This is a genomic window from Providencia sp. PROV141, from assembly GCF_028481645.1.
In the GTDB taxonomy this organism is placed as follows: Bacteria; Pseudomonadota; Gammaproteobacteria; order Enterobacterales; family Enterobacteriaceae; genus Providencia; species Providencia rettgeri.
The window spans coordinates 346,027-403,697 of record NZ_JAMPPR010000008.1; the positions used below are offsets into that span (position 1 = coordinate 346,027).

The window sequence follows — 57,671 nt, forward strand, 5'->3', positions numbered from 1 at the left end:
TTGAATTATTTATGTATGCCCATTAGTTTTTATGCCCCCTATATGGGGGCAATAGCTCTACTCTGCATTAGATTGATAAACACGAATTAAAAAATCAGCTGTATACTCTTTCACCTCAGCTTTGTGTAAATCACCTTTAACCTGTTCTGATGCACGCCAAGCAAATGGTGTCATCATCAATAATTCATAAGCTTCTTGCCCAGTCAGCACCATCCTATAATTTAGTTGGCAACTATCTATTAACGAAAAATTTGGCAGATCTTCATCTTTCGCTGGGTGCAACTTAACCTCATCGTAGATTAACGCTTTTAATTCTTGCAGATGTTCCGCCGCAGGCGTAACGGTTATTAACATACCTTTAGAAACCAATACACGACTTAACTCTTGTGCCTTGCAGGGTGCGTAAATTCGTATAATTCCACCCAAGCTGTTATCTGAAAATGGTAAGCGGTGACTTGTACCAACGCAAAAACGAACGGATTTATAGCGTTTCGCCGCATAACGAATCGCTGCCTTCGAAACATCTAGACCTAAAACTGTATATTTTTCAAAATGTTTTGCAAGTTCTCGTGAAAAATAGTCTGTGTAATACCCTTCTCCGCACCCAATATCCAACAGGTTAGTACAAGATGATGGAATAAACTGAATGAGTTTTTCTACTACCTTTTCACGCATAGGGTGGTAATGCCCTGCATCAAGAAATTGCCTACGCGCTTGCATCATTTCAGCATTATCACCGGGGTCTTTAGAACGTTTATGTTGTACAGGTAACAAGTTAACATAACCTTCTTTTGCACAATCGAACTGATGGTTTTCTGTGCAACGATAACTGTTATTGGCAAGATTTAGTGGTGTAAAACAGAGAGGACATTGATAATTCATAGCAGTCACTGATTTAAAAATAAAGGTGAGTATACCATATTCAAATTAGTTTTCTTTCTGTTATATATCTTGCTTTTTAACTGTATTTTTTGTTCTATGAAAGTAATCAAAAAACATTAGCGGGTGTCTCACGATGAAAATTAGGTTAGCAACCCCCGATGAAGCCGAACTTCTTTGGTCTATACGTAACCAAGCCATTCGCCATGGCTGTACGACCAGTTTTGATGCAAAAACCATCGCAGCATGGACGCCGGATGAAATGCCACCAAGCTATACATACATGGTAAAATATAATCCATTCTTTGTTGTGACAAATGAAAATAATAAACCCGTTGCAACTGGCTTCCTTAATTTAGATACGAACAGTGTTGATGCAATATTTACTTTACCACAATACACAGGTTGTGGAGCCGCAGGGTTAATATTAGATGCCATTAAAATGGAAGCAAAAAAAAGAAATATCAAAAAACTAATGTTAGATTCATCGCCTAATGCGGAACGATTTTACCAAAAACATGGGTTTACCTCGATTAAACATAGCAGTTACTATTCTTCACTCGCACAAACCCACTTAAATTGCATTCAAATGGAAATTGAATTATAAATTACAATTTACCTATAAGTTGAAAGCCACTAAATTGTTTGTGGCTTTATAAACTATGTATATTACGATTTAAAAATCAGCAAATTCAGGGATAGGTTTACGTCCATGGGACTCTAAAAAGTCCAATACACGACGTGGAGAAACATTTAAAATTTGTGATTGTGGAAAATCAATTGATTCCAACATGTCAACTACGCGATCAAAACGGCCGAGATACCCGGCAAAATGTGAGTCTGAACCTAATGCAACCCACCCGCCAGTTTCTTTAACTGCCTTAGCGATTTCTAAGCAATTCTGTTGACTACCCGCTCTTGAATGTAGGAATGAAGAGTTATTCATTTCTAGTGCAACATTACATTCTTTCGCAGCTTGTGCCACAGCCTTGATATCAATTGGGTATTTGGGATTCCCTGGATGAGTGATGATTTGCACCTTGCCACTGCGAATGGTGGCAATCATTGCTTCCGTGTTATCCGATAAGCTTTGAGGTTCAAGAACTGGCTCATGGAAACCCGCTAATATAATATCTAAATGGCGTGCAATCTTTTCATTGCAGTCTGTCTCACCCTGCTTATTCTTGATATTCGCCTCAATACCATACAACAAACCAACCCCATCAATAACTCTCGGCAAGATAGGCATATTACCAAAATGCCACTCATGTGGAGCATCTTGCATTTCAGGCCCGTGGTCGGTAATCGCAAATAGTTTGACACCACGGCTTGCGGCCTCAGCGAAATACTCACTAACTGTACTGTAAGCATGGGTGCTGGCAATAGTATGCGCATGTAAATCAACTTGATACATAAATGATATCCTTCTAATTTTTCTACTTGCCTTCCGAGCCTACCTGCTCAGGAAAGATTCAACCAAGCTAACATATCAATTTAAAAGTTTCGATAGTCATTCACCTAAACAGCATTTTATCAACATATTGCAGCATATTTGATAATATCCTAAGAAACTTTCAGGATAAAAAAACCCGCGATTATTGCGGGTTAAAATAAACAGAATTAAAAATTAACTTAATCAACTAAGATTCGTTTATTGGTCGCTCCCCACAAAATTGACATTTCGGTAAATAATGCACCACTGATATCTTCAACCTCTTCGGCAGTAATTTCAGCATTACCTTGTTTACCAAAAAATACAACCTCATCTCCTGGGCTAACTTGTTTTAAATCAGTAACATCAACCATGACTGTATTCATTGATGTTTTTCCTAAAACAGGTACTGTTTGGCCATTAATTAATGCGTGTCCCGCATTGCTAAATACACGGCGATAGCCATCTGCATAACCTACAGGGATATTGGCTAATACAGAATCACGCTTCAAGGTATAGGTTCTGTCATAACCCACTGTATTACCTTTCGGATAATGATTGACAGAGGCAATGTTCGATTTCAGCGTCATCACGCGTTTATAGTCATTTGTCGCGACAGTATCGCCGTAGAAAATGCCACCCACACGTACCATATCCAACCATGATTCTGGTACCGTAATGGTTGCATAAGTATTCGCGACATGTAATGTAATATCTTCACGCTTTAACCCTGTCATATTCAATACTTGTTGAGATTCTTTCTTGAATTTTTTGAGGTCCTTACGGATCTGAGCTTCGTCCTCTTCTGGGTAATGAGACATAATGCCGACGATTTTTAACTGAGGTAATTGTGAAATCAGCTTAGCATCATTAAGACCAGCAAGTGTACTCACCTCTAAGCCATTGCGCGACATCCCGGCTGAGTTCAGCGCCAGATGAATAGGAATCACTTTATTTTGCTTTTTCGCAATCGCATTCAAGCGCTGCGCCATTTCTAAATTACCGATCAACTCTTCCGTTTCATATTGTGTGGCTTGAGCCATTTCTTGCTCTGTCGCACTTCTCACTCGCATTAAGCGGCCTTTAAAACCTAAATCTCTCACGGTCTTAAGCTCTTGATTATTTGTTACTCCAATACATTGCACATTATTTTCAATCATTATTGGCGTAACTAAAGAAAGATCATGCCCATACGCATCTCCTTTCAAAACGGCACACAGCGAAGATTTATCTCCTAGTAAGTTTTGTACTTTCTTAATATTAAAATCTAATGCGCTGCGAGATATTTCAATCCATGCGTTATTAACCACCACTGGTTGGTTTTGTGTTGCATATGTTTCTACCGGTGTTGTGATATTGTTTGGCTGTTGGCAAGCTGTTGCAGCAACCAATAAAGGGAGTAATGCCAGATACTTCAAACGAAAAGCCACGTGTTGTTCCTTATCTCTAGTGATTTTTACCAAGACATTATTTTTATAATTCTGGGTTGAAATAGACAAAATATGTATCGGTTTTAAATAATACCAACCTTCATACCTCAAACAAGTAATAATTCACTTCTTTTGCATAAAAAAACAAAAAACACCTTTTTCAAGTTGATTTTCCTTCTTTAGAAATAAAACATTTGGTTGAAATCATCGTAAATTAAATTATTTTTATTATTTAATAGGTTACGAGCATAATTTCACTAATATTTACTTTTGTTACATTTTTTATTTTGTGAATTAATATGCTTAAATGATAATAACTATCAATTAGGAAATTTTACTAAATATCACTCAATCCATAAGGCTATGTTATGAAGTACAAATTACTCGCACTCATTATTCCAACACTACTTACTGCCAACGTTGCTAACTCTGCTGAAATGTACAATAAAGATGGTAATAAACTTGATGTATACGGACAAATTGATGTCCGCCATCATATTGCCAAAAGCCGTAGCGGCGAAGATGGTGACGACTCACGTGTCAGACTTGGGCTAAAAGGTGATTCGCAAATCACCGACCAGCTCATTGGCTTTGGGCGTTTTGAATGGGAAACGAAAACTAACCAATCGGAATCAACTGAAGAAAATAGCAATCGTTTAGCTTATGCAGGCTTAAAATTTGCAGATTACGGCTCTCTTGATTATGGACGTAATTATGGTGTTATTTATGATACCAATGCTTGGACAGACGTATTACCACTCTGGGGTGCGGATACGATGGATCAAGAAGATAATTACATGTTAAGCCGTAACCGCAATTTACTCACCTATCGTAATAATAATGCTTTCGGTTACATTGACGGTTTAAGCTTCGCACTACAATATCAGGGTAAAAATGGTGAAAAAAATCTATCATCCGGTGATGAATTAACCGATAACGGTGATGGTTTTGGGTTATCGACTGCTTATGAGCTAGGCTATGGTATTTCCCTTGGTGGTGGTTACTCCTCATCTTCCCGCACACCAAAACAAAAAGATGCCACAACCAGTAGTGCGACAGGTAAACGCGCCGAAGCATGGAACGTAGGGGGGAAATTTGAATACGAAAACCTTTATCTCGCCGTCATGTATGGCCAAACGCTTAATATGAGTCGTTTTGGTAATGATGATATGGAATCAATAGCAAATAAAACTCAGAACCTTGAAGTCGTTGCCCTATATTCTTTTGACTTCGGTCTAACTCCATCAATTGGCTATAACTATTCCAAAGGTAAAAACTTAGGTAGCTTTGGGGATAAAGAATTAGTGAATTATATCGCCATCGGCTCAGCTTATGACTTTAATAAAAATCTAAGTGCTGTTATCGATTATAAAATCAACTTGTTAAACGATAATGATTTTACTGACCATTACAAAGTGAATACCGATAACGTGCTTGGCTTAGGGTTAGTGTATCAATTCTAATATTATCATCCCTAATTTAAAGTAAAGGCTTCCGCTATAAATGGATGCCTTTACTTTATAATAGTTCTAGGTATCAACTTACCTTGATAACAATTTTTCCAAATGCCCCCTGGTCGAGCAATTCAAGTGCCTCCGGCAGTTGGTCGAAATGGAATAATTTATCAATGACGGGTTTTAGTTTTATAGCATCAACAGCCCGAACTAAATCTTCAAGAGCTCGTCGATGACCTACGCCAATTCCTTGAATAGTTGGCGATTTTAATAGCAATAACATTCCTGATGCTGACGTATCGTCTGTGTCCATCATGCCTATCAAGGAGATTCGACCATGGGAAGCCACCGCACGGACAGAGTCTGCAAAATTCCTACCACCTACAGTATCAACGACATGATCAATTCCTCTCTCGTTCGTCAGGTGGTAAATGGCCTCAACCCAGTTTTCTTTGTTACGGTTAATAGCGTGATCAGCACCAAGGGCTAACGCAGCAGACAGCTTCTCATCACTCGATGAGGTGATAAATACTTCGGCTCCTACAGACTTCGCTATTTGAAGAGCAAAGAGAGCCACACCTCCTGTTCCTTGAATTAATACGGTTTCGCCAGCACGTAACCCACCTCGTTCAATCAGTGCAAACCAAGCAGTCAAACCTGAACAAACCAACGTACTCGCTTCGACATCGCTCAGCATCTTCGGAGCTTTAACCAACCACTCTTCATTCATCACAACATACTCAGCCAAAACACCCTGAAATGCATAACCTACTGTGTTGTAGCTCGGATTTTTAGCCGTATTTTTCAACTTCCCATCAATCCAATCTGTGTTAAAAGACGAGATAACTCGCTCCCCTGGACTGAAACGAGTCGTTCTTGGTCCGACACTGACAACAACACCGGCCATATCAGAACCCGGCGTGAAAGGCATTGGCATATTATTTCCCATATGACCTTCAATAATGACTTTATCGCGAAAGTTTAGTGAGACCGCATTGACTCGAACTAGAACTTCATTTGAACCGGGCTGTGGAATTTCGGTTTCCGAAAGTTTCAAATTTTGGCGTCCGATTTCGTTTAGCTCCCAGCGTTTCATTGTTTGTTTCATAGAAATTCCTAAGTAGTAATTAACTGATGAACAGAATTCTATCATTGCCTATTAGTTGATAATGGAGATACTATTTCTCCTTATTGATTCCATTTAGGTGACAATATGAAAGGTGAGATGAACAGTATTCCTATTTTTGTAACCGTCGCTGAGTCTTCTAATTTTTCTCAGGCTGCGGAAAAACTGTATGTCACACGCTCGGCGGTGGCAAAAACTATATCCCGCCTTGAAGAAAGGCTTGGTATAACTTTATTTAACCGTACTACCCGTAGCCAGAGCCTGACTGATGAAGGCTTGCTTTATTACGAATTCTGTCGCCGAGCGTTGAATGAAATAAAAATGGCAGAAGATATTTTGGAAGGTGGCAAGCTTCAGGTAAGCGGAAAGTTGAGGGTTTCTGTTCCGGTTTTACTCGGGCATCTCTGTATAGCACCATTATTGTCTGCGTTGGCAAAAGAACACCCGAAGTTAGAATTAGAAATTTCATTCAGCGATCGTCAGGTAGATTTGACTGAAGAAGGTTTTGACCTAGCTGTCAGGATCGGTGAACTACCAGACAGTAGTACCCTGATAGCACGACATCTGGCTTCTCACTCGATGATTTTCTGTGCTTCTCCCGGTTATTTTCAACAAGCAGGGGAGCCAATTTCATTAGAAGAATTGGCACAACATGAAGCCATTGCTTATGTCCGTTCAGGACGTATTCTGAAGTGGCAAGTTAAAAATGAAAGAGGGGAAAATATAGAAGTTAATCCGCCTAGCCGGCTTATGATGGACGATATGCAGGCGATAAAAGATATTGCGATAACGGGTGGTGGAATTGCTTGGTTACCTTACTGGCTTGTCCGTGAGCAGCTCGCCAGTGGCAGTTTGAAAGAAATATTAAAAGAGCACTCTTCAGCAAGCTGGCCTATATATGCTGTATGGTTGCGCACGCCCCGCCGTTCATTAAAAGTTAGGCTTGCTATCGATAAACTAATCAGTGAATTACCCAGTATGATAGACGTCATTGAAGCACAGATATAGTATTTGAGAGTACTCTATTGAAGTGCTTTTTAGATCCCTATAAATCTAAGAGTATCTATTTATAACCATTGTTACTTTTTTCATTTTAGTTCCATCTATAAGTATATTAATCAATAAAGTGACCATCACTTAACCAAAATAAAATGACCTATTCGTCACCTAAAAACAAAAAGGCACCAGTAAGCAACTGATGCCTTTGAATTTATCGACAACTAAAAACTGTTATCAACAATAACTAGTTTATTCCCACTCAATTGTCGCTGGTGGTTTACCGCTGATATCATAAACGACGCGGGAGATCCCATTGACTTCATTGATAATGCGGTTTGAAACGCGGCCTAGGAAATCATATGGTAAGTGCGCCCAATGAGCGGTCATAAAGTCGATAGTTTCTACTGCACGCAATGAAACTACCCAGTCGTATTTACGGCCATCACCCATGACGCCAACAGAGCGGACAGGTAAGAATACGGTAAACGCTTGGCTAACTTTATGATATAAATCCGCGTTGTGCAGTTCTTCAATAAAGATAGCATCTGCACGACGTAATAAGTCACAGTACTCTTTCTTCACTTCACCTAATACGCGAACCCCTAAACCTGGACCTGGGAATGGATGACGATACAGCATGTCGTACGGGAGGCCTAACTCGAGACCAATTTTACGGACTTCATCTTTAAACAATTCTTTTAATGGCTCAACCAAACCAAGTTTCATGTCATCCGGCAGACCACCGACGTTATGGTGAGACTTAATAACATGCGCTTTGCCAGTTGCTGATGCCGCTGACTCAATAACATCTGGGTAAATAGTCCCTTGAGCCAACCATTTGATATTAGGCAGCTTAGATGACTCTTCATCAAATACTTCGATAAATACATGACCAATTTTCTTACGTTTAACTTCTGGATCGCTGATCCCCGCTAATGCATTTAAGAAACGATCTTCCGCTTTAGCATGAATGATATTCAGGTCAAATTTACCTGCAAACATTTCCATCACTTGGTCTGCTTCATTTAAACGTAATAAACCGTTATCCACGAACACACAAGTTAAACGTTTACCAATTGCACGGTTTAATAGCAATGCCGTAACCGATGAGTCAACACCACCCGATAGCGCAAGCAGTACATGGTCATCACCAATTTGCTCTTTCAAGCGAGCAACTGTATCTTCGATGATTGCAGCAGGTGTCCACAGAGCTTCACATTGGCAAATATCTTTAACGAAACGCGTTAAAATATTTAGGCCTTGGTGAGTGTGAGTCACTTCTGGGTGGAACTGAACACCATAGAATTTCTTCTCTTCATTTGCCATGATGGCATATGGGCAGCTTGGCGTACTGGCAATAGTTTTAAAACTCGCAGGAATAGCGGTAACTTTATCACCATGGCTCATCCAGACATCAAGTACTGGTTTGCCAGCTTCGTTCATAGAGTCATGAATGTCACGGAATAATTCACACTGCTCAGTGATTTCAACATTGGCATAACCGAACTCACGTTCACCAGAGACTTCAACTGCGCCACCCAGTTGCATTGACATGGTTTGCATGCCATAACAAATACCTAATACAGGAACACCTGCATTAAATACGTAATCAGGAGCTCGTGGGCTATCTGATTCAGTCGTACTTTCTGGCCCACCAGAAAGAATGATACCGTTTGGATTAAATTCTCGAATTTGTTCTTCTGTAACGTCCCACGCCCAGAGTTCACAGTAAACGCCAATTTCACGGATACGACGGGCGATCAGCTGTGTATATTGCGAGCCGAAATCAAGAATAAGAATGCGATGTTTATGGATATTTGTTGTCATTTGAGGAGAATTCCAAAAATTCAAGTCAAAAATAAGAATCGGTGACGCAATCGAACGAATGCGCCACCCTGAGAAATTTTATCGATTATTGCCCCAAACGATAGTTTGGAGATTCTTTCGTGATAGTAACATCATGGACGTGGCTTTCTTGGATACCGGCTCCACTGATACGAACAAATTCTGCTTTTGTTCTCAATGCATCAATAGTATCACAACCTGTCAGCCCCATACAGGAGCGTAAGCCACCCATTTGTTGATGAATGATTTCTTTTAAGCGGCCTTTGTATGCTACGCGGCCTTCAATACCTTCTGGCACTAGTTTGTCTGCCGCATTATCAGATTGGAAGTAACGGTCTGACGAGCCTTTAGACATCGCACCAAGTGAGCCCATACCACGGTATGCTTTGTAAGTACGGCCTTGGAATAAAATAGTTTCTCCTGGAGACTCTTCAGTTCCTGCGAACATTGAGCCGACCATCACACACGCAGCGCCTGCCGCGATAGCTTTAGAGATATCGCCAGAGAAACGAATCCCACCATCCGCAATAACAGGAATACCCGTGCCTTTAAGGGCTTCTGCCGCTTCAGCGATAGCGGTAATTTGTGGTACACCCACGCCAGTGACGATACGCGTAGTACAGATAGAACCTGGGCCAATACCGACTTTAACGGCACTAACACCTGCATCAGCCAGTGCTTTCGCCCCTTCTGCTGTTGCGACGTTACCACCAATGATTTGTAGTTCAGGGTATTTTTGGCGAGTTTCACGAATACGTTGTAAAACGCCTTCAGAGTGCCCGTGTGATGAGTCGATAAGTAAAACATCAACACCTGCTGCGACCAGTGCATCAACGCGCTCTTCGTTACCGCCACCAGCACCTACTGCGGCACCAACACGTAAACGGCCTTGTTCATCTTTACACGCGTTTGGTTTACGTTCAGCTTTTTGGAAGTCTTTAACGGTGATCATGCCTAACAGGTGGAAATTATCGTCAATGACTAAGGCTTTTTCTACGCGTTTTTCGTGCATTTTTTGTAATACGATTTCGCGTGCTTCGCCTTCTTTCACGGTGACTAAACGTTCTTTTGGCGTCATCACCGCAGTAACAGGTTGGTCTAAGTCTGTGACGAAACGAACATCACGGCCCGTAATGATACCGACGAGTGAATTGTCTTTAGCAACAACCGGATAACCCGCGAAACCATTACGTTCAGCCATCTCTTGGACTTCACGAATGGTGGTATCAGGTGTTACGGTGACAGGATCAGTAACCACACCACTTTCATGTTTTTTCACGCGGCGAACTTCTTCAGCTTGGCGCTCAATAGACATATTTTTATGAATAAAGCCAATACCACCTTCTTGAGCAAGTGCGATAGCCAGATCAGATTCGGTGACGGTATCCATCGCTGCAGAGAGCATAGGAATGTTCAGGCGGATTTTTGCAGTCAGTTGAGTAGAGAGGTCTGCCGTATTTGGCAATACAGTTGAGTGTGCAGGGACGAGTAAAACATCGTCGAAAGTTAGAGCTTCTTTTTTAATGCGTAACATAGGCAATATCCCACCAGGCAGCGTTATGAAAGGGTTAAATATTGCCGCGGCATTATACACACCGTAATCGGTTGCTTCCAGCCTTTTTTTGAAAAAAAACTTGATAACTCCTATAGCTGCGTTAGTATCTAGCGATTAAGTCATTGTTTTAAAATTTGATCTGGCTCACATGTCGACTTCACAAAATAACGCAATTTACTCTGTTAGCAAGCTTAACCAATCGGTTCGAGAACTTCTCGATAGCCAAATGGGGCGTATTTGGTTAACAGCTGAAATTTCTAATTTTTCGCAGCCCAGCTCCGGTCATTGGTATCTAACCTTAAAAGATGATCGGGCTCAGGTTCGTGCGGCCATGTTTCGTGGACAAAATACACGGGTCAGCTTCCGTCCTCAGAATGGCCAACAGGTGTTAGTCAGAGCGACTGTCACCTTGTACGAACCGCGTGGCGACTACCAACTAATCATTGAAAGCATGCAGCCCGCCGGTGAAGGCTTACTGCAACAGCGTTTTGAGCTATTAAAACAAACACTAAGTGCCCAAGGTTTGTTTGATATTATTCATAAAAAAACGCTACCTAGCCCAGCTAAATCCGTCGGTATCATTACCTCTGCAACGGGTGCAGCCTTACATGATATTTTAAATATTTTACGTCGTCGCGACCCTTCCCTACCTATCATCATCTACCCAACGGCCGTTCAAGGTGAGATGGCACCAGCACAAATTGCTCGGATGATTGAGCTAGCAAATTTGCGTCAAGAATGTGATGTGTTAATCGTCGGTCGCGGAGGCGGTTCACTCGAAGATTTATGGGCATTTAATGAAGAAATCGTTGCTAGAGCGATTTTTGCCAGCCAATTGCCGATAATTAGTGCTGTGGGCCATGAAACTGATGTGACCATCGCCGACTATGTGGCGGACGTAAGAGCACCCACCCCATCTGCAGCCGCTGAACTTGTTAGTCGTAATCAATTAGAAATGCTCCGTCAGCTAAAATCAGCACAGCAACACCTTGAAATGGCAATGGATTATTATATTGCAGGACAACAGCAAAGGTTCGCACGCTTGCATCACCGCCTACAACAACAACACCCGCAATTACGTTTAGCACGGCAACATAATCAACTTAATTTATTGCAACAAAAACTGGCGCAGTCGATGACTCGACAACTACAAAATTCAACGGTTAAATTCGAAAAAGTTAATCGTCGTTTACTGCAAAATGATTTGCGCCCTCAATTGCAAAAACAGCAGCGACAGTTGCAGCAGACACAGTATCATTTGCAGAATATGGTCACGAGTTTGGTTAATAGTTACCGCCAACGTTTTGCCGTGGCTTGTTCAAAAATGGAAGCGGTTAGCCCATTAGCTACCCTAGCTCGCGGGTTTAGTATCAGTGAAACCGCTAAAGGCACTGTGTTGAAAAAAACCAGCCAAGTGAAAGTCGGCCAGCAATTGAAAACACGCCTGAATGATGGCTGGGTTGAAAGCCAAGTCACCCGCATTGAGAAGGTTAAAGCCAAAAGAGTATCGAAATAATGATTTTATCCACTTATCTCGATAAAAATAACGAGATAAGTGGTGTTACATTTATATGTTGATTAGAAACGCACCTGTCCGCCAATCATATAAGTACGCCCTCTAGCTGTTGCATTATTTTTACCGCGTTCTTCCATAATAGCGGTAGAATTTGCACGATTTAGTGCATCCGAATAATTTTTATTCGTGATATTATTAACCGTCATCATCAATTTAAAGTTTTTATTAACTTCATAGTCTGTATATAAATCAATGATTGTAGGTTGTTTTTCATACTTATCTTTTAGTGCATTTCCATCATTATCAACGACAGACTCTACACCAATTCGTTTTGAAGGGCCGGTCCATGTAATAGTTGTACCTACGGTTAATTTTTCATCCAATAGACGCACACCTGAATCCAAGGTCACATAATAATCAGGAAGCTCAGTGAAATCTCCCGCACTAAAATCAGCAACCTTAGCTATGGAGTTAGGTTGATCCCCAGTTTCTTTGGTATAGGATAATGTTGAATAAACTATACCTGCATCATAATTAGCCTGTAATTCATAGCCACGAAGATTAACATCATGAGGCTCATTGACATACATATAGCTTTTACGCATAAATTCTGGGAATTCTTTGTCCCATACATCATCATTCATTAAACACCAAGCAAGTTCAGCATTTGATCTTGGGCGACAAAGTAAATAAGGCTTACTCGTAATATAGTCTTTAATTTTTGTATGGAACCATAATGCCTTCATATTAAATTGGTCACCTTCAAAAATTAAATCCGGTTTAAAGCTATTAAAACCAACTTGCCATGTCTGTGATTTCTCTTCTTTTAAGAATGGGTTCATTGAATTACCACCTTCTTGAGAATAAAAAACTTCTTGCGTATTCGGCGCTCTCATTGAATGCGCATAACTGACAAATGGCTGGAATTCAGGAATAATTTCTGCTGATAATAAAACTCCGGGGTTAAAACCATTACCCCGTAAATTTAAAGTTGCAGCTTCCTGTGGAAAACAAAAATCTTGATCACCACATGCAGGTTTAAAACCTTTTAAGTGATAATTCATATAATTCAAATCAAAAATTGCTGTATAGATCCCATACTTGGCTTCCAATTGTGTATATGCGCTCGCAAGATCTAACGACCCACTTGGCGAGAATGGATTATAATTCAACGTATCTTGGTCAATAACAGAACTAACCTCTCGCTCATACTTCGTTTTAGATAACTTAGAACCTATTTTCCATTCAAAATCAATATCACCATAGGAAAACCGGCTTGTATTAGAAAGATTAAGACCATCGCCAATATTTTTGGATTTGCCTTGCCTTAATGCCCAACCTAATGAGTCACCTTCAAATTGTTGGTCATTTTTTCCATGACTCGCTAAAACCTCAACATCAATTAATTCATTTAACGGCGTATATTTATATTTAATATAATAGTCTTCACTATTAATCTTTCTTCGCGTGAGCTTATTTTGTAAAAAACGACTACTGAATTCTAATTCATGGCTGTCATTAGGTTTATATTTCAATTTAGCTAATTGCGATTGCGGCTTTTGTTTGAAAGTGGAGTCGGTGGCAAATTCATCACTATCAAACCCATCACCATTTTTATAACTACCAGGAATATTATGGCCGCTAACCGCAATTAAACCGCCAAAATAGCCATCATCCTGCAATAATGTCTTTCCTGCGACCGCTACCATTCCATTATAACCGAGACCATTATCTCCCCAGCTAGCTTTACTACGCAGCCCATATACATTATCTTTAAAAATCACATCATCAATACCGATAGTACGAAAATTTGCACTCCCTGCTAAAGCGTTAACACTATTGCCTCCATTTAATTGCCCTTTCTCTACTTCAACTTCAACAATAAAATTTGGGTCAATTAAAGCGCCAAAATCATTATTTGGCTGTTGTCCATGTGTATATTGACTTGGGGAAATTCCATAATAACTTTGCGTGACACCATCCACCATCATATTCACGCGACCAAAACCACTCAACCCGCGAATATTGACATTAACGGTACCTTGGCTGACATCCATTTGAGTATAGGTTCCGGGCATGGTACGAATAATTTTATCCATTGATTGCAATTTATTTTCCGTACCCACCGCGCTATAAGCACCCGGTTTTTCCAATGCTTTGACTAATGGCGTTTGTTTCTGCGCACCTGAGACTTTTAATTGGCTAAAATTAACCACACCTTCTTTCTGCTTATTCTGCTGCTGCGTATTTTCAGCCAAAGCAATCCCTTGGGAGCTAGTGGCAATAATGCTAGCAACCATAATTATTGTTTTATTATTCATTAAACCATTCCTGTAAACGTACTGTGTGTCATACGCTCACACCGCTAGCACAGGCCAAATAAAACCTGTGAAGAGGCTCAGCAACAATGTCATTAATATTGTTGCTGGCCTGAAATCACCTAAATTTTATAGGTTAATTATTATTTTAAATATGGAAAATATTTATCTTTATTTTCAAGCATGAGAATAAAACTATATTCTTGAGCGATATCATCTAGAGCATTAAAACGCCCTGATTTACCACCATGCCCTGCATTCATATTAGTTTCTAATAATAATAATGAATTGCCTTGTTTAATATCCCGCAATTTAGCCACCCATTTTGCTGGTTCCCAATATTGAACTTGAGAGTCATGTAACCCAGTAGTCACTAAAATATGTGGGTAATGTTGTGCTTTGATATTGTCATAAGGGCTATACGCTTTAATTCGCCAGTAATCTTCTTCATTTTCAGGGTTACCCCACTCATCGTATTCCCCGGTGGTCAGAGGGATTGATGGGTCTAACATTGTGGTTACCACATCAACAAATGGAACAGCGGAAACAACGCCCTCGTATAAATCAGGCGCCATATTCACAACCGCGCCCATTAATAAGCCACCCGCACTGCCCCCCATGGCATACACATGTCCTGCTTTACCATAACCTTCTGATAATAACCCTTTGGTTGCATCAATAAAGTCAGTAAAGGTATTCATCTTGTGGATTGTTTTACCTTGTATGTACCAATTTTTACCTAAGTCACCACCACCACGAATATGTGCGATCGCATAAACAAAGCCGCGATCCAGTAAAGACAAACGAGATGAACTAAATGAAGGGTCAATGCCATATCCATAAGCGCCATAACCATAGACTAACAATGGGTTTTGGCCATGTTTGAAAAGATCTTTACGGTAAACCAATGAAACCGGGACTTTTACCCCATCTTGTGCAGTAACCCAAATACGCTCACTTTGGTAATTTTGCTTATTAAAGTCTTTAACTTCTTCTTGTTTTAACAGCTGCTTTTCTTGAGTCAGCATATTAATTTCATATACTGAAGACGGGGTGGTCATTGATGAGTAACCGTAGCGTAGTTTATCCGTATCTGGCTCAGGGTTATTTCCGATCCACGCCATGTATGTCGGGTCATCAAAGCTCACTTGGTTTTCTTTATGCGTTAACCAACTGATTTGGCGAATATTCACTAAACCATTTTGGCGTTCTTCCACAACTAACCAATTATTAAATAAAGCAAAACCTTCAAGATCAACCCCATCACGCGGCGCAATAAAGCTTACCCATGGTGCTGAAATATTGTCTGCAATATATAAACCAAATAATGGATGCTGGTGATTAGAACGAATATAGAATTTACCGTTGAAATGGTCAGGATAGTACTCAACCCCCGTTTGACGTGGTTTTAAAATTTTAACGTCATTTTGTGGCTGATTGGCATCAATTAAGCGGTACTCAGAGGTTTCAGTACTCGTGATACCCATTAAAATAAAATCTTTTGAAGTCGATTTCGCTAAACTAACGTAAAAAGTATCATCCTTTTCTTCATACACCAGTTTGTCTTGCGTTTGCTGTGTACCATATTGATGTTTAACCACCTGATAAGGTAGTAATGTTTGCTTATCCTTATTCACATAGAATAGCGTTTGGTTGTCATTAGCCCAGACAATATTACCTGAAGTATTGGTTAATACATTTTCCTGCCACTTGCTCTCATCAATTTTGCGAAATGACACTGCAAATTCATTACGTCCTTGGCGATCTTCAGCAATCGCTAGCGTGGTATTATCTGGCGAAATCGCTAACGCTCCCATACGATAATATTCAGAGCCTTCCGCTCGTTCATTACCATCAACTAATACAACCCATTCATCTTGGCTATTTACAGGGCGTCTTTCATAGATAGAATAATTTTTACCTGCGACAACTCGTGAACGATAGGTATAACCATTATAATTATAGGGAACTGATTCATCGTCCTGCTTCATACGAGAAAACAATTCATCGTAAATTTCTTTTTTTAACGATTCACCTTTTGCAAGTTTTTGCTGCGTATAATTATTCTCTTGCGTTAAATATTCGATAATTTCTGGAGACTCGCGTTGATCATCTCTTAACCAATAATAGTTATCTACACGGGCATCTCCGTGAATGGTGATGGTATAAGGTTGTTTTTTGGCTATTGGTGCTGACATTCTATCCTCCGCAGCACTGGTTGCTGCATATAAACCAAGTAAAGTAATAAAACAAAACTCAGTGAGTTTATTACGCATAATTTATCCAATCTATTTTTCATTAAGAGTAAAATCAATAGGTATCCTGACAGTTACTCGTCCATTGATTAAAATTTCAGCTGGGGGTTCAGGTAAAGGTGCTGCTCTCGATAGCACCTGCAATGCTTCTCTATCCAAAGATCGTGTTCCTGATGAACTTACTAGGTCACTACCAAGCAAAAAACCTTGTGGATCAACCGTAAATGTTACTGTTGATTGACCGACTCGCCCCCGCCTTACGGCGTCTTCAGGGAATCGCTTGTATTTATTTAGTTTCCCCAATACTTGTGCTTCCCATAGCCTTTTCGCGTTATCTATCGATTGTGACTGACTATTAAATTCTGCGGCAATTTTCTGAGTTTGTAATGGTGCTGCTGCATCACTGGTGACAGGGGCATCATTGGCTTTTGAATCAGTCGCTTGTTTTTGTTCAACTACCTGCTTTTCACGCTTTTGTTTTTTGACTTCAGCTGTTTGTTTTGGACTCACCGCTTTAGCAACTTGCACCTCTGCCTGCTCATTGATGGTTAATGGTGGGATAATTTTCTCTTCTGATGGTGCTTCATGAGCCTGGCTCGCCACCGATAACTCTTGTAGTTGACCAATGTTAGCTTCTGTCAATTGTTCGGCTTGCGATTCAATTGAAATTTCCATTACCACTGATGGCGGAGGCAATAACTCTTCCCATTGTTGATTGTGAGTTACCCATATATATAACCCAACAACCCCAATATGAAGAGCAATTGCCAATATGAAGCCCCCACTCATCTTCGTTGTTCGCTTCAAATACTCATTTTCAAATGTTGTTATACTCATTTTTATCTTACGTACTTACGTATTCATATATAAATGCAAATGATAATTAATAACAAATGAAAATGGAAATCATTTCTTGCTGAAAATAAAGATTACTTCACAAAATTAACTTTTTTGAAATCATTAACTTGCTATTACTTAGTCATCATTTAGGCGTGTACCACACAAAATCAGCATGTAAATGGTCTATTTCTTCACCTCTTTCTGAAATAATTAATACTTTTACGGGTTCTTCGGGGGCGAGGTCTTGCACATGTAAAGGCACACCAATTGCTCTTGTTGCATGATAGCCACCTGCGAATAGGAGCGCGGGTGTAGGTCCATTTAATAACGACTCTGCCATACGGCGGTCACGCAACTGCTGTATAACGGTCATTTTTGCCACTTGTTCCGCTGTCAGTTCCCCACCATGAGAACTTTCAATCGTTTTACTGATAAGTTCTTGAACAATGGGTTGTGCTGAATGTTGCCCCGTTACTGATGACGGTTTAGCGTAGGCGGCAAGCACCTCTTCTTTATCTAGGTTTGCAGACAGTAGCGGATAAGGCGAACTCAGCAAATGGCGGATTAAAGCCCCGTATTGCTCCCAAGGCCAACCGCTATTCCAATTTAAAGCGGACTGTAGCTTTTCGTCACGAATATAAGGGTTATTTTGCATCTGCGCCTGTACACGGTTCACACTATTTTGCTGCGATGGTGTCAGCATTTCGAGTAGAACCGCGCCTTGAGGTCGTATTTTCGGCATTTCTTGTGCAAGCCATTGCTCAATTTGGTGGTGATAATGGTTATCATGTTTTTCTCCGACAATGACACGTGGAGATTGAGCAAGCTGCTCGACTAATTGCTGAGGTGTTAAAGACTTACCTGTTGCTAAGTCAATAATTTGGTTGCTTACTGTTAGTTGGCTATCTAATTGTACGATTGTCGGTTCAATTTTTTGTGTACAACCGATAAGGAAAAATAACCCAACCATTAAAGTGGCTATTCGAGAGGTCAATCTAATTGAAATCATTATGCTTTCCATCTTATGTCGTCAAGCTCACAAGATACAGATAATGAGAATCATTTTCAATAAAAAAGGCTCCTATAAAATCATAGAAACCTTTAACACAAATTAATTAATATTAACGGTTAGAGTGGATTGGTTTGAGCTTCAACCACTGCTAATGCCACCATATTCACGATACGGCGTACCGACGCAATTGGTGTCAAAATATGTACCGGTTTCGCAACACCCATCAATACCGGCCCGACAGTCACGCCATCAGAGCTTGTCACGCGCAGTAAGTTATAACTAATACGTGCAGCTTCCATATTTGGCATAATTAATAAATTTGCTGAACCTTTCAGTGGGCTATCAGGCATCACATCTTTACGGATAGATTCAATTAATGCGGCATCCGCATGCATTTCACCATCAATTTCAAGATGAGGGTCACGCGCTTTGATCATCGAGAGCGTATCACGCATTTTTTGTGCTGATGCGCAATCTGAAGAACCAAAGCTAGAACGCGATAACAGAGCCACTTTTGGCTCAATACCGAAGCGTCTTACTGTATCAGCAGCCATTAACGTGATTTCGGTTAATTCTTCCGGTGAAGGGTCTTCATTAACATAAGTATCTGCGATAAACGTATTGCCCGTTGGTAATAACAATGCATTCATTGCACCTGCAGCATGAACACCCTCGCGGAAACCGAATAAATCTTTAACAACTTCATAATGTTCGCCATAACTGCCAACGGTACCACAAATCATCCCGTCAGCTTCGCCACGTAACACCATGATCCCACCAATTAAGGTTGGGTTATTAATCACTGCACGACGCGCCATTTCTTGTGAAACACCACGACGTTTCATGATTTGGTAGTATTCTTGCCAATATTCTTTATAACGCGGGTCGTTTTCGTTATTGACCACTTCAAAATCTTTGCCTAACTCAATGTGTAGGCCAAGTTTTTGAATACGCATTTCAATTACACTTGGGCGCCCAACCAAGATTGGGAAAGCCAAACCTAAAGAAACCAGCTCTTGTGTAGCATGTAATACACGCTCTTCTTCCCCTTCTGCTAAAACAATGCGTTTTTTCGCAGTCTTAGCTTGAGAGAAGATAGGTTTCATGAATAAATTTGTCTTATAAACAAACTGATTTAATTTTTCGATATAGACATCGAAGTCTTCAATTGGACGCGTTGCTACCCCTGAGTCCATTGCTGCTTTTGCCACAGCAGGTGCAATTTTAACAATCAAACGTGGGTCAAATGGCTTCGGAATAATGTATTCAGGGCCAAAGAATAAATCTTGGTTGCCATAGGCTGAAGCCACTTCTTCGCTTTGCTCAGCCAATGCAAGATCTGCAATGGCATACACACAAGCCAGTTTCATTTCTTCATTAATCGTTGTTGCGCCAACATCCAACGCACCACGGAAAATGAATGGGAAACACAACACGTTATTAACCTGATTTGGGTAATCAGAGCGGCCAGTACAAATGATGGCATCAGGACGAACTTCTTTCGCCAATGGTGGCAAAATTTCGGGTTCAGGATTGGCCAGTGCTAAGATTAGCGGATCTTTTGCCATGGTTTTCACCATTTCCGGCGTTAAAAGACGTGGACCTGAACAACCTAAGAAAATATCTGCATTAGGAATAGCATCTGCCAAAGTACGCTGACCGTTATCTTCAATGGCATACGCAGCTTTGGTGACATCCATGCGTTCATCACGGCCTTTATAAATAACCCCTTTTGAATCACAGACGGTGATATGTTCGCGTTTCAACCCCAACGCGACGAGTAAATTCATACAAGCGATTGATGCTGCGCCAGCGCCAGAAACTACAAGGCGGACATCACCAATTTCTTTTTTTACAATGCGTAATCCATTGATAACAGCAGCAGTACAAATGATAGCGGTTCCGTGTTGGTCATCATGGAACACAGGGATTTTCATCCGCTCACGGAGCTTTTGTTCAATATAAAAGCATTCTGGTGCTTTGATATCTTCCAAGTTAATACCACCAAAAGTCGGCTCAAGAGACGCAATGATATCAACTAATTTGTCTGGATCTGTTTCATCAACTTCAATATCAAAGACATCAACACCAGAAAACTTTTTAAATAGTACACCTTTTCCTTCCATGACTGGTTTACCAGCCAAGGCACCAATATTACCTAACCCAAGGACGGCAGTACCATTAGAGACAACCCCGACAAGGTTACCTTTAGCTGTGTAACGATAAGCTTTAAGTGGGTCATCTGCAATTTCTAGACATGGCACTGCAACACCTGGTGAGTATGCTAATGCGAGATCTCTCTGGGTTGTTAGTGGTTTAGTTGGGGTAACCGTAATTTTCCCAGGATGTGGAAACTCATGAAAATCAAGAGCACTTTGTTTTAATTTGTCATCCATCGTCAAGTCCTTTCAAAAGAAGTAAGGTAAGAGCGATAACAGTATAAACACATCTCACTAGCAAATCATGATCATACTGGCAATTTCCAGAAAAATCTTTCAGTTACAATAGAGTTAGGTCACTGCCTGAGTAAAACATAATCGCCTTGGTTATGTTGTTTATATCGCAACCTCGCTTTAATTTTAAAAGATACAACTAAAAATAATTTATTATTAATTTTATGAGGTTAATATATATAAATAATTAATTGCATAATAATACAATATAATTCCACCTTAAATATGTTCATCTGTTTAACTTTAATTTAAATATTAGATATGATTTTCCCGATTTTAATGTATTATCACCAAGCACCATATTATTAGTATGGAACTATAAAATATTAAGTAAACGATTAATATAAATCTCACTTCTCCATACTGCTGATTATATAATTATTAAAACCCCAATTAAATATAATAAACGTACCGAAATTAAATTGTCTATTTTATAGGAAATACCTAACTAGACGTTGGCATTTGAGACATAAAAAGGAACCCTCTATGTCTAAATATACAGTAATGATTATTGACGAGCACCCTATTATACGCTTGGGATTGCGGCAGCTCATCAATACCGATACACACTTTATTATCACAGCAGAGTGCGCTTGTTGCTACGAAGCTCTAAGTATGGCAAGGCAGTTAAAACCTAACCTAATTATTATAGATATTAATATTCAAGGTATTAAAACATTTGAAACTATACGTTTACTTCGTAAACACTGCAATGATAGCTACTTATTAGTGTTATCTGCCTCGACGATTAAAACAGATATATATGGTGCTATTGACGCGGGAGCACAAGGTTATTTATTAAAAAATAGTGAGCTTGATATGCTATTCTACAGTATGAAAAAAGCCTCTAAAGGGCAATTAGTTTTTAGTGAAAAAATTTATCAACATCTTATTTCACGTCATCATTATAATGACCCGCTATCCGCATTGACAAAACGAGAGTCTGAAATTTTGCATGAAATGGCTGTAGGTTTAAAAAATCGTGAAATATCTAACTTACTTTTTATTTCTGAGGAAACCGTTAAAGTTCACATTCGAAATATTCTTAAAAAATTACGCGTTCGATCTCGTCTTGAAGCTAGCTTAATTTATATGCGTTCAAGATAATTTATTTTTAATATATTAATTATCTGAGCTAAATTACATTTAATGTCATTATAAGGTTATTATATATTTCTCACATTTGGGCTAGATCCCAAGTGAGTTTTGCCGCATTATGTAAGGATTATCGCTAGTTTTTTGAGGAAAATCATATGCCCAATACACCTAACTCTCCTTATATTATGTACGGAATTAAAAACTGTGACACCATTAAAAAAGCACGCCGTTACTTAGAAGACAATGGAGTTAACTATCAATTTCATGATTATCGTGTTGATGGTATTAGCGATGAACTACTTTCTACCTTTATGGAACATATTGATTGGGAAGTATTAGTCAATAAACGAGGAACAACTTGGCGAAAACTGACTGATGATGAAAAAAATGCAGTTATTGACGCTGACAGTGCTAAAAAAGTGCTAATTGCAGAGCCTGCCATGATCAAAAGACCCATACTTGTTTCTCCAGATAACCGATACTTAGTTGGGTTTAACGCTAATGACTACCAAAGCTTCATTCGATAATCAGGTGGATTTAATGGATTGTCCCGTTATTCAACTAGCCAAAGAACTGATTGCACGCCCTTCTATCAGCCCCGATGACCAAGGCTGCCAAGCAATACTTACCGAGCGCTTAAACCAACTTGGTTTTACCATTGAACCAATGCATTTTGGTAGCACATTAAATTTTTGGGCACACCGAGGCACTCAAGGGCCAACCCTCGCATTTGCAGGTCATACCGATGTTGTACCCGCAGGCAATAGCGAAAATTGGCAAACTCCTCCGTTTAACCCAACAATTATTAATCAACATTTATATGGCCGTGGTGCTGCTGATATGAAAGGTTCTGTCGCAGCAATGGTTGTCGCAGCAGAGCGCTTTGTCGAAAAACACCCTCTCCACCAAGGACGCTTGGCCTTTTTAATCACCTCAGATGAAGAAGCTGATGCATTAGATGGCACGGTTAAAGTTGTAGAAACATTAATGGCACGTAATGAGCGCGTTGATTACTGTTTAGTCGGTGAGCCATCAAGCCAATCTCATTTAGGCGACATCATAAAAAATGGGCGTAGAGGCTCTATTACAGCAAATTTGACTATTTTAGGAACACAGGGGCATGTCGCTTATCCACATCTAGCTGACAACCCGGTGCACCGTGCAACCGCTTTTTTGCGAGAGCTCACTTCAACTATCTGGGATAACGGCAACGAATTTTTCCCTGCCACCACCATGCAAATTGCCAATATTCATGCGGGTACTGGGGCAAGTAATGTGATCCCCGGTGAGTTATTTGTTCAATTTAATTTTCGTTTCAGCACAGAATTGACCGACACACAAATACGTGACAGGGTCACTAGTATGTTAGACCGCCATGGTCTGGCATATAAAATAGAATGGTCATTATCTGGTCAGCCATTTTTGACTGAAAAACAAGAACTTGTCACTGCAACTTTGCAAGCAATCCATGAATTGACGGGTCTTAACGCTGAGCTATCTACCAGTGGTGGAACATCAGATGGTCGTTTTATCGCCCAAATGGGTACTCAAGTGATTGAGCTTGGCCCATTGAATGCCACTATACATAAAGTTGATGAATGCGTTAGTGTCAAAGACTTGCAACAACTTGCCTTAATTTATGAGCGAGTCATGGAGCTATTGTTATTATGATTACCATCGCAATGCTAACAGGCCGTTCCACGGACCATTTAGTGACACTTGGTGGCCCTCATCGCCTACAATTTAATGCCACCAAGGCATTTTTAGCCATGCAACAAGCTGCAGTAAAAGCGGGCTTCAAGTTACAATCAGCAAGTGCATTTCGTGATTTTTCACGTCAACAGTTAATTTGGAATGAAAAATTCACCGGTCTTCGCCCTGTTCTTGATGCACAAAGCCAACCTTTAGATATTACAACGCTTTCAGAAGGTGAGCTGTGTGAAGCTATTTTACATTGGTCTGCATTACCAGGAGCAAGCCGTCATCATTGGGGAACCGAAATAGATGTTTATGACCCATTACGGATCCCAGCAGGGCAAACTTTACAATTAGAGCCTTGGGAATATGAAACTGGCGGCTATTTTGCTGAACTAAACCACTGGCTGACGGATAACATGGCGACATTTGATTTTTATCGTCCCTTCACGGCAAAAAATGCAGGGGTTGCCGATGAACCTTGGCATATTAGTTACTGGCCGCTGTCCCATGAAGCTGAACAGCTTTTAACGCCAGAAGTCATTAAGCAAGTTCTCAAGCAAGAAGATATTTGCGGGAAAAATTGGTTAAACACTAACTTAGATTATGTATTTGAACGCTATATTAGGGTTCCTGAATAATTTCTAAGCTAACAAAACAATTTCTATAACGCCAACGCCTCATAGGTGATGCGACATCATTTATGGGGCTTCTTTATTTTGTTTGGAAATTTGTTCATCAACAACTGGAAGTCGATACATAAAAATAAGCAGCCAACACAACAGTACCAATAAACCTATTTTTAACCATATATAACTAACAACCCAGATTGATAGTGAAAAAGTAAGTATTATCAATATAATTGCTTTTGGCTTTGCCCCTTTCGGTAGCCCTTTATGCTTTTGCCAGTGACGAATATACCCCCCAAACCAAGAGCGATATAATAACCAATGATGAAAACGTGGAGATGAACGAGAAAAGCACCATGCCGCCAATAATAAGAAAGGCGTGGTAGGCAAAACGGGAAGAACGACGCCAGCAAAAGCCAGCACAACGGCTAACCATCCAATAGCAATGAGGAACAATTTTTTCAAAATTCCCCCTCCTCCCGAATAAATAAATTAAATGGTAAAAACCGCATAAAATCTGTGGTAACTCATAATAATATCAATGGTATACTCTAATGGTAAACAAGCTTAATGAAAAGTCGCTTTTGCCTGTTGATGCGATTATTATTCCTTTGTTCTACTACGAAAAGAGCGCTAATAGCCCCAGTCATGACTTGCTAAGCCTGAGAAAATGACAGGAGCCTAAACTTAAGACTATTAGGAAGCCCCATGAATCATTACTCTTTTTTTATGAAGGCCGGAAAAGTTATTGCTATCGTTACACCAAATGAACAAGAGACTCAAAAGCTAATTGCTGCCGGATATGGAAAGCAATTTGAAGAAGTTGACGCCGTTTCAACAGAAAAAGCGCTTGAACGCTTTGCTGATATTCGTGGTGAAGAGGTTAAAAATATCTACGCACTTACAGGCTCTGATATTTTGCTTGGTATTGCTGGTGCATTTGCCATGGTATTTAAATAAACAATAAACTCTGTAGGTGTATTTTCTGTAGTTATCTCTGAAAAAACATACTGCTTCATACAAAGTGTAAATGGTACTCTAACGGTATAAATTTTAAATAATTTAAAATCAACATTTAGCTTTTACCCAATTTCATAGAGGTAATGTATGCAATGGTTAGCCGACTACTGGTGGATAATTTTACTCTTATTGGTAGGTCTTATCTGGAATTCAGTCAAAGAAATGATGAAATTGGACCCCAAAAAGTTTTTAGATGGCAAGCCAGAAATCCCTCCACATCAAGATAATAACCACCTTTGGGATGATGAAGACGATTGGCCTAAAGACAAGAAGAAATAACCTTTTGCTTTATTTCAGCTAAAAGCGCTGGTTGGTATAGTTTTACCTGTATACCAACCTCTTTCCTTACTCGTTGTAACCATTGCTTTTGCCCTGTTATACCAATATCCGCACAAATCTGTGCGATAGGCTCACATGACACAAAGTGCCGTCTGAGGATCGCAAGCCCGGTTGTTTCTTCCCTTAATAAACGCATAATCGCACTTTGACTCGCAGAAATAGGACGTTTAAACTCACTAAAACCGATCAGTTCTATCCAATCATCAGCGGTTAATTGCTGCTGCTCACTGGTTTCTAAAGCAAACTCAGACAGATCATTTCGCCAATAAATATCGCGTTTTAATTGCATTTCCCCTTGTTGACAAAGTAGGCTTGCCCGATCTGATAGCGGTAATATCGCCATTGCCGTGAAACAGCCACTACTCGCTTCTTTGTGCGAACCTATTCGTATTAACCGAAAGCCCGCTTTTTGCCAAAATGCGACTAGGTCCGGTGTTAATCCAAAACTAACAGATAAAAAATCTAACCCATGCTCTATAGCAATTGCTTTCTGTTTTTCTAAAAGCGTCAAACCAATTTGGCGCCTACGGTGGTTCGCATCAACGGCAATACGCATCACTCGGCGAGATAGCCATTGTGCTGCAATAGGGAAATAACTATGAGCTGCTAAAGATTGGACAACTAAATTTCCTCTTGGTCGACGAAGCCCAGCCCATATTTGCCAGCTCAATGATTCGGCCAATTGACCTTCATCTACCATCCATAATGCACCTAAATAGGCGCAATCATGAGACTCAGTTTTTGCCACCATAAAATGTTGCTGTTGGGCATCCAATAGTCGTCGTAAATCTAATGGTGACGTTCGATAATGTGCACTCATCAATAAGCCATAAAACGCTTTTAATTGCTCATTATTTTCCGCTAATGATGCCTGGGTTAACGCTTTATATTCAATATTTCCAGCAAGAACCGTTTGAGTGGCTGGTTCTTGCAGCAATAAAGCCTCGTTGACCCATAATTCTAAAGGATCATTGGCCGCATAACGCATTGGGTTATCAAGTTGCAGTAAAGTGAAATGGGCTAAACTTGCACAGAACTTTAGCGTAAATCCACGCCCTGTTCCTTCATAGCCATCGACTGTCGTGGTTAATAAAACTCGAGGGAAATACCCCACGAGTTCTCGTAAAATATAATTAGGGATTGCAGAAGCTTCATCGATGATCAGCCAATCTGCTGTTATATTTTCATTACTACGGCAGTAAGCGAGTAAGCTATCTGGGGACCAAAAATTAATCTTTTGACCTGCATGCCGGCTTAAGACTTCTGTCGCCACTTTTGCAGGAGCACAACACCAACACTCCCCCACAACATGTTGTATTAACATCCCTGCTATTGCCGATTTACCGCGCCCTCTCGGCGCTATCAAACCCCAAACTCCATGTTCTGCTCTTAATAATCGACTAATTATTTGCTGCTGCTGTTCTGTTGGCTGGCCTGTCGGTGCTTGCCATAATGGTTTGTTTTTTAGTAATGAAAAATCAGGCTCATTCCCTTGTTTATAAAATAAAATATCGGGAGATGTGTGGAAAGTTCGCTGCAAGTGATGTACAAAATTCGGTGTCGAAATGAGCCCCAATTGTTCATTCCAGCGCAGGCTGTCTAGATCGGTATTTGTCGCCCACTCTTTTTGAGGCGCCGTACATAAAACTAACAAGCTCCCTGCTTTTAATGTGCCAGCAAGCATGGCTAGTGCTTCACTATGAAACCCTTTACGTACATCAAAAATGCCATGTAAAAATTCACGACCCAATAATAGATGTGCATTTTCAGGGGAAACCCCTTGCGGTAAGTTTGATGAAATCGTTAACCAATCGCCATCAATAGCAACTTGAAGTTGTTTGAGTTGTTGTTCTACCCATGCATCGTCGCCAGAAAGAACCATAAGACGACGCATACCAACTATATGCAGTTGTTCTATAATGACAGTAAGTAATTTCACCATCGTAATACTATGATTTACCAATTAATAGTGACAAAATCCCAGCAGCGATTAAGGGCCCTACCGGTACACCACGGAATAAAGCAACGCCAATGACGGTTCCAACCAGTAAGCCTGCAACCGTAGATGGTTGATGGGACATTAATGTGACGCCTCGGCTACCCAACCAAGAAACTGCGATCCCAATAACAATTGCCAGAATCGATTTCCAATTCAAAAATGAGCTTAATACCTCATTAGCCGTTATTTTACCACTCGCAATTGGCGCCATAACACCGATTGTTAAGATAAGTATCCCAATGGTTAAGCCATATTTTTCAATCCATGGAAAATAATTATTTAATGGTGTTATTCTGACCACCAATAAAAATAGCATCGCAAGGGTGACGGTCATATTATGACTAATGATACCTAACCCGGCTAAGACCAGTAAAATGATTAATGTTGGATCAACATGACTCATAGATTTGTCCCTGTAAAACGCACAATTATAATTTATTAGCAGCAACTAGGCTGATTTAAAAACATGTTATTGGCTCATCATCAAAGAAGCAAATATTAACGCCAACTCTTTTTATTTTTATGGCGACGATATTTTTATATTAATAAAAAACCTTACTATCTCCACACAATTAATTAACTAAAGTGCGACATTTTAGCTGTTCTTTATTATCTCTATAATACTTCTCGAAAGATGGCATCTCAGCATATTTCACGGCAACAAGCTTAATTGTATAAAAATTAGCATGTTAATGCAGATAATACCCACCCCTGAAAAAACTTAAGCTAAATATTCGGAATATTCATCACTGTTTATTTTTTTATTTCTACGTTTTTCTTATATTTATCATTATAAAAACCAACTTGTGGTGCCTTTTGCTGAAGATAGTCCTAAATACCTTTACAACCAGACAATTCATCTCAATTGCGTATAATAAGCAAAGACAATTAATACAGAAAAATCATAACTTAGCATTATTTATAATTTTAATGATTTGAATGGTTGTGCGACGCTCTGCATAAGCACAATTATTAGGATTAAGAATATGAACCAATCTTTATCGCCCTATTCAAACGCGCGCTTTATTGCTATTCGCTTAATCCCTGGCGAAGACGCACTTTTAACATTAAGACATAAAATTGAGCAGCATGGCCTACAAGCTGCATTCATTGCTAGCAGTGTCGGTAGCTTAACTGACGTTGCACTACGTTTTGCAGGCCAAGAAGATACCTTTCACACAACAGGTAAATTTGAAATTGTTTCATTAATTGGCACTTTAGATGCCAAAGGCGAACACCTGCATTTAGCTGTCTCTGATGAGCAAGGGCAAGTCCTCGGTGGTCATATGATGCCGGGTTGCACAGTTAGAACAACATTAGAACTGATTATTGGGGAACTGGAAAAGGTAAATTTCATTCGTGAACCTTGCCCGTTATCAGGCTATGAAGAACTTATCATCACTTCTCGCTAATTTTATTATTCCATTACTGTAAGGAATGACTTTGTCATGGCTAAAACGTCGATTATTTCTAGTCGTACACTGACTTTAATTGTTTTTTCTATTGCCATTAATATGGTTATTGGCCAATTAAGTTCAATGCTAAAACTGCCTATTTTTCTGGATTCTATAGGAACGTTAATTTGTGCGTTATTAGCAGGCCCTTGGGTTGCATTATTAAGTGGTTTATTAACTAATTTATTATGGGGTTTACTCAGCGGGCCAATTGCCGCTGCATTTGCGCCTGTTGCGATGATGATTGGCCTCAGCGCTGGGTTATTAGCTCGCGCAGGTGGTTTTCGCACCTTACCAAGAGTGGTTTTATCCGGTGTATTGATTACTTTTGCATTAATGATAGTTGCTGTTCCTATTCGCACATACTTATTTGCAGGAACAACCGGTAGCGGAGCTGATTTCTTTGTCGCGTATTTCCATGCTGTTGGCGATAACTTATTAGAATCGGTAGCAATTACGGTATTAGGCGCCAATATTGCGGACAAAGTTGCATCTGCCATTATTGCTTGGTTACTCGTTCGACAATTACCAGAACGTGTCCAACGTAATTATCCCAATATGGCGAAGGTCAGTTAAATGCATCCATTCACCTCGCTAACAATTTGGTTTTGGCTTAGTGTAAGTTCGCTTTTATTACCACTGAGCTGGCTATTAATTGTGCTTGGTTGCAGTACTTTCGCTGCTTTATTACTTTGGCGACCTGCACGTCATCGTTGGAAAATTGTTGCATGGATTATGCTCCCCATAGCGGCAGGGCTTTGGTTAATTCACGGGGGTTGGCTAGCCCAGCTATTAACCGGCGACACCTTAAAAAATAGCCGCCCTGAATTTGCACTGGCATTGTGGTTTAAGTTATTAACGATTATTAGCGCTTCTCAGCTTTGGTTGCAATATGTACCGACTGAACGCTTTATTCGTGCGTTGTTTGCTAGCCGTTTACCTGCTAGTTTTGCATATCTACTCGCGGGGCCGTTATTGCTTGCAGAACAATTTCGTCAGCAATTAAACACCATCCGTGAGGCACAATTGGCAAGAGGCGTCCCTCTTGATGGGCGCTTTTGGCAACGTGTTATATCATTACCCGCCCTATTATTTCCACTTGCCAGTAATACCCTTAGTGATTTGAGTATTCGTGGAGCCGCATTAGACATGCGTGGTTTTCGCTATTGTGCTAAACGCACGACATTGAACCCACCTACGGATAGTTCATTCCAAGCCCTACTTAGGTATGGGCTAGTTTTGTTAATTTTTATTGAAGGTGTTCTCTCTCTGTGGTGGTAAATCTACAACAAATGCGCTTCATTTCACAAAGCGCGGAGCAGTCCTTATTAGGGCCGATTGATCTTCAGCTTAATGCAGGCCAATGGCTATGTGTATTTGGTGGTAATGGCAGCGGGAAAAGCACGCTAGCACAAATACTTGCAGGTTGGCATAGTGACCTTATTCAAGGGAAAATAGAAGGAACCGCTGAGGTATTACAAGCCCCCTTGGCTGACAGCTCTGTAGTTCAGGTATCTATATCACGCCAACTTGTTCAGCAATCCCCTCAATTACAACTCTCGGGTTGCGCGTTTACCGTTGAACAGGAAATTGCCTTTGGGCCTGAAAACCTTGGCTTATCACCCAGTGAAATTAGTCAACGAGTTGAACACGCGATTGCACTCACGTTTTGTGAAGCTCTACGTAAGCGCCATCCTGCGACATTATCGGGCGGTGAAGCACAACGTGTCGTGTTAGCAAGTGCATTAGCGATGCAACCTAAACTTCTCTTGCTCGATGAAGCCTTTAGTCGGCTAACACCCAGTGCAACACAGCGCATTTTAGTGCAATTGCAACACTATACAGAACACACAAACTGCAGCATTATTTTTTTTGAACGCAATTTATTACCTGCCATCAGTTTCTGTGATTCATTCCTTTTGTTGAGTACCGGCAAAGCCTTTTTAGAATCTGGGAAAGTGGTTGCTACAGGCTGCTTGGATGATGTTTTTCTTGATGCTATTGAAACAATCAATATGCCAGAGGCTTGGCGTGCTATAGGTAAACTGGCCAAATTAGGGCATTGGCGAGGAACAATTCCCCACAATGAAGCACAATTGCTACAGATGTTTAAGGAGCGGAATGTTACAGATTAAAAACCTGAGCTATCGTTGGCCCAGATCTACTATTGATAATATACAATCTTTATCTCTATCTATTCACTCTGGTGAATGGGTCGCTTTAGTTGGGGATAATGGTGCAGGTAAATCAACATTATTACGCCTTCTCGCGGGGTTATTGCGCCCTACACAAGGTGATATTCAGCTTGATAGCCAACCGCTTAACCTTCTTTCCTCACCACAAAGAGCCAACCATATCGGTATTTTATTCCAAGAAGTTGAAAAACAAATTTTTCATAGTTGTGTGCGTGATGAGATTGCTTTTGGTTTAAAACGCCAGAGATATCATAAACGTGATATTCACGTGCGAGTACAGCAAGCACTTGAAATTTGCCACTTAGTTGATGTAGCAGATAAACACCCTTTAGATTTACATGCAGGCCAACGCAGGATGGTTGCTGTTGCCTGTTTAGAGGCTGTTTCACCTAAGTTATTGCTGCTTGATGAGCCAAGCCGTGACTTCGACGCTTTTTGGCTGCGCAAATTTGAGCATTGGCTAACCTTGCAGCGCGAAAAAGGGGTAACCGTCGTTTCTATTAGCCACGACCTTGATTTTGTTGCCCGCCATTTTCAACGCGTATTGCATTTATCAAATGGCCAACTCATCGCTGACGGTCAGCCAACGGAAATATTAAGCCATCCAGAGTTACAAGTCGAAAGCCCATTGCCCGCGCCTACATTGATGTCACTTAGTCAACAACTACAAATAAAAACCACTGATACCGTTCTCTCATCATGGATTACACATTTTATTAGCCAACAATCCCCCTCGATTAGCGACTAAAAAAATAGCCTGCAATGCAGGCTAAAATCTCATTCAAATTATAGGAAATTGATTAATCTAGCTGTACGCCAATACGGCGTGCGACTTCTTCGTAAGCTTCGATTAGGCCACCAAGGCTCTGACGAAAACGGTCTTTATCCATTTTATTGAGCGTTTCTTTATCCCATAAACGGCTGCCGTCTGGCGAAAACTCATCGCCTAATACCACTTGGCCTTTATACAAGCCAAATTCCAGTTTAAAATCGACTAAGATTAGCCCTGCATCCGCAAAGATTTTACTGAGCACTTCATTGGCTTTGTAGCTTAGCTCACGCATTTTTGCCAAGTTTTCTTTGCTCACCCAACCAAAAGTCTCACAGTACGATTCATTCACCATTGGGTCATGTTTGGCATCGTCCTTTAAAAATAAGTCAAATAGTGGCGGATTTAACACCATGCCTTCTTCAACACCTAAGCGTTTGACTAGTGAACCTGCGGCACGGTTACGGATCACACACTCAACAGGTACCATATCTAACTTTTTCACCAGAGCTTCTGTGTCAGACAATAATGCTTCCATTTGTGTTGGAATACCGGCTGCTTCTAATTTGCTCATAATGAAATGGTTAAATTTGTTATTTACCATACCTTTACGGTCAAACTGCTCGATACGCTCACCATCGAGTGCTGATGTATCATTACGGAACTCCAGAACCAGTAGATCAGGATCCTCTGTGGTATAGACTGTTTTTGCCTTACCACGATACAACTCAGCTTTCTTTTGCATCTTACACACTCCAGGGATGTGATTAAACTAAACAAAAATCAACCTGCACAGCAGATTCAGATAAGTAACAGAAGAACAAAAACCAATCAAATGGCCTATTCATTGTTAATTTTCTGCTCTGTTTCAGTCAGTTACTGAAATTCACCATGTAAAATGCTAACTAGCTGATATTCAATATTTTATAATTCACTGTTAATCATGATAATAAAATTCCCGAGCAGACGCAAACGATTACTTAACCATAAACACTGATTTTTTGTCCATTTGTTTTAGGTGAAAACATGAAAGATAAAATTAGCCTACCAGAGAAGGAAAATTCAAATTGATGAAATGCTATTTAATAACTAACTAAGTATATAGATTACGAGTAGCATGAAATAAACAAAATACAGAGCTGATAACCACCAGCCTATTCGTATGAAGCTTAATATCTTTACCCCAATACAACTCCATCCAATTTAAATAAAAAAAACCGCAGCTTGTATTTAAGCTACGGTTTAATTAGTCATCTCAAAATGTTGAATTATTACTTTTTGGCAGGTGCTTTACTAAATGCTGCTTTCAGCGCTGCAACCATTTCATCATTTTGTTTTTGTGTTAAAGGCACACCTTTGGTGGTGATAAATTGCAGTGTACTACGGTTATTTAAGTCACCAACCTGCACTTTATAATCTGCTTCTGGCACCGTTGGATCATCAATACCCAAAGCCTGCCATTCTGAGCTGCTTAAACCTTTGTAAGTTACCATCACAGAACCACTTGAGCGCGTACGGTCACCCACTTTCATACCAACACTTTCTAAGGTGTGAGGTAAGCGTTCCCATACTGCATCAAATGGCGCACGAACCACAACTAAAGGTAAGCCAGTATCATCACTACCGGTTTGAACATCAATGATACCATAGGCATTTTGGATACTATTTTTGTTTGAAGTATCACGTAACGTATATAAGTTATCGGTTAATTCATTCAATAACAGCTTGTTATAACGTTGAGTTTCGACAACATCCGTAATTGTCTCTCCCCCTTGACGTAAGCCTAAGCTAGTTACCGTTAATGCCATCATACCGTTTTCTGGTTGCACCGTAACTTTATGGCGACTCTCAATCGGTACGTTTTCATCTGCGCGATCCCATTTCACCCAATCGGTTTCAATTGAGCGAGAGCCATCGTCTTTAGATGAAACTGGAATCCCTCTTTGCTCTAAGATCATCGTAACTTGTGACCAAAGCGCACTATTTTCAGGTGTATTTTCTAGCAACAAACGACTTGCTTGAGCGCTATCCTCTGTACGAGAACCCGCTAATTGCGAAATTGTCAGTACTGGTGGACGAATGTCTAACGCTTTTCCAATTGCCCCTGTTGATGTGGCTTTAGGGATATCATACTCACCATTTTGTTCTGGTAATGTAAGCCCCTGTGGCACATTCAACACTTTCAATGGCGCAGCATTGAGATATTCCTCATCACCACTGACCTGACGTTTATAGCGCTGATCGCTGGAGCAGGCTGCCAGTAACACAACAAGTGACAGGCCAGCAACCTTCATAACCTTCGATTTTTGCAATAATGTTGCCATTAAAATTCCCTAAATTTTACAGTAATCCAGCGAGTTTCAAGGCTTCCTCAACTTTTTGCTGGCCCGAGGTGGTTAACGGTGTCATTGGCAACCGTAATGTCCCATCTGCAATCAGACCTAAGCGATGACAGCCCCACTTCGCTGGAATTGGATTTGGTTCAACAAATAACTGAAGATGAAGCCCCATCAGTTTTTTATTTAATTCACGCGCCTCAGTATATTTGCCTGCAAGCGCTAAGTCACACATTTTTACCATCTGTGCGGCCGCAACGTTAGATGTGACCGAAATAACGCCTTTACCACCTAGTTGCATGAAATCAAGCGCCGTTGCGTCATCACCTGTTAACAGTACAAAATCATCATCAACCAGTTCTTTGATTTGATGAACCCTAGCTAAGTTCCCTGTTGCCTCTTTAATTGCAACAATATTCGCCAGTTTTGCTAAACGCCCCACAGTTTCAGGCAACATATCACAGCCAGTGCGTGATGGTACATTATAAAGAATCTGTGGCAAGCTGGTGTTTTCTGAAATTGCCTTAAAGTGTTGATATAGCCCTTCTTGAGAAGGCCTATTATAATAAGGTGTTACCGTCAGGCAAGCAACCACACCGCTGTTTTCAAACTCATTTGTCAAAGAAATAGCTTCAGCGGTAGCATTTGCACCAGCTCCTGCAATAATAGGAATACGGCCATCTGCTAATTCGAGAGTCGCTTTCACGACATCCACATGTTCTTTGTGCGTTAAGGTTGCTGATTCGCCAGTTGTACCAACAGAAACAATCGCAGTTGTTCCGCTTTCAACATGATAATCCACCAACTTTTTCAGGCTGGCTTTATCTAAACGCCCTGCCGAATCCATTGGTGTAATAACTGCAACAATGCTTCCCGTTAAAAAATCTTTATAATTTGCGTTTCCATTAGCCATAGCGATACCCCCTTAATAATTGAACTACCATGTTACTTTTTCATTTCAAAGAAGAAAACCACTCAATAGCAAGAATTTAATGAATTTTGTTAATGCCGAGGACATTAACTTAAATAGAAGTAATAATTCACTGATATTTCTCGCAAGAGTCTATTTATCCCCTTGGCAGATTGCCTTTTTTATGGTTTCCTTACCCTCATAGCCAGTCAGTTGTTAGCGCTAGAATTTTACTGCTATATTCTAATTAAATGTTTAACTGACATAATTAAAATACTAAGGAATAGACTTTGCCTAAGACTGAACAGCAATTTCTTGTCATTACTGCGCTGGGAACAGATCGTCCGGGCATTGTGAATACCATTACACGCCTCGTCAGCGAGTGTGATTGTAATATTGAAGATAGTCGCTTAGCGATGTTTGGCAAGGAATTCACCTTCATTATGATGTTATCAGGCAGTTGGAATGCTATCACTCTTTTAGAGGCGACATTGCCACCTAAAGGTGCCGAGCTCGACTTGCTCATCGTAATGAAAAGAACTCAGAGCGTGCAAACAACCTATTACCCATCGACAGTAACAGTGAATGTTGTTGTCGACGACGCACCTCGTATTGTCGAGCAATTCACAAATTTATTCACAACCTCGCAATGTAATATCGCGGAGCTTGTTTCTAAAACACAACCAGCCAATAATGATATGCCCGCTCAACTGGAAATTCAGATTACTGCACACGATCCGTTGGACGATAATGGCATAATTATAAAAAATAAATTTCAACAACTGTGTACAATGCTAAATGCTAAAGGCAACATAAGTATTGTTAACAACCCCAACATGCAAAGTTAACGGAGATATATGTAATGAACCCATTGAAAGCCGGTGATAAGGCGCCTCAATTTAGCCTTCCTGACCAAGATGGTGAGCTCATCAATCTTTCTGATTACCAGGGTCAGCGCGTATTAGTTTACTTTTATCCTAAAGCGATGACTCCTGGCTGTACTGTTCAAGCGTGTGGTCTACGTGATGAAATGGATACACTTAAAGCGAAAGGTGTCGAAGTATTAGGTATTAGCACAGACAAACCAGAGAAACTGTCTCGTTTCGCTGAAAAAGAGATGTTGAACTTCACTTTATTATCAGATGAAGACCACCAAGTATGTGAGCAATTTGGGGTTTGGGGTGAAAAACAATTCATGGGGAAAACCTATGATGGTATTCATCGCATTAGCTTCCTTGTTGACCCTACTGGGAAAATAGAACACGTCTTTGACAATTTTAAAACCAGTAACCACCACGAAATCGTGCTTGATTACATCAATACACACGCTTAATCGTTACTTCTTAGTGCTGTATGCCCCCATACAGCACTATTCCTAACCTAGTTCGTTGATTCCGTTGGCTCTTCCGGCCATACATGAATCACCGCTTTAATCAGTGTTGCTAATGGTATTGCAAAAAACACGCCCCAAAAGCCCCATAACCCACCAAACACCACAACAGATAAAATAATCACTAGCGGATGTAAATTCACGGCTTCAGAAAATAATAAAGGCACCACAACGTTGCTATCCAAACCTTGAATGACTAAATAAGCCAACATTAAGTACCAAAATTCACTGCCAATACCGTACTGAAAGAGCGCAACAATAACCACGGGGATCGTGGCTGCGACCGCACCAATATAAGGGATTAATACCGCCACCCCAACAAGAACCGACAGCAATACGGAATAGCGCAAGTCAAAGTAAGCAAAACATAAATATGTTGCCACCCCAACAATCACCATTTCAGTAACTTTTCCTCGCAAATAATTGGTGATTTGTTCATTCATTTCGACCCAAACTTTACCCACTAACAAACGATTTTTCGGTAACAACTTGAGGAAGCTTTTGCTAATACGCTCTTTATCTTTTAAAAGAAAGAATGTCATCAACGGCACTAGAACTAAGTAAACTGCTAAAGTAAAAATACCTATTAATGAAGCAACTGACGCTTTAACCACAGAGTCTGCAATACCCGACATACGGCTACGCAGGTTATCTGCCATCATATCGATAATGCCGACATCCACTAATGCGGGATATTGCTCTGGCAATTTTTGTGCAAATTCATTGAAACGGTTAACCATATTTGGCAGATCGGCCATCAAATTAATCCCTTGCTGCCATGCGGTTGGTGCAATAATTAAAATAACCATGGCACTTATTCCGGCGAATAAGGTCAAAATAATACCGACAGCAACTGAACGGGATAACCCTATGCGTTGTAATAAATTGGTTGGCCATTCAAGCAAATAAGCTAAAGCAATTGCCGCCAGCAATGGAGCCAGTATACTGCTGAAAAAGAAGATGATCACAAACCCTGATACGAGTAATGTAAAGAGGGCTATGGCTTGTGGGTCAGCAAAACGCCGACGATACCACTGTAAAAACAATTCCAGCATTTATTGCTCCTAGGGAATAACACAAAGGACAGTTCCTAAAGTAACGAAAATTATACCGAAGAACAGATTTTACGATAGCTTTTGCTATCATGTGTTTTAAACTTTTCGTATTTTTAGGTGCCTTACTTAAAGCACACCCGAAATAAAGTCGGTACTTACCCTAAATTAAAATGTTGTATGGGATACTCACGTTTCATGAAGAAAAATTTAAAATATCCATTATTGGCTTTCATGATCGCTGCGCTAATGAACGGTGCAGTTTTACCTGCTTATAGTGCAATTGAAGATACCTTACCCGATATAGGAACTACAGCAGGAGGCACACTTAGCATCAACCAAGAAATTATTATGGGAGATGCTATCACACGACAAATACGTGCCAGCACCCCTCTTATTTATGACCCATTGTTAACCCAATATGTTAACAAACTTGGCATGCGGTTAGTGAAAAATGCCGACTCAGTTAAAACACCGTTTAAGTTCTATTTAGTCAACAACCCCAATATTAACGCATACGCCTATTTTGGGGGCAATGTAGTGCTGCACTCCGCATTGTTCCGGTACAGCCAGAATGAAAGTCAGCTAGCATCCGTCATGGCGCACGAAATATCTCACGTTACGCAAAGGCACCTGGCGCGAATGATGGAAGACCAAAAAAGTACCACTCCTCTCGCGATTGCAGGGACCATTGGTTCTTTATTGTTAGTGATGGCGAATCCTCAAGCCGGCTTTGCCGCTTTAACAGGAACAATGGCAGGGGTTCAACAAGGTATGATCAGCTTTACCCAAGCCAATGAGCAAGAAGCTGACCGTATTGGTTTACAGACATTAAGACGCTCTGGCTTTGACCCGCATGCGATGGCTGATTTTATGCAAACAATGTCAGACCAAACTCGCTATATGTCAAAGCCCCCTGAAATTCTATTAACGCACCCCTTGCCGGATAGCCGTTTAGCTGATGCCAGAAACCGATCGAACCAATACCCTAAAGTGAGTGTGCCATCATCACTGGACTTTATGTTAGCCCGAGTTCGTATTTTGGCTATGTATAGTACCGAGCAAAAACATGCTTTAGACCAAATCATTGAAAACTATGGTAAAGGTTCTGCACAAGAACAAATTGCAGCGCAATACGGTAAAGCGCTACTACTTTCTCAAGACAAAAAGTACGCAGAGGCAGGAAAAATCCTGACAGAGCTATTAGCGAAACAACCCGATAACCCTTGGTTTATCGATAGCATGACTGATGTCGACATTGAACAACATCAAGTCTCTAGAGCGGTCTCTCGTTTACAGAATGCTTTGAGAAAATCACCGAAAAATACCGTATTTATTGTCAACCTAGCTAACGCATTAATTAATAATCATCAATATAAAGAAGCAACAACCTTACTGAATAAATATACGTTTGATTACCCTGATGACCCGATTGGTTGGGATTTACTGGCAGAAGCGTCCGCAAAACAAGGTAAGCGTACCGAAGAACTTGCTGCTTACGCAGAAGGGATGGCGTTACGGGGTAACTATGACACTGCAATTAATTATCTCAGCGATGCTAGCCGTCAAAGCCGTTTAGGCAGTTACGAACAGCAGCGTTATGACGCTCGCATTGATGCGCTTAGAAAACTACAATTACGTGACAAAAATGCAAAACCGTAAGGAGTTATAATAATGACGGATTCGATTAAGATTTACCACAACCCACGCTGTTCTAAAAGCCGTGAAACCTTAGCCCTTTTAACTGATAAGGGTATCTCCCCCACGGTGGTCGAGTATTTAAAAACGCCCCCAACGGTCGCTGAAATCAAAAAACTCCTTAAAATGTTAGGCTTTAAAGATGCTCGTCAATTAATGCGCACCAAAGAAGAGTTGTATAAGGAATTGAATTTAAATGATGACACCTTAACTCAGGAACAACTCATTAAAGCAATGCATGAAAATCCTAAATTGATTGAACGCCCTATCGTTGTTAATGGTGATAAAGCACGTTTAGGTCGTCCACCTGAGCAGGTCTGTGAAATCTTATAAACTCTATTTTGGCAGCTATACGGCTGCCAACTCATTTAATCAACTAGAGTTTTAAAATATCTTTTACGAAAGGAATCGTTAATTTGCGCTGAGCAACGATTGATGCATGGTCAAGTTTGTTTAAGATATCAAACAACGTTCCCATTTTTCTATCTAGACGTTTTAATACGAAACGACAAACATCTTCCGGTAATTCAAAACCACGAATACGAGCGCGTAATTGCAGTGCCCAAATCTTATCTTCGTCACTCAGTGGGTGTAGTTTATAAATTTGGCCCCAATCAAGGCGAGAAGCTAAATCGGGTAATTTCAGTTCGATTTGCCGAGGAGGCCGGTCCCCAGTAATTAATAGACAAGTGCGACCAATTTCCAAAATACGATTATACAAATTGAAAATCGCCATTTCCCACTCTTCATCACCCGCGATGCACTGAATATTATCAATACAAACGAGTGATAAATGTTCCATACCGTCTAGTACTTCAGGAACAAAATACGCACGTTTATCTAAAGGAACATAACCAACCGCAATACCTTGTTCAGACAACTCTGCACAAGCTGCGTGCAGTAAATGGCTTTTCCCACCGCCTTCACGCGACCAATAATAGATATAACTGCCATGTGGTTGATTAATAGCAGATTGAATAGCAGACAGCAACGCCCCATTTTCCCCTGCATAAAAGCTCGCAAAGGTTTCATCATCTGGCAGATATAGTGGTAATGAAAGCTGTGATGGTGTGTTCAGAAGCGCCTCTGGCTGTGCAAATCAATTTTCATCTAGCAGTTTACCATAAAAAACACGGATAGATGAATAAGAACGGTGACCAAATGCCGTTCAAACAATTGAACGGCATTATGGAAAATTGTGTGGCTTATTTTTTATTGCTATCAAGCTCTTGGACTTCAGATGTCACAAACTGTTTTTCAGGCCTAACAAACGTTATAAAACGGAATAATAATGCCATAAAGATCCCGACTATCGTCGCCAGTGCCATACCTTTGAGTTCAGCTTGACCAATATGAATAACGGCTCCGCTGACACCAATAATTAAAATCACTGAGGTTAAAATCAAATTTTGAGGCTTGTTATAATCGACTTTTGAATCAATCAACACACGAATACCTGATGCACCAATCACCCCGTACAATAAGAGTGAAACTCCTCCCATCACAGGAACTGGCACTAATTGAATAGCTGCTGCTAATTTACCAACACAAGATAATAAAATAGCAATAATTGCGGCGCCACCAATTACCCAAGTGCTGTATACCTTGGTAATTGCCATAACCCCAATGTTTTCACCATAAGTCGTATTTGGTGTCGAGCCAAAGAAACCGGAAATTACCGTAGAAAACCCATTTGCAAACATTGAACGATGTAAACCTGGTGATTTCATTAAATCACGTTCAACAATATTCGCTGTCACCACTAAATGCCCCACGTGTTCAGCAATAACGACTAGCGCGGCAGGTAAAATGGTTAAAATAGCAAACCATTCAAAACGCGGTGTATAAAACGTTGGGATAGCAAACCACGGCGCTTCAATAACGGGGGTAAAGTCCACAATGCCCATAAAATAGGACAATGCATAACCCGCTAAAAAGCCAATCAAAATTGGAATGATAGATAAAAACCCACGGAAAACGACAGCGCAGAGAATAGTGACTGATAACGTGGTCAGAGAAATAATTAACGTGTTCGAATCGACCGCAGCCCCATCTTTAGGCAATAGCCCAGCCATACCTGCAGCCGTTTGAGCCAATTCTAAACCAATTACGGCTACGATTGCCCCCATGGCTGCTGGGGGGAACATGACGTTTATCCACCCTCTTCCTGCAACTTTAACAATCAGTGCAACAATACAGAATAGTACGCCACAGATAATAAAGCCGCCAAGCGCCAGTTCATAACCTAATGGTAATAAAATCAGCACTGGGGAAATAAATGCAAAACTTGAACCTAAATAAGCAGGTATTTGCCCTTTACAAATAAACAGATACAGCAGCGTTCCGATCCCATTAAACAGCAAAATTGTAGCGGGGTTTACACCAAACAGAATCGGTACGATAACGGTTGCGCCAAACATAGCAAATAGGTGTTGAAGGCTCAGTGGTATAGTTTGTAATAATGGGGGTCTTTCTTCAACACTGATGGTGCGACGTGTCATGTGGCTTTATCCTCTTTTAGCGAAATGGCTAATCACTGAATAAGCAGTGAGTCTCTACAATTAATCAAAAAAAAGCCGACTTCTCAGTCGGCTTATCATTATTTAGTACCAAATATCTTGTCGCCCGCATCACCGAGACCCGGAACGATATATCCCTCTTCATTTAAATACTCATCAATTGAAGCGGTATATAATTCAACATCTGGATGCGCAGCTTCCAACGCTTTTAAACCTTCAGGCGCTGCAACAAGAACTAAGATTTTAATCGAGGTACAACCCGCATTTTTTAATAAATCAATGGTAGCAATCATTGAGCCACCCGTCGCTAACATTGGGTCGACCACTAATGCCATACGTTCTTCAATGTTAGAGGCGAGTTTTTGGAAATAAGGGACAGGCTGCAGTGTTTCTTCATCACGATAAACACCCACCACACTGATACGTGCACTTGGAATGCTATCTAATACACCGTTCATCATACCAATACCCGCACGAAGAATTGGTACTACAGTGATTTTCTTACCTTTAATTTGTTCTATTTCTACAGGACCACACCAACCATCGATAGTCACTTTTTCAGTTTCAAGGTCAGCAGTTGCTTCATAAGTCAGTAGGCTACCAACCTCTGAGGCCAGTTCACGAAAGCGCTTTGTGCTTATATCATGATCTCGCATCAGGCCGAGTTTATGTTTAACGAGAGGGTGTTTTACCTCAACGATCTTCATGGGTTTCTCCTACTATTTAAGACGGCGGCGGACAAAAAAATCGCCGGATTATACCTCTTTTAGCTTTGGTTGCCACTAGATAACGCTTGATTTTGGTCAAAACAACAACGATTAACATCATTTTTTTTAAATTATACCTCATCTCAGTTAAGTTGAAATTGGCTAAACCGCAAATTTGATTTAAATAAATACATTGATTATTTTGCTGTACAACTTCTATAACGTTCTCCATTCTTTGATTGTACGTACCCAAAAATTTCCAACACAAAGCTATCGCAAACGTTTGCCTAGCCTGTTAGAATAATGTCAATGATGTTATTTTTCTCAAAAATGTAATTGCCTTGGGGGCCGTAGTGACTGATAAAACCTCTCTCAGCTATAAAGATGCCGGTGTTGATATTGATGCGGGTAACGCCTTGGTTGAACGTATTAAAGGTGTCGTAAAAGAAACCCGCCGCCCAGAAGTCATGGGAGGTCTTGGGGGATTCGGTGCATTATGTTCCCTACCACAGAAATACCGTGAGCCCGTTTTAGTTTCAGGCACTGACGGTGTCGGTACCAAATTACGCTTAGCAATGGATTTAAAACGTCATGACTCCATTGGAATTGACCTCGTGGCTATGTGCGTCAATGACTTGATTGTTCAAGGCGCAGAGCCCCTGTTCTTCCTTGATTATTACGCGACCGGTAAACTGGATGTCGATACCGCTGCGAGTGTGATTACGGGTATCGCAGAAGGTTGTAAACAATCAGGTTGTGCGTTAGTGGGTGGTGAAACCGCCGAAATGCCGGGAATGTACCATGGCGAAGACTACGATGTAGCTGGTTTCTGTGTGGGAGTTGTTGAGCGCTCAGAAATCATCGATGGTAGCAAAGTGAGTGCCGGAGATGCCTTAATTGCTTTAGCCTCTAGTGGCCCGCATTCAAATGGTTACTCGCTGGTTCGCAAGATCCTCGAAGTCAGTCAAACCAATCCAGAAGAAACTCAATTAGATGGGAAATCTTTAGCTGACCACTTATTAGAACCAACACGCATTTACGTTAAAAATGTATTAGAGCTGATCGCAAACAGCGATATCCATGCAATTGCCCACATTACTGGCGGTGGTTTCTGGGAAAATATCCCTCGCGTACTGCCAGACAACACACAAGCCATTATTGACGGTAGCAGTTGGCAATGGCCTGCTGCCTTTAACTGGCTACAGCAAGCTGGTGATGTGAGCACTCATGAAATGTACCGTACCTTCAACTGTGGTGTGGGAATTATTATTGCTCTGCCACAGCAGGAAGTTGAAAATGCACTTGCTCTGTTGAACAAGCTTGGTGAAAACGCATGGCAAATCGGTACAATTGGCGCATTACCCGCGGGTGAAGAGCAGGTTGTGATCCGCTAATGAAAAAAATTGTTGTCCTCATTTCTGGCAGCGGTAGTAATTTGCAATCATTAATTGATAGCTGCCGCACTGGGGCAATTGGCGCTCACATTGTTGCTGTCATTAGCAACCAAGCCAATGCTTATGGGCTTGTTCGGGCACAACAGGCTGGAATACCAGCCTGTTTTTTAGATGCCAAACAGTATACTGACCGCCAAGCATATGATGCTGCATTACTCGCACAAGTCGACCAATATCAGCCTGATTTAGTCGTATTAGCGGGTTTTATGCGTATCTTATCAGCCCAATTCGTCAACCACTTTGCTGGTAAATTACTCAACATCCACCCTTCTTTGTTACCGAAATACCCCGGTTTACACACGCATCGTAAGGCGCTGGAAAATGGGGATAAAGAACATGGCACATCCGTTCATTTCGTTACCGAAGAACTGGATGGTGGACCCGTTATTTTGCAAGCCAAAGTGCCTATCTTTGAACAAGATACCGAAGACGATATTATCGAGCGGGTAAAAACCCAAGAACATATGATTTACCCATTAGTCGTTGAGTGGTTCATTAGTGGCCGATTAGCAATGCAAAATGGTAAGGCTATGTTAGATAACAAAATTTTACCGCAACAAGGTTATGCTAACGAATAATATTCGTGATGACCAAAACTTCATTTCAAGGGTGGGTAACCACCCTTTTTCTTCGCATTCACATAAAAACACGACCGCAAGCTATTACATAAAAAACATTAGCGTTAGGTAAAGTGAACTATTTTTCAACAAGGTGATAATCTCTCTGTGCTGTGTCATTATTTTATCGCAAATAAATGTTATCCTTATAGTCGAAGAACAAAACCATTTTCCTAACTAAATAGAGGTATTTTTATGACGACCGGGCAAGTTCATCCGTTTAGGTTGCGCCCACTTGAACGTGAAGATTTAGCATTCATTCACCAGCTTGATAACAATGCCAGTGTTATGCGCTATTGGTTTGAAGAACCTTACGAAGCTTTTGTTGAATTAAGCGATCTTTACGATAAACATATTCATGACCAGTCTGAACGCCGCTTTATCGTTGAAAATGACAGTGAGAAAGTTGGCCTAGTTGAGTTAGTCGAAATTGATTATATTCACCGACGCTCTGAGTTTCAGATTATCATTGCTCCGAGCCATCAAGGGCATGGCTATGCGAGTCGTGCTGCAAAATTAGCAATGGACTACGCGTTTTCCGTACTAAACTTATATAAACTTTATCTTATTGTTGATAAAGAAAATGTTAAAGCTATCCATATTTATAATAAACTAGGCTTCCATACTGAAGGCGAATTGATTGACGAATTTTTTGTCAATGGTCGTTATCACACCGCTATCCGTATGTGTATTTTTCAGCAGCAATATTTTACGATGAAGCAACAATTTGCCAATCCTGAAAGTGTTATTACCCAAGATAAAGCAATTAAACAACACATTTAGCTAACTGACTGGTATCATAGCCATAAAGTAACAAGAGTCTAATACGGAGTTAGAATGTCCCAAGAACGTCTCTATCATGAAAAAGAGTTAAGCTGGCTGTCTTTTAACGAGCGTGTTTTACAAGAAGCAGCCGACAAGCGTAACCCTCTTATTGAGCGAATGCGTTTTTTGGGAATTTATTCCAATAATCTAGACGAGTTTTATAAAGTCCGCTTCGCCGATGTTAAACGCCGTATTTTAATTAATGAAGAACGCGGTTCGGCAAGCGGTGCTCGCCACTTATTAAAGAGAATTCAGTCAAGAGTTGCTAAACAAGAACAAGAATTCGACATTCTCTACAATGACTTACTATTAGAAATGGCGCGCAATCAAATTTTCTTGATTAACGAACGTCAAATTTCGCCTCGCCAACAGATATGGTTACGTCAGTATTTCCGCCAGAATCTGCGGCAGCATATTACGCCAATATTAATTAATCCTGATACCAATCTCGTTGAATTTCTAAAAGATGACTACACTTATCTTGCAGTTGAAATCATCAATGGCAATCAGATTCAATATGCACTATTGGAAATTCCATCCGATAAAGTCCCGCGGTTTGTTAACCTGCCTCCAGAAATGCCAAAGCGTCGCAAGTCAATGATCCTAATTGATAATATCCTTCGCTATACGCTCGATGAAATTTTCAAAGGTTTTTTTGATTACGATAAGCTCAATGCCTATTCGATGAAAATGACGCGTGATGCAGAGTACGACATCGCAACAGAGATGGAATCGAGCTTGCTCGAAATAATGTCATCTACATTAAAACAACGTTTAACCGCAGAACCCGTCCGTTTTGTCTATCAGCGTGATATGCCTGACGAAATGGTTGCTCTTTTACGTGAAAAACTGGGGCTATCCAACGATGACTCCGTGATTGCCGGTGGTCGCTACCATAATTTTAAAGACTTTATTAATTTCCCTAATGAAGGAAATAAAAACCTATTAAACAAGCCATTACCAAGGCTACGTCACCGCTGGTTTGATAACTTCCGTAACGGTTTCGATGCCATTCGCGAACGCGATGTACTGTTATATTATCCCTACTATACCTTTGAACATACTTTAGAATTATTGCGCCAAGCGTCTTTTGACCCGAATGTATTATCGATAAAAATTAATATTTACCGTGTTGCAAAAGACTCACGCATTATCGATTCTGTCATTCATGCCGCCCATAATGGAAAAAAAGTCACGGTGGTCGTTGAGTTACAAGCACGATTTGATGAGGCCGCTAATATTCATTGGGCAAAACGATTAACTGAAGCGGGCGTACATGTTATTTTCTCCGCACCAGGGCTGAAAATTCATGCAAAATTATTTATTATCTCACGCATGGAAGAAGGCCAAATAGTGCGTTATGCCCATATTGGTACGGGCAATTTTAACGAAAAAACCGCTCGGCTTTATACCGATTACTCCCTACTCACTGCAAATGAGCTGATCACCAACGAAGTTCGGCGGGTCTTTAGTTTTATTGAAAATCCTTATCGTCCAGTGACTTTTGATAATTTAATGGTGTCACCACAAAATACACGTATTCGTTTGATGGCCTTAATTGACCAAGAAATCGAAAATGCGCTCGCTGAACGGCCCAGTGGCATTACATTAAAAATTAACAACTTAGTCGACAAAGAATTGACTGACAAACTGTACGATGCCTCCAACGCAGGTGTCAAAATTCGTTTGTTAGTCAGAGGGATGTGCTCTTTAGTCGCCGGCCAAGTCGGCTACAGTGAAAATATTCAGGTAACCAGTATTGTTGACCGCTTCCTTGAACATGACCGTGTTTATGTTTTCACCAATGCGGGTGACGAAAAAGTCTTTATTTCTTCTGCTGACTGGATGACCCGCAACATTGATTACCGCATTGAAGTCGCCGTTAGCTTAGTCGACCCGCATTTAAAACAACGGGTATTGGATATTTTAGAGCTGCAATTTAGTGATACTGTTAAAGCACGTTATGTTGACAAAGATTTAAGTAATCATTATGTTCCCCGCGGAAATAAACGTAAAATCCAGGCCCAGCTTGCTGTGTATGATTATTTAAAATCAATCGAAACACCGGATACAAGAGCTTAAAAATATGCCAATAACCAACGCCTCAACGCCGAGACCACAAGAAATTGCGGCTATAGATTTAGGTTCAAACAGTTTTCATATGGTCATAGCTCGCATCGTTAACGGTGCATTGCAAGTTCTTACTCGTTTAAAAAAACGTGTTCATCTAGCTGATGGCCTAAGCGATACCAATGAATTAAGTGAAGAAGCCATGGAACGTGGGCTTGCCTGCCTCGCGTTGTTTGCCGAGCGGTTACAAGGCTTCTCTCCTGAAAACGTGTGCATTGTTGGCACTCACTCATTACGTGTAGCAACGAATGTAAAACTGTTTTTGCAGCGCGCGAAAGAAATCATGCCTTACCCTATTGAAATCATTTCAGGCCAAGAAGAGGCACGGTTGATTTTTATGGGTGTTGAGCACACTCAACCCGAAAAAGGCCGTAAATTAGTACTCGATATCGGTGGTGGTTCAACAGAGTTAGTTATTGGTGAAAAATTTGAGCCGCTTTTGATTGAAAGCCGCCGTATGGGCTGTGTTAGCTTTGCCCGTACTTACTTTCCAAATGAAGAAATTACCCCTGAATTTTTTAATCGAGCCTACCTAGGGGCTTGCTTAAAATTAGAAAGCACCGCGATTTTATTTAAGAAACAAACTTGGGACGTTGCGATGGGCGCCTCGGGCACCATCAAAGCTGCCCATAGCGTGATACAAGAATTAGGCTATAAAGACGGTATTATTACACGAGAACGTCTTATTGAAATCAAGCAAATGGTGTTGAAATATAAGTCATTTAGCGCCCTGAATATATTAGGCCTATCGAATGAACGTAAACAGGTATTTGTTCCCGGCTTAGCGATTTTACTTGCTGTATTTGACTCATTAGAAATTAAAGAGTTACGTTTATCTGACGGTGCATTGCGTGAAGGTGTTTTATATGAAATGGAAGGCCGCTTCCGCCACCAAGATATCCGCCAGCGTACTGCTTTAAGCCTTGCTGAGCATTATAATATCGATAGAGAGCAAGCTAAACGCGTATTGAAAACCATGGAAGAGCTCTATTTCCAGTGGGGGCAACAAAACCCTAAACAACTTAACCCACAGCTGGAATCCATTTTAATATGGGCTGTTATGCTCCATGAAGTTGGGTTAAGTATTAATCATAGTGGTATGCACCGCCATTCTGCTTATATTTTGCAAAATACCAACTTACCGGGTTTTAACCAAGAACAGCAGCTATTACTGGCAACGTTAGTACGTAATCATCGTAGGGCTATTAAGTATGAGGATATCCCTAAATTTAATTTATTTAAAAGAAAACAATTTATGCCGCTTATTCAAATTTTGCGGCTAGCCATTTTGTTAAATAACCAACGCCAATCTACCACAATCCCCTCTTCGTTACGGATAGAAACGGATGATGGGCACTGGACTCTCTATTTACCATCTGAATACCTCGTGCAAAATGCATTGATGATATTGGATTTAGAAAAGGAAAGTGGCTATTGGGAAGATGTCCCCGGTTGGTCGTTAACGATTTGTGCAGAGAATGAGTGATTTGCGGCCATTATTGTAGTGATTTATGCTTATTATTCATCACTGGTGGCTTTAAAGTCACCGCTTATTTGACTCAACTATTTGATATATTATTTAAATAGGCGACAATAATGATAATAAATTTCGTCCGCTCGCAGACGAATTCATAAAAAGCGCTTTTGCGCTGCTATTGCTTTAAGGATTAAAATGTCACAACCTGCTTTTTCAATCGATGCGGTGCCAACAGTCAACCCGCACTCTCAAAAGCTGGCACATATTCGCCAGCAAATCCTGACGCTATTTTTAGATGACGAAGAGTTCGTCCATGCGCTTGTTGAAAATGATCAACACGTCAGTATTGATGACAAAGCAATTAGTGAAAAAATTAGTCTTGTAAAAGAATTGCTGCTTGATTTACATACTGCGGATATCGCCGATATCTTAGAAATGCTTCCTTATGATGAGCGTCTCGCGTTATGGCGTCTTGTTGATAATAACGAACGTGGTGAAGTCTTAGTTGAGGCCTCCGTGTCTGTTTGGGATAGCCTCATTAAGGATATGTCTGACAGGGAATTGCTTCGCGCCGTTGCTAGCTTGCATGTTGACGAACAAGCTTATATTGCTGAGCATTTACCTCGTGACACCATGCGCCGGCTCCTCACCTATTTAGAGCCTAGCCTACGTAGCCGCATTCGCGAAGTTTTACAATATGCGAAAGATAGCGTCGGGCAAATGATGGATTTTGAATTCGTCACCGTACGCCCAAATGTGACGCTGAAAACGGTTCAACGTTATTTACGCCAACGAGGCAAGATCCCAGAAGCCACCGATAAAATTTTCGTTGTCGATAACAATAATTATCTGCAAGGTGAATTGCCACTAACCACTATTTTGACGCAATCCCCTGAAAAAATAGTGGCCGATGTCATGAAAACTGACACTGTGACCTTCTTGCCCGATGAAAAAGGCGAAGATGCCGCTAGTGCGTTCGAACGTTATGACTTAATTTCTGCTGCTGTTGTTGATAATAGCGGCCTACTGATGGGCCGCCTGACGGTTGAAGATATCGTTGATAACATCAGTGAAGAAAACGATAACAGTATTCGTCGTATGGGGGGGTTAAGCCCTGAAGAAGACGTTTTCGCCCCGGTTGGCCAAGCCGTTAAAACCCGTTGGACATGGTTAGCCATTAACCTATGTACCGCTTTTGTCGCTTCTCGTGTTATTGGCGTCTTTGAAGATACCATTTCCCAATTAGTCGCGTTAGCCACATTAATGCCAATTGTGGCAGGAATTGGGGGAAATACGGGAAACCAAACCATCACCATGATTGTGCGCGCCATTGCCTTGCACCAGATACAAAATAATAGTTTCTCTTTCTTAATGTTAAGGGAGCTTGGCGTCGCCTTTATTAATGGCGTTGTTTGGGGCGGAATTATGGGTGTCGTTACCTATTTCCTATATGGCGATATCGCTATGGGCGCTGTCATGACATTAGCGATGATCTTGAACCTACTAATGGCAGCGATTATGGGGGTGCTTATTCCACTCATTATGCTGAAAATGGGCAAAGACCCTGCTATCGGCTCTAGCGTGATGATCACCGCTATAACAGACACTGGCGGGTTCTTTATTTTCCTTGGCTTAGCCACACTATTCCTCGTTTAAATTTACTTTGCACGCGTCCTGTTTCTTGGTGGGCGCGTGCAATTTACAAAACACTCCCTGTACTAACAAAATCCCGTTAAAAACCCAAAGTTTCGCAAGTAGGCTTGTTATTTATCTATTAATTAAATGCTTTTATAGTTATTTAGTTCATCGAGATGAATAAAGTTAATTATAACAAAAAATAGTTAGGTAATATTTGTTTACTATATTTCAGTAAGAATTTATTAAATTAAATATAATTAACACTGTAACTGACTAATTTAAATATACGATATTCTGCAAAATTCATATTATTAACATCATATAAGGTTATTTATCATCGCACCAAATCAATAATCCAGACAAACAAAACTAATTGGAATGTTATTCTTGTTTTTAGGGTTGAGGTTTACAGAATATAGAATTTCCTGCTATAAATATACACATGCAAAAAAGATACTGTGTATTAAACTAAGTTATACCCATCCAACGTTTTATACCTCTTATCTGCACCAATAAAAATGATTAGCTCATTATTATGAGCCAATGCTTATTATTTTGAATTTATGCAATTTAGTATTTCAGGTAGTTAGAAGGAAACTATAATGACACCGCAAACAGCCAGCCAGCCCTCTGCGAGGCCTTTGGGCAAAGAAGACTATAAAACATTAGGCTTATCCTCTTTAGGGGGTACTCTTGAGTTTTACGACTTCGTTATCTTTGTTTTTTACGCAAAAATTATTTCCCAACTATTTTTTCCAGGGGATAACGAATTTCTCGCGCTAATGGCAACACTGGGTCTATTTGCAGCAGGTTATCTTGCTCGCCCTCTTGGTGGCATTATTATGGCTCACTTTGGGGATAAAATTGGCCGCAAGAAAATGTTTACCTTAAGTATTTTCTTAATGGCATTCCCAACATTTGTCATTGGTTTTCTGCCAACGTTTGAAACCATTGGCGCTGCTGCCCCATTATTGCTGCTGTTAATGCGTATTATGCAAGGTGCCGCGATTGGTGGTGAAATGCCAGGAGCATGGGTATTTATCGCAGAGCATACACCAAAGCAACGCTATGGCTTAGGTGTTGGTACACTGACTTCTGGGATCACTGGCGGTATTTTATTAGGCTCTATCGTCGCTATTATTATTGAACGCTCTTATACCACAACTGAAATTCATGATTTCGCATGGCGCATTCCATTTATTCTTGGTGGTATTTTCGGGTTTATTTCTGTGTATTTACGCCGTTTTTTACAAGAAACCCCGATATTCAAAGAATTGGCAGCGAAAAAGGCCTTGTCACAAGAATTACCCGTCAAAACTGTGATTAAATCTCATAAGCAAGCCTGTATGATCACGGCGGCACTGACGTGGTCATTATCAACTGCTATCGTTGTCACTATTTTGATGACGCCAGATGTGGTGTTAAAAGGGATCTATAACATAGACCGAAATATTGCATTGCAAGCCAACTGTGCCGCAACATTAACCTTAACATTAGGCTGTATCTTCTGGGGTTGGTTAGGTGATAAAACAGGAACACGTACCTCAATGACTTTATCGTGGGGTGGGTTAGCCGTAACGGCAATTTACTTCTATTCGTCATTATCCAGTGATATTGCGGCGAATACGTTAATTTTTAATTACGGCTTAATGGGCTTCTTTGTTGGCGCGATTGCAACAACTCCTATTATCAGTACACGCGCATTCCCACCTGAAATTCGCTATTCTGGCCTGTCATTCGCTTACAATGTGGCTTATGCAATTTTTGGTGGTTTAACACCAATATTAACCGGTGCTTGGTTACAGCAGTCTCACATGGCACCTGCCTATTATGTTGCTGGTGTCTCATTGTTAGCGGTTGCTGTGGCCTTTATTCCACTATCTTGGAAGGGTTGGACTGAAAATTCTGAGTCCTCAAACGAAAAATCTGCGGTTCTAAACGCTTCTAGTCTATAAAATCTCTTGCACCCTATTTATTAGGGTGCAACTCTCATTGAGAAAAGTTAATTTCCCCCACGCCCGCCTTTACACACACAGCAGTATACAAGTACAGAAATTGACACTTATTCATATTTCCTCCATTTTTCTTTGTACCTATCACGTTAAACTACTAATATGTCTAACTGACTCTTTTTTGTTAGTTTTTTAGTATACAGCCTGACGGATCTCATCCACTTTTTTGAGTTAAGCGAATTACCCAAAATGAATAAACAAAAACAACGTAAACCTTTTATTCGCTCTGCCATTTTTATTGCCATTATTGCGGCAGCTGGCGCTTCTTGGTATTTTTATCATCAAGAAAAACAACTAGATACACAACCTACTGACACCGTAGCAAAACCGAATTCACAGCGAAGTGCAATGGGCCGCCCACCACGTGTTTTAGCGCCTGTGCAATTTGCCGTCGCAGAACAAAAAGTCGTTCCACGCTTTTTATCAGGTTTAGGGACAGTCCAAGCCGCAAATGTTGTCACCGTAACCAGCCGTGTTGAAGGCCAGTTAATGCAGCTGTATTTTACCGAAGGGCAATACGTTAATAAGGGAGATTTATTGGCACAAATTGACCCTCGCCCATTTGAAGTTCAGCTATCACAAGCTGAGGGGCAATTGGCAAAAGACAAAGCAACATTAGCAAATGCACAATTAGATTTAGTTCGTTATCAAAAGCTTGCTGGCACTAAAGTGATTTCGCAACAAGAGTTAGATAACCAAAAAGCGGCAGTATTACAGGCGCAAGGCAGTATTAAAGTCGACCAAGGGGCTGTTGATAATGCCAAACTGCAATTAACCTACAGTAAAATTACTGCGCCTATCTCAGGACGCGTGGGATTAAAACAAGTGGATGTTGGAAACTTTATCTCTTCCGGAACCTCAACCCCTCTTGTCGTCATCACGCAAACTCAACCCGCAGATGTCCTTTTTGCTTTACCTGAAGGCGATATTCCCGCGATCCAGCAGGCACAATCCTCTGGTGAGAAAGTATTGATTGAAGCTTGGGACAGAAACAATATCGCGCTAATCGCAAGCGGTGAGCTACTCAGTACTGATAACCAAATTGATGCTGCGACCGGCACTCTTAAAATAAAAGCCCGCTTTACCAATGAAGAAGAAAAGCTTTTTCCTAATCAATTCGTTAACGTAAAAATGCAAGTTGAAACGCTGCAGAATGCCGTGGTCATTCCAACCGCTGCACTGCAAATGGGCAATGAAGGCCATTATGTTTGGATATTGAGTGATGATAATAAAGTCAGCAAACACAATGTAACCGTGGGTATGCAAGATAGCCAACAAGTGGTTATTGAAAGTGGGCTCGCGGCAAATACCAAAGTTATCACGGATGGTGTTGATAAACTCACCGATGGCACAACGGTCGAAGTCGTTACCCCTGAAGGCATCGCTAAAAAAGAGCCCCGCAAAGGTAAACCTAATAGCGCGGAGAAAGCGTGATGCGGCCTGAAATGTTAAAAGGCGGTGGGCCTTCTCGTTTATTTATTTTGCGCCCTGTAGCAACCACATTATTCATGGTGGCTATATTACTCGCAGGGATCGTCGGTTATCGCTTCTTACCTGTTTCAGCCCTGCCCGAAGTCGATTACCCAACGATTCAAGTTGTTACCCTTTATCCAGGCGCTAGCCCTGATGTGATGACCTCGGCAGTGACGGCACCACTGGAAACCCAGTTCGGCCAAATGTCGGGGCTTAAACAGATGTCATCGCAAAGTTCAGGCGGGGCATCCGTTATCACGCTGATGTTCCAACTAACCTTGCCTCTAGAGGTTGCCGAACAAGAAGTTCAAGCAGCAATTAATTCCGCCAGTAGCTTACTACCTTCGGATTTACCCTATCCTCCAATTTATAATAAGGTAAACCCCGCAGATCCACCTGTACTCACCTTAGCGGTCACCTCTGATGCAATGCCGTTAACGCAAGTACAGGATATTATTGAAACGCGAATTGCTCAGAAAATATCCCAAGTGAATGGGGTGGGCTTAGTCACCTTAGCTGGCGGCCAGCGCCCTGCTGTTCGTGTGAATATCAACCCACAAGCCATGGCTGCTAAAGGACTGGATAGCGAAACAATTCGCCTTGCCATTAATAATGCGAACGTCAACTCCGCAAAAGGGAGTTTCGATGGCCCTACACGTGCGGTAACGCTGTCTGCTAACGACCAAATGAAGTCACTTGATGACTATCGTCAACTTATTGTGGCCTTCCAAAATGGTGCACCTGTGCGTTTAGGCGATATTGCAACCATTGCACAAGGTGCTGAAAATGCCTATTTAGGCGCATGGGCGAATAATGAGCAAGCGATTGTGATCAATGTTCAGCGACAGCCCGGCGCTAACGTGATTGAAACCACAGATACCATTCGTACGCTATTGCCCGAATTGATTGAAAGCTTACCTAAATCGGTTAATGTCGAAATTTTAACCGATAGAACCAGTACCATTCGTGCATCTGTTAATGATGTCCAATTTGAATTAATGTTAGCCATCGCCCTCGTTGTGATGGTGATTTACTTGTTTTTACGCAATGGAATTGCCACCTTAATACCGGGTATTGCCGTACCGCTGTCACTTGTTGGCACCTTTGCAGTGATGTATTTTTGTGGTTTTTCTGTCAATAACCTCACCCTAATGGCTTTAACCATCGCTACCGGTTTTGTGGTCGATGATGCGATAGTGGTGATTGAAAATATTTCTCGCTATTTAGAGCAAGGCGATAAGCCGCTAGTCGCCGCACTCAAAGGGGCTGGTGAAATCGGATTTACCATTATTTCCCTCACCTTTTCTTTGGTTGCAGTGTTAATCCCGCTGTTATTTATGGGGGATATTGTCGGCCGGTTATTCCGCGAGTTTGCCATTACCCTAGCCGTGGCTATTTTGATCTCTGCTGTCGTCTCTTTGACGCTAACGCCAATGATGTGCGCGCGTTTATTAAAACCGGAGTCACAACATAAGCATAACCGTTTTGAACTAGCGTGTGAGCGCTTCTTTGACCGTATGGTTGCTGGATACGCAATTTGGTTAAAGCGTATTCTTAATCACCAATGGTTAACGCTTTCTGTGGCGTTAGGCACCATGGTGCTGACTGTTTTACTGTATCTGTGGATCCCAAAAGGGTTTTTCCCCTTGCAAGACAGTGGAATTATTCAGGGCTCAATTGAAAGCCGCCAATCTATTTCATTTGCGGCAATGGCGCAAAAGCAGCAAGAAGTCGCGTCAAAATTATTGGCAGACCCTGCGGTCGACAATGTCACCACCTATGTGGGTGTTGATGGCAGCAACCCGACATTAAACAATGCTCGTCTCCAAATTACATTAAAACCTCTTGATGAGCGTGAAGACAGAGTGGTAGCGATTATTGATCGTCTCCAGAAATCCGTGGATAACATTGCTGGAGTGAATCTCTATCTGCAACCCATGCAAGATCTCACCATCGATACACAAGTCGCTCGCACACAGTATCAATTTACTTTACAGGCTGGTTCATTAGAAGAATTAACCACTTGGGTTCCTCAGTTATTGGATGTGCTCAAACAGCAACCTGAACTCACCGATGTCAGTAGTGATTGGCAAAATAAAGGGTTAGTTGCCTATGTGAATGTTAACCGTGATACAGCAAGCCGTTTTGGTATCACGATGTCGGCTATTGATAACGCCTTATATAATGCGTTTGGCCAACGAATGATTTCGACTATCTATACGCAGTCAAATCAATATCGTGTGATATTAGAACATGACACACAAACTCGTGATGGTATGGATGCGTTGAATGATATCCGTCTAAAAGGGACTGATGGTGCCATTGTACCGCTGAGTACTTTAGTGAATATTCAAGAAGGTAATGGGCCATTAGCCATTAATCACCTCGATCAATTTCCCGCGGTAACCTTTTCGTTTAATGTGGCGGATGGCGCTTCTCTAGAGTCAGCTGTCAATGCAGTGAAATTAGCCGAATCACAAATTGCGATGCCGAAATCTATTACAACGCAATTCCAAGGGGCGACTTTAGCCTTTGAGGCTGCACTGAGCAGCACGATTTGGTTAATTGCCGCTGCTATTGTAGCGATGTATATCGTATTGGGTATTTTATATGAGAGCTTTATCCACCCAATTACCATTTTATCTACCCTACCAACAGCCGGGGTTGGTGCATTACTTGCTTTAATGATGGCAGGGAAAGACCTTGATGTCATCGCGGTCATCGGTATCATCTTACTAATTGGTATTGTGAAAAAGAATGCCATTATGATGATTGACTTTGCCCTTGCCGCGGAACGTGAACAAGGAATGTCCCCTTATGATGCCATCTATCAAGCTTGCTTACTGCGTTTTCGCCCAATTCTAATGACCACCATGGCGGCCTTGCTGGGTGCCTTACCATTGATGCTGAGTACTGGGGTAGGTGCAGAATTACGTCAACCATTAGGGATTTGTATGGTTGGTGGCTTAATTATGAGCCAAATCCTCACTTTATTTACCACACCGGTTATTTACTTATTGTTCGACCGTCTTTCTCATTACTTTAAAGACCGTCGCCAAGCGAAGAAGGCACAGGTGTCATAATGAAGCGCTTCTTTGCTCTGTTTATTAGCCGCCCGGTT

General features: G+C 40.9%; 49 protein-coding genes and 2 pseudogenes (2 of these 51 only partly in view). 30 read left to right on the forward strand and 21 right to left on the reverse strand.

What is annotated here, in order from left to right:
• Nucleotides 1-26, forward strand: partial view of a manganese efflux pump MntP gene (mntP, locus tag PSF09_RS07980; protein ID WP_004911288.1) — the 3' portion only. It extends 556 nt beyond the left edge of the window; 26 of the gene's 582 nt are visible here — the last part of the coding sequence; its start codon lies off the left edge, out of view; its stop codon occupies nucleotides 24-26.
• A 31-nt stretch (nucleotides 27-57) separates the two neighbouring features.
• On the opposite strand, the gene rlmA is transcribed toward mntP, so the two are convergent.
• Nucleotides 58-882 (reverse strand): 23S rRNA (guanine(745)-N(1))-methyltransferase, encoded by an 825-nt coding sequence (gene rlmA, locus PSF09_RS07985; protein WP_272664785.1) that lies wholly within the window; start codon nucleotides 880-882, stop codon nucleotides 58-60.
• A 133-nt stretch (nucleotides 883-1,015) separates the two neighbouring features.
• Here rlmA and PSF09_RS07990 point away from each other — a divergent pair, with 133 nt between their 5' ends.
• Nucleotides 1,016-1,486, forward strand: a complete 471-nt coding sequence (locus PSF09_RS07990; protein WP_272664784.1) for a GNAT family N-acetyltransferase — start codon at nucleotides 1,016-1,018, stop codon at nucleotides 1,484-1,486.
• Nucleotides 1,487-1,555: 69 nt separating this feature from the next.
• Here PSF09_RS07990 and PSF09_RS07995 read toward each other — a convergent pair whose 3' ends face one another.
• Together PSF09_RS07995 and alr are read right to left on the reverse strand one after the other, a co-directional pair.
• Nucleotides 1,556-2,293 carry a phosphatase gene (locus PSF09_RS07995; protein WP_272683724.1) on the reverse strand — a complete coding sequence of 246 codons (738 nt, stop codon included), beginning with the start codon at nucleotides 2,291-2,293 and terminating at the stop codon, nucleotides 1,556-1,558.
• 218 nt (nucleotides 2,294-2,511) lie between these two features.
• Nucleotides 2,512-3,741, reverse strand: coding sequence for an alanine racemase (gene alr, locus PSF09_RS08000; protein ID WP_272683725.1), 1,230 nt, complete (start codon nucleotides 3,739-3,741; stop codon nucleotides 2,512-2,514).
• Between the two features lie 368 nt (nucleotides 3,742-4,109).
• Between alr and PSF09_RS08005 the strand changes: the two genes are divergently transcribed.
• On the forward strand, nucleotides 4,110-5,204 hold the full coding sequence (locus PSF09_RS08005; RefSeq protein WP_272683726.1) for a porin: 1,095 nt from the start codon (nucleotides 4,110-4,112) through the stop codon (nucleotides 5,202-5,204).
• Nucleotides 5,205-5,277: 73 nt separating this feature from the next.
• On the opposite strand, the gene PSF09_RS08010 is transcribed toward PSF09_RS08005, so the two are convergent.
• Nucleotides 5,278-6,303, reverse strand: a complete 1,026-nt coding sequence (locus tag PSF09_RS08010; protein ID WP_272683727.1) for a zinc-dependent alcohol dehydrogenase family protein — start codon at nucleotides 6,301-6,303, stop codon at nucleotides 5,278-5,280.
• 105 nt (nucleotides 6,304-6,408) lie between these two features.
• Between PSF09_RS08010 and PSF09_RS08015 the strand changes: the two genes are divergently transcribed.
• On the forward strand, nucleotides 6,409-7,329 hold the full coding sequence (locus tag PSF09_RS08015) for a LysR family transcriptional regulator (protein WP_272683728.1): 921 nt from the start codon (nucleotides 6,409-6,411) through the stop codon (nucleotides 7,327-7,329).
• Between the two features lie 240 nt (nucleotides 7,330-7,569).
• Here PSF09_RS08015 and guaA read toward each other — a convergent pair whose 3' ends face one another.
• Both guaA and guaB read right to left on the reverse strand, forming a co-directional pair.
• A complete protein-coding gene (guaA, locus tag PSF09_RS08020; protein ID WP_272683729.1) occupies nucleotides 7,570-9,147 on the reverse strand; it encodes a glutamine-hydrolyzing GMP synthase in 1,578 nt (525 codons plus the stop codon).
• An 85-nt stretch (nucleotides 9,148-9,232) separates the two neighbouring features.
• Nucleotides 9,233-10,699 (reverse strand): IMP dehydrogenase, encoded by a 1,467-nt coding sequence (gene guaB, locus PSF09_RS08025; protein ID WP_272683730.1) that lies wholly within the window; start codon nucleotides 10,697-10,699, stop codon nucleotides 9,233-9,235.
• A gap of 169 nt (nucleotides 10,700-10,868) precedes the next feature.
• Here guaB and xseA point away from each other — a divergent pair, with 169 nt between their 5' ends.
• Nucleotides 10,869-12,236: an exodeoxyribonuclease VII large subunit gene (gene xseA, locus PSF09_RS08030; protein WP_272683731.1), complete on the forward strand. Its 1,368-nt coding sequence runs from the start codon at nucleotides 10,869-10,871 to the stop codon at nucleotides 12,234-12,236.
• A 62-nt stretch (nucleotides 12,237-12,298) separates the two neighbouring features.
• Here the strand turns inward: xseA and PSF09_RS08035 are convergent, their stop codons facing one another.
• The 5 genes from PSF09_RS08035 to maeB all read right to left on the reverse strand — a co-directional run bounded on the left by PSF09_RS08035 (nucleotide 12,299) and on the right by maeB (nucleotide 21,057).
• On the reverse strand, nucleotides 12,299-14,557 hold the full coding sequence (locus PSF09_RS08035; protein WP_272664766.1) for a TonB-dependent receptor domain-containing protein: 2,259 nt from the start codon (nucleotides 14,555-14,557) through the stop codon (nucleotides 12,299-12,301).
• Nucleotides 14,558-14,697: 140 nt separating this feature from the next.
• Complete coding sequence (locus PSF09_RS08040; protein WP_272683732.1) at nucleotides 14,698-16,830, reverse strand: S9 family peptidase; 2,133 nt, start codon at nucleotides 16,828-16,830, stop codon at nucleotides 14,698-14,700.
• Nucleotides 16,831-16,842: 12 nt separating this feature from the next.
• Entirely contained in the window at nucleotides 16,843-17,646 is an 804-nt protein-coding gene (locus PSF09_RS08045) for a cell envelope integrity protein TolA (protein ID WP_272683733.1), read from the reverse strand.
• Nucleotides 17,647-17,791: 145 nt separating this feature from the next.
• On the reverse strand, nucleotides 17,792-18,658 hold the full coding sequence (locus PSF09_RS08050) for a ChaN family lipoprotein (RefSeq protein ID WP_272683734.1): 867 nt from the start codon (nucleotides 18,656-18,658) through the stop codon (nucleotides 17,792-17,794).
• Nucleotides 18,659-18,777: 119 nt separating this feature from the next.
• The gene (gene maeB / locus PSF09_RS08055) at nucleotides 18,778-21,057 is read right to left on the reverse strand and encodes an NADP-dependent oxaloacetate-decarboxylating malate dehydrogenase (protein WP_272664762.1); all 2,280 of its coding nucleotides are present in this window, start codon (nucleotides 21,055-21,057) and stop codon (nucleotides 18,778-18,780) included.
• A gap of 543 nt (nucleotides 21,058-21,600) precedes the next feature.
• Between maeB and PSF09_RS08060 the strand changes: the two genes are divergently transcribed.
• From PSF09_RS08060 to PSF09_RS08075, 4 genes are all read left to right on the forward strand, one after another.
• The gene (locus PSF09_RS08060) at nucleotides 21,601-22,221 is read left to right on the forward strand and encodes a LuxR C-terminal-related transcriptional regulator (RefSeq protein ID WP_210840249.1); all 621 of its coding nucleotides are present in this window, start codon (nucleotides 21,601-21,603) and stop codon (nucleotides 22,219-22,221) included.
• Between the two features lie 146 nt (nucleotides 22,222-22,367).
• On the forward strand, nucleotides 22,368-22,739 hold the full coding sequence (locus PSF09_RS08065) for an ArsC family reductase (protein ID WP_247605480.1): 372 nt from the start codon (nucleotides 22,368-22,370) through the stop codon (nucleotides 22,737-22,739).
• A gap of 13 nt (nucleotides 22,740-22,752) precedes the next feature.
• Nucleotides 22,753-23,883, forward strand: a complete 1,131-nt coding sequence (gene dapE, locus PSF09_RS08070; protein ID WP_272683771.1) for a succinyl-diaminopimelate desuccinylase — start codon at nucleotides 22,753-22,755, stop codon at nucleotides 23,881-23,883.
• Entirely contained in the window at nucleotides 23,880-24,548 is a 669-nt protein-coding gene (locus PSF09_RS08075; protein WP_272664761.1) for a M15 family metallopeptidase, read from the forward strand. Before dapE ends, PSF09_RS08075 begins: the two co-directional genes overlap by 4 nt.
• Nucleotides 24,549-24,608: 60 nt before the next feature.
• On the opposite strand, the gene PSF09_RS08080 is transcribed toward PSF09_RS08075, so the two are convergent.
• The gene (locus PSF09_RS08080; RefSeq protein WP_272664760.1) at nucleotides 24,609-25,001 is read right to left on the reverse strand and encodes a DUF454 family protein; all 393 of its coding nucleotides are present in this window, start codon (nucleotides 24,999-25,001) and stop codon (nucleotides 24,609-24,611) included.
• Nucleotides 25,002-25,244: 243 nt separating this feature from the next.
• On the opposite strand from PSF09_RS08080, the gene PSF09_RS08085 reads away from it, so the two are divergent.
• Together PSF09_RS08085 and PSF09_RS08090 are read left to right on the forward strand one after the other, a co-directional pair.
• A complete protein-coding gene (locus PSF09_RS08085) occupies nucleotides 25,245-25,496 on the forward strand; it encodes a hypothetical protein (protein WP_272664759.1) in 252 nt (83 codons plus the stop codon).
• Between the two features lie 147 nt (nucleotides 25,497-25,643).
• The gene (locus PSF09_RS08090; RefSeq protein WP_272664758.1) at nucleotides 25,644-25,835 is read left to right on the forward strand and encodes a hypothetical protein; all 192 of its coding nucleotides are present in this window, start codon (nucleotides 25,644-25,646) and stop codon (nucleotides 25,833-25,835) included.
• Here PSF09_RS08090 and PSF09_RS08095 read toward each other — a convergent pair.
• Entirely contained in the window at nucleotides 25,816-27,837 is a 2,022-nt protein-coding gene (locus PSF09_RS08095; protein WP_272664757.1) for a tRNA(Met) cytidine acetyltransferase TmcA, read from the reverse strand. The genes PSF09_RS08090 and PSF09_RS08095 overlap by 20 nt on opposite strands.
• Before the next feature lie 7 nt (nucleotides 27,838-27,844).
• Nucleotides 27,845-28,297 carry a DUF441 domain-containing protein gene (locus PSF09_RS08100; protein ID WP_004911348.1) on the reverse strand — a complete coding sequence of 151 codons (453 nt, stop codon included), beginning with the start codon at nucleotides 28,295-28,297 and terminating at the stop codon, nucleotides 27,845-27,847.
• Nucleotides 28,298-28,880: 583 nt separating this feature from the next.
• Here PSF09_RS08100 and PSF09_RS08105 point away from each other — a divergent pair.
• From PSF09_RS08105 to PSF09_RS08125, 5 genes and pseudogenes are all read left to right on the forward strand, one after another.
• On the forward strand, nucleotides 28,881-29,306 hold the full coding sequence (locus tag PSF09_RS08105) for a PPC domain-containing DNA-binding protein (protein ID WP_210836291.1): 426 nt from the start codon (nucleotides 28,881-28,883) through the stop codon (nucleotides 29,304-29,306).
• A 36-nt stretch (nucleotides 29,307-29,342) separates the two neighbouring features.
• Nucleotides 29,343-29,924 carry an ECF transporter S component gene (locus PSF09_RS08110; protein WP_272664756.1) on the forward strand — a complete coding sequence of 194 codons (582 nt, stop codon included), beginning with the start codon at nucleotides 29,343-29,345 and terminating at the stop codon, nucleotides 29,922-29,924.
• Complete coding sequence (locus PSF09_RS08115) at nucleotides 29,925-30,629, forward strand: energy-coupling factor transporter transmembrane component T (protein ID WP_272683735.1); 705 nt, start codon at nucleotides 29,925-29,927, stop codon at nucleotides 30,627-30,629. It abuts the gene before it with no gap.
• A complete protein-coding gene (locus PSF09_RS08120; RefSeq protein ID WP_272683736.1) occupies nucleotides 30,620-31,483 on the forward strand; it encodes an energy-coupling factor ABC transporter ATP-binding protein in 864 nt (287 codons plus the stop codon). The genes PSF09_RS08115 and PSF09_RS08120 overlap by 10 nt, the downstream gene beginning before the upstream one ends.
• Nucleotides 31,470-32,111, forward strand: a pseudogene (locus PSF09_RS08125) (energy-coupling factor ABC transporter ATP-binding protein); the annotation flags it as partial. The gene PSF09_RS08120 and the pseudogene PSF09_RS08125, both read left to right, overlap by 14 nt.
• 232 nt (nucleotides 32,112-32,343) lie before the next feature.
• Here the strand turns inward: PSF09_RS08125 and purC are convergent.
• From purC to dapA, 3 genes are all read right to left on the reverse strand, one after another.
• Nucleotides 32,344-33,057, reverse strand: a complete 714-nt coding sequence (gene purC, locus PSF09_RS08130) for a phosphoribosylaminoimidazolesuccinocarboxamide synthase (RefSeq protein WP_004911363.1) — start codon at nucleotides 33,055-33,057, stop codon at nucleotides 32,344-32,346.
• 526 nt (nucleotides 33,058-33,583) lie between these two features.
• Nucleotides 33,584-34,636, reverse strand: a complete 1,053-nt coding sequence (gene bamC, locus PSF09_RS08135; RefSeq protein ID WP_004911365.1) for an outer membrane protein assembly factor BamC — start codon at nucleotides 34,634-34,636, stop codon at nucleotides 33,584-33,586.
• Nucleotides 34,637-34,652: 16 nt separating this feature from the next.
• Nucleotides 34,653-35,561 carry a 4-hydroxy-tetrahydrodipicolinate synthase gene (gene dapA, locus PSF09_RS08140; protein ID WP_004911368.1) on the reverse strand — a complete coding sequence of 303 codons (909 nt, stop codon included), beginning with the start codon at nucleotides 35,559-35,561 and terminating at the stop codon, nucleotides 34,653-34,655.
• Between the two features lie 287 nt (nucleotides 35,562-35,848).
• Here dapA and PSF09_RS08145 point away from each other — a divergent pair, with 287 nt between their 5' ends.
• Both PSF09_RS08145 and bcp read left to right on the forward strand, forming a co-directional pair.
• Nucleotides 35,849-36,406: a glycine cleavage system transcriptional repressor gene (locus PSF09_RS08145; RefSeq protein ID WP_004253549.1), complete on the forward strand. Its 558-nt coding sequence runs from the start codon at nucleotides 35,849-35,851 to the stop codon at nucleotides 36,404-36,406.
• Between the two features lie 14 nt (nucleotides 36,407-36,420).
• Entirely contained in the window at nucleotides 36,421-36,891 is a 471-nt protein-coding gene (gene bcp / locus PSF09_RS08150; protein ID WP_004253548.1) for a thioredoxin-dependent thiol peroxidase, read from the forward strand.
• 47 nt (nucleotides 36,892-36,938) lie between these two features.
• Here bcp and PSF09_RS08155 read toward each other — a convergent pair whose 3' ends face one another.
• Nucleotides 36,939-38,003: an AI-2E family transporter gene (locus PSF09_RS08155; protein ID WP_272664752.1), complete on the reverse strand. Its 1,065-nt coding sequence runs from the start codon at nucleotides 38,001-38,003 to the stop codon at nucleotides 36,939-36,941.
• A gap of 195 nt (nucleotides 38,004-38,198) precedes the next feature.
• On the opposite strand from PSF09_RS08155, the gene PSF09_RS08160 reads away from it, so the two are divergent.
• Both PSF09_RS08160 and arsC read left to right on the forward strand, forming a co-directional pair.
• Nucleotides 38,199-39,662 carry a beta-barrel assembly-enhancing protease gene (locus PSF09_RS08160; protein WP_004911374.1) on the forward strand — a complete coding sequence of 488 codons (1,464 nt, stop codon included), beginning with the start codon at nucleotides 38,199-38,201 and terminating at the stop codon, nucleotides 39,660-39,662.
• 12 nt (nucleotides 39,663-39,674) lie between these two features.
• Nucleotides 39,675-40,031: an arsenate reductase (glutaredoxin) gene (gene arsC / locus PSF09_RS08165; RefSeq protein WP_272683737.1), complete on the forward strand. Its 357-nt coding sequence runs from the start codon at nucleotides 39,675-39,677 to the stop codon at nucleotides 40,029-40,031.
• A 43-nt stretch (nucleotides 40,032-40,074) separates the two neighbouring features.
• Here arsC and hda read toward each other — a convergent pair whose 3' ends face one another.
• From hda to upp, 3 genes are all read right to left on the reverse strand, one after another.
• The gene (hda, locus tag PSF09_RS08170) at nucleotides 40,075-40,776 is read right to left on the reverse strand and encodes a DnaA inactivator Hda (protein WP_036957653.1); all 702 of its coding nucleotides are present in this window, start codon (nucleotides 40,774-40,776) and stop codon (nucleotides 40,075-40,077) included.
• 127 nt (nucleotides 40,777-40,903) lie between these two features.
• Nucleotides 40,904-42,199, reverse strand: a complete 1,296-nt coding sequence (gene uraA / locus PSF09_RS08175; RefSeq protein WP_272664749.1) for a uracil permease — start codon at nucleotides 42,197-42,199, stop codon at nucleotides 40,904-40,906.
• A gap of 98 nt (nucleotides 42,200-42,297) precedes the next feature.
• A complete protein-coding gene (gene upp, locus PSF09_RS08180; RefSeq protein WP_004253541.1) occupies nucleotides 42,298-42,924 on the reverse strand; it encodes a uracil phosphoribosyltransferase in 627 nt (208 codons plus the stop codon).
• 353 nt (nucleotides 42,925-43,277) lie between these two features.
• Here upp and purM point away from each other — a divergent pair, with 353 nt between their 5' ends.
• From purM to mdtC, 10 genes and pseudogenes are all read left to right on the forward strand, one after another.
• The gene (gene purM, locus PSF09_RS08185; RefSeq protein WP_272683738.1) at nucleotides 43,278-44,318 is read left to right on the forward strand and encodes a phosphoribosylformylglycinamidine cyclo-ligase; all 1,041 of its coding nucleotides are present in this window, start codon (nucleotides 43,278-43,280) and stop codon (nucleotides 44,316-44,318) included.
• Complete coding sequence (purN, locus tag PSF09_RS08190; RefSeq protein ID WP_272683739.1) at nucleotides 44,318-44,956, forward strand: phosphoribosylglycinamide formyltransferase; 639 nt, start codon at nucleotides 44,318-44,320, stop codon at nucleotides 44,954-44,956. Before purM ends, purN begins: the two co-directional genes overlap by 1 nt.
• A gap of 234 nt (nucleotides 44,957-45,190) precedes the next feature.
• Nucleotides 45,191-45,778 (forward strand): spermidine N1-acetyltransferase, encoded by a 588-nt coding sequence (gene speG / locus PSF09_RS08195; RefSeq protein WP_272664746.1) that lies wholly within the window; start codon nucleotides 45,191-45,193, stop codon nucleotides 45,776-45,778.
• Between the two features lie 54 nt (nucleotides 45,779-45,832).
• Nucleotides 45,833-47,902 carry a polyphosphate kinase 1 gene (gene ppk1 / locus PSF09_RS08200; protein ID WP_210836319.1) on the forward strand — a complete coding sequence of 690 codons (2,070 nt, stop codon included), beginning with the start codon at nucleotides 45,833-45,835 and terminating at the stop codon, nucleotides 47,900-47,902.
• A gap of 4 nt (nucleotides 47,903-47,906) precedes the next feature.
• Nucleotides 47,907-49,436 carry an exopolyphosphatase gene (locus PSF09_RS08205; RefSeq protein WP_272683740.1) on the forward strand — a complete coding sequence of 510 codons (1,530 nt, stop codon included), beginning with the start codon at nucleotides 47,907-47,909 and terminating at the stop codon, nucleotides 49,434-49,436.
• A gap of 360 nt (nucleotides 49,437-49,796) precedes the next feature.
• Nucleotides 49,797-51,083 (forward strand): annotated as a pseudogene (gene mgtE, locus PSF09_RS08210) (magnesium transporter); the annotation flags it as partial.
• A 584-nt stretch (nucleotides 51,084-51,667) separates the two neighbouring features.
• Nucleotides 51,668-53,020 carry an MFS transporter gene (locus PSF09_RS08215; RefSeq protein ID WP_272683742.1) on the forward strand — a complete coding sequence of 451 codons (1,353 nt, stop codon included), beginning with the start codon at nucleotides 51,668-51,670 and terminating at the stop codon, nucleotides 53,018-53,020.
• Between the two features lie 246 nt (nucleotides 53,021-53,266).
• A complete protein-coding gene (locus PSF09_RS08220) occupies nucleotides 53,267-54,511 on the forward strand; it encodes an MdtA/MuxA family multidrug efflux RND transporter periplasmic adaptor subunit (RefSeq protein WP_272683743.1) in 1,245 nt (414 codons plus the stop codon).
• Nucleotides 54,511-57,633, forward strand: a complete 3,123-nt coding sequence (locus tag PSF09_RS08225) for an MdtB/MuxB family multidrug efflux RND transporter permease subunit (protein WP_272683744.1) — start codon at nucleotides 54,511-54,513, stop codon at nucleotides 57,631-57,633. Before PSF09_RS08220 ends, PSF09_RS08225 begins: the two co-directional genes overlap by 1 nt.
• A protein-coding gene (gene mdtC / locus PSF09_RS08230) for a multidrug efflux RND transporter permease subunit MdtC (protein ID WP_272683745.1) crosses the window boundary here: on the forward strand, nucleotides 57,633-57,671 show its start. 3,063 nt of this gene lie beyond the right edge of the window; 39 of the gene's 3,102 nt are visible here — the first part of the coding sequence; the start codon lies at nucleotides 57,633-57,635; its stop codon lies off the right edge, out of view. The genes PSF09_RS08225 and mdtC overlap by 1 nt, the downstream gene beginning before the upstream one ends.

Bases quoted from the DNA above. Each gene is read 5' to 3' on its own strand.
- rlmA (WP_272664785.1), bottom strand. From the start codon at position 882: ATGAATTATCAATGTCCTCTCTGTTTTACACCACTAAATCTTGCCAAT.
- PSF09_RS07990 (WP_272664784.1), top strand. From the start codon at position 1,016: ATGAAAATTAGGTTAGCAACCCCCGATGAAGCCGAACTTCTTTGGTCT.
- PSF09_RS07995 (WP_272683724.1), bottom strand. From the start codon at position 2,293: ATGTATCAAGTTGATTTACATGCGCATACTATTGCCAGCACCCATGCT.
- PSF09_RS08005 (WP_272683726.1), top strand. From the start codon at position 4,110: ATGAAGTACAAATTACTCGCACTCATTATTCCAACACTACTTACTGCC.
- PSF09_RS08010 (WP_272683727.1), bottom strand. From the start codon at position 6,303: ATGAAACAAACAATGAAACGCTGGGAGCTAAACGAAATCGGACGCCAA.
- PSF09_RS08015 (WP_272683728.1), top strand. From the start codon at position 6,409: ATGAAAGGTGAGATGAACAGTATTCCTATTTTTGTAACCGTCGCTGAG.
- guaA (WP_272683729.1), bottom strand. From the start codon at position 9,147: ATGACAACAAATATCCATAAACATCGCATTCTTATTCTTGATTTCGGC.
- guaB (WP_272683730.1), bottom strand. From the start codon at position 10,699: ATGTTACGCATTAAAAAAGAAGCTCTAACTTTCGACGATGTTTTACTC.
- xseA (WP_272683731.1), top strand. From the start codon at position 10,869: ATGTCGACTTCACAAAATAACGCAATTTACTCTGTTAGCAAGCTTAAC.
- PSF09_RS08035 (WP_272664766.1), bottom strand. From the start codon at position 14,557: ATGAATAATAAAACAATAATTATGGTTGCTAGCATTATTGCCACTAGC.
- PSF09_RS08040 (WP_272683732.1), bottom strand. From the start codon at position 16,830: ATGCGTAATAAACTCACTGAGTTTTGTTTTATTACTTTACTTGGTTTA.
- PSF09_RS08045 (WP_272683733.1), bottom strand. From the start codon at position 17,646: ATGAGTATAACAACATTTGAAAATGAGTATTTGAAGCGAACAACGAAG.
- PSF09_RS08050 (WP_272683734.1), bottom strand. From the start codon at position 18,658: ATGATTTCAATTAGATTGACCTCTCGAATAGCCACTTTAATGGTTGGG.
- maeB (WP_272664762.1), bottom strand. From the start codon at position 21,057: ATGGATGACAAATTAAAACAAAGTGCTCTTGATTTTCATGAGTTTCCA.
- PSF09_RS08060 (WP_210840249.1), top strand. From the start codon at position 21,601: ATGTCTAAATATACAGTAATGATTATTGACGAGCACCCTATTATACGC.
- PSF09_RS08065 (WP_247605480.1), top strand. From the start codon at position 22,368: ATGCCCAATACACCTAACTCTCCTTATATTATGTACGGAATTAAAAAC.
- dapE (WP_272683771.1), top strand. From the start codon at position 22,753: ATGGATTGTCCCGTTATTCAACTAGCCAAAGAACTGATTGCACGCCCT.
- PSF09_RS08075 (WP_272664761.1), top strand. From the start codon at position 23,880: ATGATTACCATCGCAATGCTAACAGGCCGTTCCACGGACCATTTAGTG.
- PSF09_RS08085 (WP_272664759.1), top strand. From the start codon at position 25,245: ATGAATCATTACTCTTTTTTTATGAAGGCCGGAAAAGTTATTGCTATC.
- PSF09_RS08090 (WP_272664758.1), top strand. From the start codon at position 25,644: ATGCAATGGTTAGCCGACTACTGGTGGATAATTTTACTCTTATTGGTA.
- PSF09_RS08095 (WP_272664757.1), bottom strand. From the start codon at position 27,837: ATGGTGAAATTACTTACTGTCATTATAGAACAACTGCATATAGTTGGT.
- PSF09_RS08100 (WP_004911348.1), bottom strand. From the start codon at position 28,297: ATGAGTCATGTTGATCCAACATTAATCATTTTACTGGTCTTAGCCGGG.
- PSF09_RS08105 (WP_210836291.1), top strand. From the start codon at position 28,881: ATGAACCAATCTTTATCGCCCTATTCAAACGCGCGCTTTATTGCTATT.
- PSF09_RS08110 (WP_272664756.1), top strand. From the start codon at position 29,343: ATGGCTAAAACGTCGATTATTTCTAGTCGTACACTGACTTTAATTGTT.
- PSF09_RS08115 (WP_272683735.1), top strand. From the start codon at position 29,925: ATGCATCCATTCACCTCGCTAACAATTTGGTTTTGGCTTAGTGTAAGT.
- purC (WP_004911363.1), bottom strand. From the start codon at position 33,057: ATGCAAAAGAAAGCTGAGTTGTATCGTGGTAAGGCAAAAACAGTCTAT.
- bamC (WP_004911365.1), bottom strand. From the start codon at position 34,636: ATGGCAACATTATTGCAAAAATCGAAGGTTATGAAGGTTGCTGGCCTG.
- dapA (WP_004911368.1), bottom strand. From the start codon at position 35,561: ATGGCTAATGGAAACGCAAATTATAAAGATTTTTTAACGGGAAGCATT.
- bcp (WP_004253548.1), top strand. From the start codon at position 36,421: ATGAACCCATTGAAAGCCGGTGATAAGGCGCCTCAATTTAGCCTTCCT.
- PSF09_RS08155 (WP_272664752.1), bottom strand. From the start codon at position 38,003: ATGCTGGAATTGTTTTTACAGTGGTATCGTCGGCGTTTTGCTGACCCA.
- PSF09_RS08160 (WP_004911374.1), top strand. From the start codon at position 38,199: ATGAAGAAAAATTTAAAATATCCATTATTGGCTTTCATGATCGCTGCG.
- arsC (WP_272683737.1), top strand. From the start codon at position 39,675: ATGACGGATTCGATTAAGATTTACCACAACCCACGCTGTTCTAAAAGC.
- uraA (WP_272664749.1), bottom strand. From the start codon at position 42,199: ATGACACGTCGCACCATCAGTGTTGAAGAAAGACCCCCATTATTACAA.
- upp (WP_004253541.1), bottom strand. From the start codon at position 42,924: ATGAAGATCGTTGAGGTAAAACACCCTCTCGTTAAACATAAACTCGGC.
- purN (WP_272683739.1), top strand. From the start codon at position 44,318: ATGAAAAAAATTGTTGTCCTCATTTCTGGCAGCGGTAGTAATTTGCAA.
- speG (WP_272664746.1), top strand. From the start codon at position 45,191: ATGACGACCGGGCAAGTTCATCCGTTTAGGTTGCGCCCACTTGAACGT.
- ppk1 (WP_210836319.1), top strand. From the start codon at position 45,833: ATGTCCCAAGAACGTCTCTATCATGAAAAAGAGTTAAGCTGGCTGTCT.
- PSF09_RS08205 (WP_272683740.1), top strand. From the start codon at position 47,907: ATGCCAATAACCAACGCCTCAACGCCGAGACCACAAGAAATTGCGGCT.
- PSF09_RS08215 (WP_272683742.1), top strand. From the start codon at position 51,668: ATGACACCGCAAACAGCCAGCCAGCCCTCTGCGAGGCCTTTGGGCAAA.
- PSF09_RS08220 (WP_272683743.1), top strand. From the start codon at position 53,267: ATGAATAAACAAAAACAACGTAAACCTTTTATTCGCTCTGCCATTTTT.
- PSF09_RS08225 (WP_272683744.1), top strand. From the start codon at position 54,511: ATGCGGCCTGAAATGTTAAAAGGCGGTGGGCCTTCTCGTTTATTTATT.